This window comes from Actinomadura sp. 6K520 (genome assembly GCF_004349245.1).
Taxonomy (GTDB): Bacteria; Actinomycetota; Actinomycetes; order Streptosporangiales; family Streptosporangiaceae; genus Spirillospora.
Genome location: NZ_SMLC01000040.1, coordinates 1 through 50,640, shown reverse-complemented (window position 1 = coordinate 50,640; position 50,640 = coordinate 1). Strand labels below are relative to the sequence as shown.

Genomic DNA, 50,640 nt, shown 5'->3' with positions numbered 1-50,640 from the left:
GACAGGGACGGGCGGGACAGGCCGACATGGCCGGTCTGCCATGCTACGCACAGTCAACGAATCCCAGAGGGGAGCGGAATGGGCGGGTTCTTCACCGGCCGGACGCTGGCCGGCATCGCACGCGGTCTGCGCTCCGGGGACGAGTCGCCGGCCGGGCTGCTGGCGGGCGCGCTGGAGTCGGTCGACCCGGATCTGAACGCCTTCGTGACCCTCGATCCCGAGGGTGCCGAGGCCGCGGCCAGGCGGGCGGGCGAGGAACTCGCGGCCGGCTTCGACCGGGGGCCGCTGCACGGGGTCCCGGTCGCGGTGAAGGACATCATCGACGTGGCCGGCCTGCCCACCGGGATGGGATCGGCGCACTTCGACGGGCATGTCGCCGAGGCCGACGCGCTCTGCGTGACGATGCTCCGGGACGCCGGCGCGGTCATCGTCGGCAAGACCGGCACGCACGAGTTCGCCTACGGCGGCACCGGCGACGTGTCGGTGAACGGGCCCGTCCGCAACCCGCACGACCGGGAGCGGATGCCGGGCGGCTCCAGCAGCGGCAGCGGTGCCGCCGTCGCCGCCGGCATGGTCCCGCTCGCACTCGGCACGGACACGGGCGGCTCGGTGCGGATCCCCGCCGCGTTCTGCGGGATCGCCGGGTTCAAACCGTCGTACGGCGCCATCCCGGCCGGCGGGGTGTTCCCGCTGGCGGTGTCGTTCGACCACGTCGGCGTGCTCGCCGCGTCCGCGGCCGACTGCCGTGTCGCCTACCGGGCGCTGACCGGCCCGGCGCTGACCGGCCCGGCGCTGACCGGCCCGGCGGAGGCCGCCCCGGCGGAGGCCGTCCCGGCACCGGTGGACGAGGGCGCGCCGCACGGGCGCGTCGCCTGGATCGAACCGCTGGAGATCGACCCGGACGTGGAGCGGGCCGTCCGGGCGCTGTTCCCGGACGCGCCGTCCGAGCGTATCGACCTGCCCGGGATCAGGGCCGTCTTCCGCGCCGTCCAGGACGCCGAAGCCTACGACGTGCACGCCGAGCGGGTCGCGGAGGCGCCCGGCCTGTTCCAGCCGCCGACCCTGGAACGCCTGGAGCGCGCGGGCCGGACGCCCGCCTGGCGCTACCTGCGCGCGCTCCGCGAACGGGAGCGGTACGCGGCGGAGGTCGCCGGGCTCCTCGACCGCTACGACATCCTGGCGCTGCCGACCCTCCCGATCACCGCCCCGAGGATCGGTGAGACGGCGGGGCCGCTCGGACCGCACGTTCCGGCGGTGGTGAGTCTCACCTGCCCGTGGAACGTGCTCGGCCTGCCCGCGCTGAGCGTCCCGGCGGGCACCGTCCACGGCCTTCCGGTCGGCGCCCAGCTGGTCACCCGGCGGGGCGCCGAGTCCCTGCTGTTCGCCGCCGCCGAGCGCCTCGCCACCGCCTGACGGCCCCGGCGGCACCGGCGGTACCGGCTCAGAGGTACAGGCCGAAGAACTCCTCGGGGTGGTCCAGGAGGGGCGGCAGGTCGGCGGCCGTGAGCGTGACCAGGTCCTTCTTGCTGGGCGACTTGGCGGGCCGGCGGCCCTTGCCGCTCCCGCCGCTGCCCCCGCGACCCTCCTTCCCGGCCGCACCCTCCTTCCCGGCCGCACTCTCCTTGCCAGCGGCGCCCTCCCTACCGGCCGCGACCGCGGCGGACGCGACGCGGTCGGCCTGGTTCGCGACCGCCACGTCCAGCATGTTGCGCATCAGCCGCCCGTTGCCGAACGACGGGCCGCGGGGCGCGCGGCGCAGCATCGCCAGCAGGACGTCCTCGGTGCCGGGCGCGAGCCGGAAACCGTCCGCGGCGGCGAGCTGGCCGAACAGGGTGATCAGCTCGTCGTCGGTGTAGTCGGGGAAGTGGATCTGCTTGGGGAAGCGGGAGTCGAGGCCCGGGTTGGCGGCGAGGAACTCCGCCATCTCCTGCTCGTACCCGGCCACGATGACCACGAGGTCCTCGCGGTGGTCCTCCATCAGCTTCACCAGCTCGGCGATCGCCTCGTGCCCGTAGTCGCCCTTCAGCGGTGACTGGGTGAGGGTGTACGCCTCGTCGATGAACAGCACGCCGCCGAGCGCGCGTTCCACCAGCCGGCGGGTGCGGGGCGCGGTCTGCCCGATGTACTCGCCGACGAGGTGGGCGCGGGACGCCTCGACCAGGTGCCCGGACGACAGCACGCCGAGCCGCTTGTAGATGCGGCCGAGCAGCCGCGCCACCATCGTCTTGCCGGTCCCGGGGTTGCCGGTGAACACCATGTGCCGGGTCGGCGGGGTGATCGTCAGCCCGGACTCGCTGCGCAGCCGCGCCGCGTGCGTCCCGGCGACGAGCAGCGCGATCTCGTGCTTGACGGTCTCCAGGCCGGTGAGGTCGCGCAGCTCGGCGAGCGGGTTGCCGGTGGCCTGCGAGGTGTCCAGCGTGTCCGGGATGTCCTGCTTGCGGATGACCAGGGCGGTCTTCGGCGCGGTGCCGTCCGCCGTCCCCCCGTCCGCCGTCCCCCCGTTCGCCGCCCGCGCCGCCGCGTCGCCCGCCGCGGCGGCGCGGGCGCGGGCGCGGGCCGCCGCGACGACCAGGTCGGCGAGGTGGGGGGCGAGGCGGGCGTTGCGGAGCGTCTGCATCGGCGGGGTCGCGGCCAGCAGCACGCCCGCCGCCTCGATCGCCTGCCGGGTGCCGCGGGCGCCGCGGGCCTCCAGGGCGCGGCGGAACAGCTCGGCGTGGCCCTGCGCGGTGAACGGCCGGGTCCGCGCGATCCGGAACCGCTGCGGCAGGACGGGGTTGATGTCGCGGATCCGTTCGTCGCCGCCCGCGTCGGCCAGCGCCACCACGTGCAGCTCGGGATGCACGGCCAGCAGCCGGTGCAGCTCCGCGGCGATGGCCTCCCCGTTGCCGGGGTCGGCGACGATGGCGTCCAGGCCCTCGATGATCAGGAGCCGGTCGCCCGCGCAGTCGCGGGCGTCGGCGTGCAGCTTGGCGACGGCGTCCGACAGCCGCTGGCCGGTGAGCAGGTTGTCGGTGATCCAGTGCGGGTCGCGGCCGAGGGCCAGGGCCCGGCCGAGCTCCTGCGCGGCGTCCCGCTTGCCGGTGCCGTCCGGGCCGGCGATCAGCAGCCGGACGGGTTCCTCGCCGCGGGTCAGCTCGTCCAGCGCCGCGACCACCTCGGGCTGCCCGACCAGCGACGTCGCGATCTCCGCCGGTCCGGCCGGCCTGCCGCCGGTGCGCGCGGCGGCGTCCCCGTCCGGTTCCGGGACGCTCCTGAGCGTCTCGGTGAGCGGGTTGACGACGCGGCGGCGCGGCGCGTACAGGCGGCGCAGGTCGGTCTGGAACTGGCCGACCGGAATCCACTCGGCCTTCGGGAACCACGGGTCGCCGGGCAGGCCCTGGGCGATCGCGATGAACCGCATCGCCATGTCGAGCCAGCCCCGGCAGGCGTCGGCGGCGCCCGCGACCAGCGCCCGGACGAGCCACGCGCGCGTCCGCTCCTGCCAGGCCCCGGGCTTGAACCCGCGGCGCTCGGCGGGGAACCGCCGCCGCAGCTCGTGGTACCGCTCCTCGCCCAGCGCGACGGCCAGCTCCGCCGGGACGTGCTCCATGCTGCCCTGCAGCAGCAACTGGATCAGGTGGGTCTCGACGCTCTCGTCACGCGGCGCCGCCTCGGCCAGCACCTCGTAGGACGCCAGCAGCCCCGTGCACACCCACTCCAGGTAGCCGACCGGGCCGAGCAGCTCGGGCACCGCCGTGACGATGTCGTCGCCGGCATGCGCGTGCCAGTGCTCCCGCAGCTCCAGCTTCGGCAGGTTCACGTCGCACGCGGGCGCGTCGTCGTACAGCCGCAGCAGCGCCTTGCGGCGCTCCTCCAGCGGCTCGATGCCCTCCAGTACCGACAGGCAGTCGCGGGCCAGGTCGATCGCCAGCTCCCGGTCGGGCGCCTCGATCAGCCAGTCGACCGGCGGGCGCCACCGCCCGCCCGGCGCGTCCCACCGGGTCATCCGGGTGCTGAGCGGGCCCGGGTTCACCAGGTGCCGGTGCAGCAGCCGCTCGGGGAGCTGCGAGTACGACCCCGCCTTGATCGCGCCGCCGCCCGGCAGGAACGCGAGGATGCCGAAGATCTCCGCGGTGACCAGCGTCGCGGGCAGCGTGAGCAGCTTGTGCTCGTCGGTCGTCAGCTCCGCCGCCCGCGGGTCGGCCGCCAGCCCGTCGATCCGTGCCGCGATCTCCTCGAACAGCCCGTCCGGGACGCGCCACGGGCCGTACGAGTAGACGTCGAGCACCGGCTCGTCGGTGAGCAGTAGCTCCAGATGCTCCGGCAGCCGCAACGAAGTCTCCCCAAGAGTGATCAAAGCCGGGGTACAGCTTATGTTTCCCGAGGGAGTGCTGGCTTGGCGGTCACGCGGATCGGGTGTAGCGGACAGGCCGATCAGTGATATAGGGGCCGCACCGAAGTTCGGGGACGGTGCAGGGGCGGTTCAGGGACGGTGCAGGGACGGTTCAGGGACGGCGGAGCGCCTCGACGGCCAGCCGGGCGGCGGTGCCGATGACGGCGTCCGCCCGCGGCAGGACGGCGACCGGCAGCAGCGACCGGGTGAAGACCGCGACCGCGTACCGGCCCCCGTCCGGGTACTCGACCGCGCCGACCTCGTTGCGCAGGGTCGGCAGCGTTCCGGTCTTCCCGCTGACGACGACGTCGTCGAACGGGAACCCGGACGACAGCCGGTGCGGCCAGACCTGGAGCCCGAGGAGCCGCCGCATCGCCGCGCACCCGTCCGGCGGCGCGGCCTCGTCCCGCCAAATCATCGAGAGCAGCCGGGTCATGTCGCGGGGGGTGCTGCGGCTCGTGCGGAGCGGGTCGAGGGCGCGCAGCCGCGCGGCCACCCCGGGCTCGTCCAGCCGGGACCACACGTCCGCGAACCCGGTCACGCCCGCGTCCGCCAGCAGCGACTCGTGCAGTTCGCGCCCGCTGACCTCGACGACCGTGTCGCGGAGTCCCAGCGCGGCGGCGGCCGCGTTGACCGCGTCCCGGCCGACCCGGTCGAGGACGGCGTCGGCGGCCGCGTTGTCGCTCACGGTGATCATCAGGAAGGTCAGGTCGCGGAGCGACATGCGCACCTCGTCCAGCATCCCCGAGATCCCGGTCGGCCCGGCGGTGCGGTCGCCCGGGTCCAGCGTGACCGGCTCGGCCGGGTCGAGGACGCCCGCGGCGGCCTGCCGGTGGAACGCGACGAGCAGCGGCACCTTGAACACCGAGGCGAGGACGACCGGGGCGTCGGCGCGGACGGCGACCTCCCGCCCGCTGTCCATGTCCACGACGTGCAGCCAGCCGGTCACCCCGGCGGCCCGGAACTCCGCCTCGATCCGCCCGGTGACCTCCGCCCGCCCGGTGACCTCCGCCCGGACGTCCGGTACCTCCGGGCTCGCCCCGCTCAACCCGCTCATGCGCTGTGCCTGTGGGGGGTCGGCACCCCACGCCCCCCGGTTCGCGTCGCTCATGCCAGGAACCCCGAGGACGGCCGCGGGACGACACGCCGCGCGGGTGCGGTGTCCAGCGGCGTCATGCCCGCCTCGCGCCGCAGGACGGCGGTCGCGACGGCGACGAAGTCGGTGATCGCGCGGACGTGCTCGGGGTCGCCGGCCCGCCGCCAGATGCACGACGTCCGCCACGCCAGCGGTTCCCCCACCAGCGGACGCCACGTCACCCCGGCGGTGTCGTCGACGCGGGGAACGAGGGCCACGGCCGTCCCCGCGAGGACGAGCCCCAGCGCGAACTGCGGGTGCCGCGCCTCGTGGACGGCGCCGGGCGCGTAGCCGTGCCGGCGGCAGGCCGCCAGCAGGTCGTCGTAGGCGCCGGGCGCCTCCTCGCGCGGTGAGACCACGAGGTCGCGCCCGGCGAGGTCGGCGAGATGAACCTCGGGGGACGCGGCCAGGTCCGAGGCCGCGGGCAGGAGCACGCCGAGTGGCCGGCCCAGCATCGGGCCGAGCTCCAGGTCGCGGGAGTCGCACGGGTGCCGCACGATCCCGGCGTCCAGCGCGCCCTCCGCGAGCGCGCGGACCTGCTCGGCCGTCCCCGTCTCCCGCAGGTCGAGCCGCAGGTCCGGGCGCCGCGCCCGGAACGCCGCGATCAGCGCCGCGACGATCGGGCCGCCGAGATCGCTCGGCAGACCCGCGCGCACGGTGCCGACCTCGCCGAGCCTGGCCCGCTCGGCGACGGAGTAGATGCGGTCCACGCGGGTGAGGATGTCACGGGCCTCGTCCAGGAGTAGCCTTCCCGGCGCGGTCAGCCCCACCTTCCGGCTCGACCGGTCGAACAGCCGCACGCCGAGTTCGCGCTCCAGCCGCTGGATCCGCTGGCTCAGCGGCGGCTGCGCCATGCCGAGCCGCTCGGCCGCCCGGCCGAAGTGGAGTTCCTCGGCCACGGCGACGAAGCACCGCAGATGCCCGACGAGGTTCACGAGCAGCGACGATATCAATCTACATATCTCTCTGACATAGATCTAAATCTTGGACATTTCACCGTGCGGCTGGTGTTCTGGTGCCTTGATCAGGGGGGAAGGGAGACCGACATGCACCGATCACGAGTGATCATCGCCGCGGCCGTCGCGGTGGTGGTCGTGATCGTGGGGACGGGGGCGGTGTGGTTCCTGCGCCGGGGCGAGGACCCGCGGGACACCGCGGAGCGTTACCTCGCGGCCTGGACCGGGGGCGACCTCGCCGCGATGAAGGCGCTGACCGACCGGCCGCCCGCCGACTTCGAGCAGCGCTTCACCCGCATGCGGGACGACATGGCCGTCACCGGCCAGCGCTACACCCTCGCCTCCATGCGGGACGCGGACGGCGGCGAGGCGAAAGGGTCCTACACCGCCGAGCTGACGCTGGCCCGAACCCGTCCCTTCAGTTACGACGGCGCCATGGCGCTGGTCGAGCGGGACGGTGAATGGCGCGTCCGCTGGTCGCCGGGACTGCTGCATCCGGAGCTCAAGGAGGGGCAGCGGCTGCGCACGGCCCGCGACTGGCCCGGCCGCGCCTCCGTCCTCGCGGCGGACGGCAGCGTGCTGAGCGCCTCGCCGTCCGGGTCCGCCCGCCAACTCGCCGGGCCGCTCGGGACCGCGTCCGCCAAGGCCGCGAAGGAGCTCGGCCCGCCGTACCGGGAGGGCGACGCGGTCGGCACCGACGGCCTGCACCGGCAGTACGAGCGCCGCCTCGCCGGGACGCCCGCGCTCGCCGTGCAGATCGTCGACGCCGAGGACACCGAGGTGAAGACGCTGGAGCGGTTCGGCGGCTCCGACGGTGAGCCGCTGAAGACGACGATCGACCCGGACGTCCAGTCCGCGGCGGGCACGGCCCTCGCCGACGCGAGGAAGCCCGCCTCCATGGTCGCGCTGCGCGCCTCCACCGGCGAGATCCTCGCCGTGGCCAACAAGCCCGGCGGCTACAACCGCGCCCTGATGGGCCAGTACCCGCCCGGCTCGACGTTCAAGGTCGTCACCGCCGCCGCCCTCGTGGCGGGCGGGGTGGGGGTGAACACGAGCGTCGGCTGCCCCGCCACCACCACGGTCGGCGGCCGCTCGTTCCGCAACTACGAGGACGAGGAGTTCGGGAGGATCCCGTTCCGCGAGGCGTTCGCGCACTCGTGCAACACCACGTTCGCGCGCCTCGCCGTGGACAAGCTCGGCGAGAAGCGGCTCACCGAGGTCGCCGGCCAGTTCGGGTTCAACGTCCCGATCATCGCGGGGCTCCCCGCCGTCCGCGCCGCGTTCCCGCAGAACAAGGACGACACCGCCCTGGCGTCCGCGTCGTTCGGCCAGGGCAAGGTGCTTACGAGCCCGCTCAACATGGCGAGCGTCGCCGCCGCGGCGGCGGACGGCACCTGGCGCTCCCCCCGCATCGTCGACGCGGCCCTCGCCTCGAAGGCCCTCGACGCGAACGGCCGCAAGCCGGTGCCGCCGAAGAAGCTGGAGCCCGCGGTCGAGAAGGCCCTGCAGGTCCTGATGCCCGCCGTGGTCAGCGAGGGCACCGCGTCCGACGTCCGCTTCCCGTCCGGGACCGCGGGCAAGACCGGGACCGCCGAGTTCGGGTCGGGCGAGGAACCACCGACCCACGCCTGGTTCATCGGCTACCGCAAGGACATCGCCTTCGCCGTCATCGTCGAGGACGGCGGCACCGGCGCGGAAGCCGCCGCCCCCATCGCCGCGAAGTTCCTCAGGGGACTGTGACTCCCCACCGCACTAGCGGAGAGCCTGGATCAGGATGGTGGTGGTTCGGGCTATCGCCTGTTCGTCGGGGTCGGCGTCCGGGGTCCGCTTGGTCGTCAGGATCGCTATGACGACCGGGGCGCCGGACGGCGGCCAGGCGACGGCGATGTCGTTGGCGGAGCCGTAGGTGCCGCCGGTGCCGGTCTTGTCGCCGGCCGTCCAGCCGTCCGGCAGGCCCGCGCGGATGCGCTCGTCCCCGGTGACCGTGGCCTTCAGCCAGCCGACCAACCGCTTGCGATCCGCGGGGACGAGGGCGTCGCCCACGGTGAGGGACCCCAGGTCGGCCGCCCAGACGCGGGGCGCGGTCGTGTCGCGCTTCTCGCCCGGCCGCCAGTCGTTGAGGGCGGGTTCCCAGCGGTCGGAGCGGCTGACCCGGTCGCCGAGCGAGCGGAAGAAGGCGGTGAGCCCGGCGGGACCACCGATCTGCTTCAGGACGAGGTTCCCCGCCGTGTTGTCGCTTTTCGTGATCGTCGCGTGGCACAGGTCGGCGACGGTCATGCCGGTCTTCACATGCTTCTCGGTGACGGGGGAGTGGGGGCTGAGGTCGCTCTCCTTGTAGCGGATGACGCGGTCCATCAGCCCGGGGTCGGAGCGGCGGGCCTTCTGCAGGGCCGCGCCGCACGCCATCGCCTTGAACGTCGAGGCGAACGGGAACGTCTCGTCCGCCCGGTGGCCGAGGGCCCGGCCGGTGCCCATGTCGAGGATGTAGGCGCCGATGCGCATGTCACGGGCCTTTTCCAGGCGGCGGATCTGCTCCGTCACCTTGGGATCGGACGTCGCGGGCGGCGATGCGGAGACCGGGACGCGGGACGCGCCGCCGCCCGGCGGCTCCGCGCTCCGCGTGGCCGTGCCGGCGTCCCCGCAGGCGGTGAGGGCGGTGAGGGCGAGAGCGGCGGTGCCGAGTGAGGCCCGGAACCGGGGAGCGTTTCCCTTCATCCGGGAAGAAGATCAGAGCGGCGAACCCGATGTCCAATCGCGGATCACAGCCAATCGCGGATCACAGCCAATCGCGGAGCTTGAAGATCACGTAGAGGGTGCCGCTGGAGGCGACGATGATGATGCTGCTGGCGATGAAGCCGCTCTGCTCGGCGAAGCCCGGATACGGGATGTTCTGTCCGTAGAAGCCGGTGACGGCGGTCGGCACGGCGATGATCGCCGCCCAGCCGGTGATCTTCTTCATCACCTCGTTCAACCGGTTGCCCTGCAGTGCCAGCCGGGCGTCGAGCAGGTCGGCGACGAGGTCGCGCAGGCCCTCCGTCCACTCCGACACGCGCAGGGTGTGGTCGTAGACGTCCTGGAAGTAGGGCGTCAGCGGCGGTGCCACGAGTCTCAGGTCCCGCCGGAGCAGCGTGTTGACGACCTCCCGCATGGGCAGCGCGACCCGTCGCAATGCCGTCAGGTTCCTGCGCAGGCGGAAGCTGCGCCGCTGGATCTCCTTGACCGGGAACGCGTCGCCGAAGACCAGCTCCTCCACCTCGTCGGCCTCGTCGTCGAGCGCCTGGACGGCTTCCAGTTGCAGGTCGACGACCAGGTCGAGCAGTCCGTAGAGCAGGAACCCGGCGCCGGTGTCGCCGGTGTCGGGGCCTGCGCCCTCGTCCCATCGCCGGATGAGCGCGTCGACGTCGAACCCGCGGTCCTGCCGCACCGTGACCAGCGCACGCTCGGTGATGAACGCCGACAGCTCGTGCAGCGTCAGGTCGCCGCCGTCCACCACCGGGACGTACATGTTGACGAACGCGTACCCGTGGTAGCGGTCGAGCTTGGTCCGCTCGTGCCGGGACACGGCGTCCTCCACCGCGACGTGGTCGAGGCCCAGTTCGTCGGCGACGACGTGCAGGTCTTCGTGGCGCGCACCGCACAGGTCGAGCCATACGACGGCGTCCGGGCGGCGCAGGTGCTCCCGCATCTCGGTGACCGGGAAGCCCTCCGCCTCCAGTTCGCCGTGGCTCCAGGCCCGGGTCCGGGGCGGCGCGGTGCCGATGCGGTTCGCCGGGTGCGCCTCGACGTCGGTCTCGGACGGGATGCCGGTCTCGGACGGACGGGGTGCCATGCGCCACTTATACCCGGCTTCGCCGGACGCGCCGCCCGGTCCGGGAGGCGCGGACGGCCGCGTCAGGCACCCGGCGGGGCCGTGGACTCCCGGACGACGAGTTCGCCGGGAAGGACGCGGGGGCTCGGGTGTCCGCCGGAGAGGAGGTCGAGCAGGGTCGTCATGCCCTGCGCGCCCAGTTCCTCGGCGGGGAGCCGGACGGTGGTCAGTTCGGGCTCCAGCGCGGTCGCGAGCAGCACGTCGTCGAATCCGGTCACCGACAGGTCGGAGGGGATGTCCAGGCCCCGGGCCCGCGCCGCCTTGTAGGCGCCCGCGGCGATCAGGTCGTCGTCGCAGACGAGCGCGGTCGGCCGGTCCGGGGCGTCCAGCAGCCGCCCGGCGGCCTCCTTGGCCGAGGTGACGTCGATCGCGCAGGTGGCCCGGGTGAGGACACCGCCGGGCAGGGCGGCGACGGCGGACGCGAGGGCGCCGCCCCGGGCGCGGAACGTCCACTGGTCGACGACCGCGCCGACGTGCCCGATCCGGCGGTGGCCGAGGCCGGCGAGGTGGGCGGCGATCGCGCGCATGCCCTCGGCGACGCCGAAGTCGACCGTGGGGACGCGCTCGCCGTCCGGCCCGCCGGCGGGGCCGCTGTCGAGCATGACCGCGGGCGTGTCGCGGAAGCCGCCGAGCGCGTCCACGGCCATCGAGGACGCGAGGATCCCGTCGATCGCCTCGTCCGGCGCGGCGAACGGGCCGTCCGCGGGGCCGACCGCGTCGTCCGGCCAGGTCGAGACGACCACGCCGAAGCCGTGCCGGGCCGCGACCCGCGCGGCGCCCGTGTAGACGGGGCCGAAGAAGGGCGCGCTCAGCGTCGGGACCATCAGCAGGACGGTCCGGGTGGTGCCGAGCCGCAGGTTCCGGGCCGCCTGGTTGGGCCGGTAGCCGAGGCGTTCGGCGGCGCCGCGCACGCTGCGCGCGGTGGCGGGGGAGACCCGGCCCGCCCACTTCCCGCCCAGCACGAGCGAGACCGTGGACTGTGAGACTCCGGCCTCATGGGCCACGTCCTTGCTGGTGGGACGGCCGGCTAACGACACATGATCCTCCCATTCGGCTGGCCGGGACGAATTCAGGGTAGAGCCGGACCACCCCGACGTGGTACGTATGACCGGACGGGTAATACGTATGACTGAACGGCGGGTCCCCCCATGCGCGGCTATGTCGTCTTCCTGCGGAGGCCGTTCGCCGCGAGGCTGCTCGGCGGAACCCTCCTCGGCCGGCTCCCCAACGGGATGGGGATGCTCGCCGTCGTGCTGCACATCCGCGGGGACGGCGGCGGATACCCGCTCGCCGGGACGCTCGCCGCGATCCTCGGCCTGGCGACGGCCGCGGGCCAGCCCGTCCTCGGCCGCGCCATGGACCGGCTCGGCCAGCCCGTCGTCCTGCTCCCGGCCGCCTGCGCCTCCGCCGCGGGCTTCGGCCTGCTCGCCGCGACCGGGGCCCGCCCGCTGCCGCTGTCCGTCTGCGCGGTCGTCCTCGCCGGGTTCGCGACCCCGCCGCTGGAGGCCGGGCTGCGCGCCCTGTGGCCGGACGTCCTGGACGGGCAGGAGCAGGTCGACGCCGCCTACGCGCTGGACGCCGCCGCCCAGGAACTCCTCTTCACCGTCGGCCCATTGCTCGTCGTCGCCGCGGCCGTCGTGAACACCGAGGCCGCGCTGCTGCTCACCGGCGCACTCGGCATCGCCGGGACGCTGGTCGTCGCGCTGTCGGGGCCGTCCCGCCGGTGGCGGGGCCGGCCGCGCGCCGCCGACTGGGCCGGGCCGCTGCGCTCCCCGGGGCTGCGGGTCCTGCTGCTGTCGCTCGCCTGCGCCGGCATCGCGCTCGGCGTCTACGCCGTGGCCGTCGTCGCCTACGCCGAACGGTACGGCCGCGACCTGGCGTCCGGGCTGCTGCTGGCGTGCATGGCGGGCGGCGCGCTCGTCGGCGGGCTCGTCTACGGCGCCCGGCCGTGGGCGGGCGAGCCGAACCGGCGGCTGCCGTGGCTGCTCGCCGCGCTCGCCGCCGGCTACGTCCCGCTCGTCCTCGCGCCCGGCCTGCCCGCCATGTCGGTGCTCGCGTTCGTCAGCGGCGTCTCCCTCGCGCCCGTGCTGGCGTGCAGCTTCGCGCTCGTCGACCGGCTCGCCCCGGAGGGGACCGTCACCGAGGCGTTCGCCTGGATCGTCGCGGCGATCGGCGCGGGCGGCTCCCTCGGCTCCTTCGTGTCCGGCATCGGGCAGGACGTCGGAGGCGTCCCCGGCGCCTTCGCCGGAGCCGGCGCGGGCGGCGTCCTCGCCCTGGTGCTCTGCCTCCTCGGAGCCCGCACGCTGCGCCCGGCCCCGGCCCCCTCCGTCACCGCCGACACCGCCGAAGCCGCCGCCTGACGCCCCGGATCAGACCCAGGACTGGAACCAGATCCGGTCGTGCCAGTCCTCGTAGGGGATCGTCTGAGCCGACAGGATCGGGTGGAAGTACGCGAAGTTCGCCAGCACCACCAGCATGAACGCCCCCGCCGCGGCGGCACCGATCAGCCGCCGCGTCCCCGCCCCGCCGGCGGGCCCGGCCTTGCTCGCCCCGAACTCGGACAAACCGATCAGGTCGTCATGATCGCCGCGCCCAGCGGTGTCCGCCGCGTGCGCGCCCTTCACCCCGGCGGGCGCGGGCCCTATCAGGTACCCCAGGACGAGGACGACCGCCAGCACCATGAACGGGAGCAGCGGCGTCGCGTAGAACAGGAACATCGTGCGCTCGTTGAACGCCGACGGGAACCAGCTCAGCCACCCGGCGAGGAACCCGAGCAGGATCGCCCCGGCCCGCCAGTCCCGCAGCATGAGCCAGAGGAACGCGACGGCGACGAGCGCGGCGATGGCGCCCCACCACAGCGCGGGCGTCCCGATCCCGAGGATCTCGCGGGAGCAGCGCCCCGCCCCGCACGCGTTCTCCGGCTCGTTGTAGAAGAACGCCACCGGACGCCGCAGGATCGGCCAGTCCCACGGCCACGACTGGTACGGATGCCTGTCGTCCAGCCCGCTGTGGAAACCGAGCATCTGCCCGTGGTAGCGCCACAGGTCCGGCAGCGCCTCGAACGGCCGCCACAGCACGAAATCGGCCGCGTCGCCGCGTCCCCAGCCGCCCGGCCGGAAGATCCACCCCCACCAGGTCACCAGGTAGGTCACCAGCCCCACCACGACGAGCTGGACGAACGCGGGAACCGCCTCCAGCAGCATCGTCCCCGCGAACGGCGCCCGGACCCCGGCCGCGCGCCGCGCCCCGTAGTCCCACAGCACGACCATCAGCCCGAACGCGGCGACGTAGAAAAGGCCCGTCCACTTGGTCGCGCAGGCCAGGCCGAGGCAGACACCCGCCGCGTACCGCCACCCGTGCGCCAGGAACGGCCCGTGCGCCGAGCGGTACCCGCCCTCCATCTTCTCGGCGAGGACGCGGCGGGAGCGGTCCCGGTCGTTCACCAGGCACGCGAACCCCGCGAGGATCCAGAACATCACGAAGACGTCCAGCAGCGCCGCCCGGCTCGTCACGAAGTGCAGCCCGTCCAGCGCCAGCAGCAGCCCCGCCGCGCAGCCCAGCAGCGTCGACCCGGTCATCCGGCGGGCCAGCCGGCACAGGATCAGCACCGACAGCGTCCCGACGAGCGCGGGCACGAACCGCCACCCGAACGGCGTCGCCCCGAACAGCAGCTCGCCGATCGCGATCATCCACTTGCCGAACGGCGGATGCGCCACGAACGCCGCGCCCTCCGCCCAGATGTTCGCGTCCGGGTCCGCGATCAGCATCTTGTCCGCGTTCTCGACGGTGTTGCGCTCCCAGCCGAACTCCAGCAGCGCCAGCGCGTCCTTCGCGTAGTACGTCTCGTCGAAGACGACCGCCTTCGGCGTGCCCAGGCCGTCGAACCGCAGGAAACCCGCGAACAGCGTCACCAGCAGCGGCCCCAGCCAGGAGAGCAGCGGGCTCCCCGGGATCGCGGGCGCGAGCCACTCCCGGAGCGGGGGCGGCCGCCGAGACCCAACGGCCGGAGCGGAAACCAGATCCGTCGTCATCAGTGCAGTATTGCAGCGCCCTTGGCGTCAGGCGCTGGAGCGCCTTCCTTCAACGGGCACTGCGCGCGATCGCTGCATCGCTCCGGCTCGCCCAGGGGCTCGCTGCGCGATCAGGTTGCTTGCTTCGCTCGCCACCTGCCTTCGGACGCGATCGCAAGCGTTGGGGTCGGCGCGTGGTTGCGGCGGTGGCTGATGTTGTTGCGGGGGGCGTCATACCGGGAGGATGGGGTCGTGACGGGGAGCTTGGTGCTTGCGGCGGCGCCTATCGGGCGGGTGGAGGACGCCTCAGGGCGGTTGGTCAGGGCGTTGGGGGAGGCGGCCGTGATCGCGGCCGAGGACACCCGGCGGCTGCGGCGGCTGGCCGGGGAGCTCGGGGTGGAGCTTTCCGGGCGGGTCGTCTCCTACTACGAGCAGAACGAGAAGGTCCGGGCCGGCGAGCTGCTGGGGGAACTGCTGGACGGGCGGGACGTACTGGTGGTCACCGATGCGGGGATGCCGGGCGTGTCGGATCCCGGGTACCGGCTCGTGCGCGCGGCGATCGCCGAGGGGGTGCCGGTTTCGGTGCTGCCCGGGCCCTCCGCCGTCACCGCCGCGCTCGTGGTGTCGGGGTTGCCCACCGACCGGTTCTGCTTCGAGGGGTTCCCGCCGCGCAAGCCCGGTGAGCGGGCGCGGCGGCTGGCCTCGCTCGCGGACGAGGCGCGGACGCTGGTGTTCTTCGAGTCGCCGCGGCGGCTGGCCGGCACGCTCGCGGCGATGGCGGACGCGTTCGGCGCGGACCGTCCCGCCGCCGTGTGCCGGGAGCTGACCAAGACCTACGAGGAGGTCCGCCGGGGGACGCTCGGCGAACTCGCCGCGTGGGCGGACGACGGCGTCCGCGGCGAGATCACGCTGGTGGTCGGCGGAGCGCCCGAGCCGGCGGGGCTCACGGACCCGGCGGACCTCGCGGCCGCCGTCGCCGTCCGGGTGGACGCCGGGACGCCCCGCAAGCAGGCCATCGTGGACGTCGCCAAGGAGAACGGCGTCCCCAAGCGGATCGTCTACGACGCGGTCGTCCAGGCGAAGAAGTAACCGGTTCTCGCGGTGCGGGGTTCGCCGCGTGCACGCCTGGTGGGCGGGGCCTACTTGGCCGCGACCTCCGGGACCTTGGGCTCGGCCTGCTCGGCCGGGACCGGTGGCACGGGGGTCGCGGCGACGGCGCCGCGGCGCAGGCGGCGTCCCCAGCCCGCGACCGTGCCGCGGACCTCCGGGGTGAACGCGATGCCCGCGGCCAGCGCCGCCAGCGGGACGGCGGGCAGCACGTACCGGTAGTCGAACTCGGCGGTGGCCGCCGGCGCCAGCAGCAGCCCGGTCGCGAGCGTCCACGGCAGCGCCGCCTGCCCGCCGAAGCGGCGCCACAGCGGGACCAGCCCGGCCAGGCCGATGAGCAGGATGCCGCCGACCATCGTGCCGCGCAGGTAGAAGACGTCCTGGTAGCCGCGGGCGACGGCGCCGAACGGCTCGACCACGCGGGTCTCGGCGTCGCCGCGCTCGTACGCCTTCGCCTCGGCGGACGCGATCGAGTTGGCGTCCATCTGCCAGTCGGGCAGCGGCCTGGTGGGCGTCCTGCGGAACTCGTACTGGGAGTACGTCGCGGGGTCGGGGAACACCGTCCGCTCCCACCGGAAGACGCGGAGGAAGTCGTACGCGACCACCCGCAGGTAGTCGCCGGGCTGGGAGATGATCGCGCGCTTGGCGTAGTCGTTGCTGAGCGCGTTGTTCTCGGGGCCGAAGCGCGTGCCGGGGGAGCGGTTCAGCGGGGACTGGGCGTTCCAGATGCCGTCCTGCGAGTTGGGCAGCCGGTTCGCGGGCTCCGTGCACAGCGGGTACTCGCGGACCGGCAGGTCCTTCATCTTGTGGCAGTCGGCGAACTTGTAGACCCGGGCGTACAGGAAGATCCCGTTGCTCTCGGTGATGGCGAATTTGCCGCTCTCCGCCTTGTACCAGCCCATGTAGGTCAGGACGGGCAGCATGCAGGCCGCCAGCGTGACGCCCATCAGCTTCCAGCCGCTGCGCCGGACCAGCATGTACAGCAGCACGCCGAGGAGCACCGGCATCCCGACCGAGCGGGTCAGCCACGACAGCCCGACGATCAGCCCGACCGCGGCCGCGATCTTCCAGGACGGGCGGTCGTGCCACAGCAGCAGCGTGACCGCGCTCATCACCAGGAAGGTGAACATCGTGTCGGACAGCACCAGGTGCTCGAGCTGGAGCTGGTAGGCGTCCAGCAGGACCGGCGCGGCGGCCAGCGCGGCGCCCCAGCCGGGCAGCCCGAACCTGCGCCGCAGCAGCGCGTAGATCATCACGCCCATGGCCAGGCCCATGAGGTGCTGGAGGGCGGCGACCAGCGCGAAACTGTGGAACGGCTTGAGCAGCAGGAGCAGGAAGGCGTAGCCGTTGGGGCGCAGGGGGTGCGGGTACGGCTCGGTCGCGACGTGCAGGTAGTCGAAGCTGTCGTTGAAGAACATCACCGGCTGGTAGCCGAGCATCGCCACGACGCGGAGCAGCGTCGCTGTGGCAATGATCACACTGAACACCGGGTGCCGGCGCGCCAGCGTCCACAATCCGCGAGCGCGGCCCGAACCGGACTTCGGACCGGTACGTGCCGCGCTTCGCGGGTCACCCGAAAGGGCGCCGTCCAATTTGTCGGCGACTTTCGTCCCGCCGGGCGTGTCGCGGTGCGGGTCGGCGACCTCCGCGGACGCGTTCCCCGTCGCGTCGCCGCCCCGCGCGGCGCCGTCCGGCGTGGTGACCGGCGCCGTGCCGAGCGCCGTGCGCCGTGCTGGTTCGCCCGCCACTGCCGCACCTCCCCTGTGGTGTCCGGCCCCCGGTCCGGTGGCACTGCGTTCTCCGCCGCGCGTCACAGCCGACCCAACCTTTCCGGGCCGCTGTGCCCGTATGCTTGACGTCCTAGCCTGCCGCCCGCGACCGTGGCGGTGAGGGTTTTTCGGTTGCAAGTGGGCAACACGATACGGGTGCTCTTGACGAGAGCGGCCATCATTACCCGTCCCCGGCAGGCATCATGAACCGACGACGGGCCGCACCGCGGAACAAAAGAGATTACTGGAAGACACCGCAGACGGTCACCAGGGGTAACGAAGGAGATCGCGTGGAACTCTCCGTAGTGATGCCATGTCTGAACGAGGCCGAGACGGTCGAGACCTGCGTCCGCAAGACGATCGGTTTCTTCGAGGACAAGGGCATCGACGGCGAGGTCGTCATCGCCGACAACGGCAGCACCGACGGCAGCCAGCAGCTCGCCCGCGAGGCCGGGGCGCGCGTCGTGCCGGTGATCGACAAGGGGTACGGCAACGCGCTGATGGGCGGGATCGCCGCCGCCCGCGGCCGGTACGTCGCCATGGGGGACGCCGACGACTCCTACGACTTCACCACCCTCGGGCCGTTCCTGGACGAGCTGCGCGACGGCGCCGACCTCGTCATGGGCAACCGCTTCAAGGGCGGCATCGCCGAGGGCGCCATGCCGCCCCTGCACCGCTACCTCGGCAACCCGGTGCTCAGCTTCGTCGGCCGGCTGTTCTTCCGCAGCAAGATCGGCGACTTCCACTGCGGGCTGCGCGCCTTCAACAAGGACTCGATCATGCGGCTGGGGCTGCAGACCGGCGGCATGGAGTTCGCCAGCGAGATGGTCGTCAAGGCCACGCTGCAGGGCTACGACATCCGCGAGGTCCCGACGACGCTGTCGCCCGACGGCCGCACCCGGGCCCCGCACCTGAACACCTGGCGCGACGGCTGGCGTCATCTCCGCTTCCTCCTGCTCTACAGCCCGCGCTGGCTGTTCCTCATCCCCGGTCTCGTCTTCATGACTCTCGGACTGGTCGCCGGGATCGCACTGTCGACCGGCCCGGTCACGGTCGGGGAGGTCGCGTTCGACGTCGACACCCTCGTCGGCGCCGGCGCCGCGCTGGTGATCGGCTTCCAGGCGGTGCTGTTCGCGCTGCTCACGAAGGTGTACGCGATGCAGGAGGGATTCCTGCCGCACGACCGCCGCGTCCAGAAGATCATCGACTGGTGGAGCCTGGAGCGCGGCCTGCTGCTCGGCGGCCTGCTCGCCGTCGCCGGCCTGGCCGGTCTCGTCGCGTCGCTGCTGCACTGGCGGGTCAACAGCTTCGGCGAGCTGGACCCGCGGCACTCGCTGCGCATCGTCGTCCCCGCCGCGACCGCGCTCGTGATGAGCTTCCAGGCCATCTTCGCGTCGCTGTTCGTCAGCATCCTCGGCATCCGCCGCCGCCAGCACCCGCCGCTCACCGACCCGGCCGAGGAGGCCGCCGGGGTCGTGGACGCCGCCGTGCGGAAGGTCGCCGAGGGCGAGGACGAGAGGGAGACCGCCGGGCAGGCCGCCGAGGCGGACGGCGCCAAGATCGCCATCCGCAAGGCGGTTCCCGAGGACGACGCCTAGCCTCCCGCCGGCCGGACGGCGGCCGGGCCGGCCGCCGCGAAAGCCGAGAGCGCGAAAGCCGAGAGCGCGAAGGCGGAGAAGCAGCTGAGCGTTGTAGCGGGGGTCCGTACGTCGATGAGCACGCGAATACCGGCGGGCGCCGATTCCCCGGCCGTCGCGCGCCCACCGGTCGCGCCCGCCGAACCGCGCACCGCCCCCGCCCGGCCGGGCCGCCGCCGCTGGGCCCTGCTGTTCGGCCTCGGCTGGCTGGCGCAGGTCGCGGTGCGGCTCTGGCTCGGCTCCGAGCAGACGGTGCCGGTCGCGACACCCGACGAGTCGGGCTACCTGTTCGCCGCCCGGGTCCTGACCGGCGGCCCCGACGCCGACATGTCGGCCGGGACCGTCTACCGCGGCGGATACCCGCTGCTGCTCCTGCCCGCGCTCCTGTCCGGCGACGGCCCGGTCGCCGTCTACCGCGGCGCACTGGTGATCAACGCGCTGGTCAGCGCGCTGATGCTGCCGCTGGGCTACCTGCTGCTGCGCCGCCTCGGGGTCCGCGCGCGCTGGTCGTACGTGTTCGCGCACGTGACCGCGGTGCTGCCGTGCGTGCTGTTCTACTCCGAGTTCGTGCTGACCGACGCGATCCTGCCGGTGGTCCTCGCCGGGTGGCTGCTGCTCGTCCACACGTGGCTGAACGCCCCGCCGCCCGAGGACTGGGGCTCGTCCGTCCGCCTGCACCTGGCCGGGGCGGGTGCCTCACTGCTCGTCGCGTACGCCTTCGCCTGCCATTCGCGGGGCGCGATCCTGCTGGTCGCGCACGCGGGTCTGCTCGCGGCCGCGCTGGTGTGCCGGTGGCGGCGGTGGCACGGCGTCTCCCTCGCGGTGCTCGCCGCCGCCGCGGGGACGGCCGCCGCGACGCTGCTGAACCGGTCGCTGCTGCCGCACATGTACCCGCACGGTGACAACGACCTCGGCGCCAACATGGTCCGGCGGCTCACCACCGAGGACGGGTGGGCCTGGACGACGTCGCTCGGCACCGGCCAGGTCTGGTACCAGGCCGTCGCCACCGGCGGCGTCGCGGCGGTCGGGCTCGTCGCCGTCGCGTTCGCCGCCGTCCGTCCCTCCGCCGCGTCCGCGGTGCCCGGCACCCCCGGGCGGACGCGGGCGCTCGCCCTCGCCGTCATCGCGGTCGTGGCGGGCATCGCGTTCGCCACCTCGGCGGCGCTGCCGGTCGAGTACCGCATCGGCAACTACGTCTACGGCCGCTACCTCGCCTGCATCACCCCCGTGCTGTTCGCCGTGGGGGTCGCGGTCCTGCTGCGCGCGCCGCAGCGGGCGCTGCTGGGGGCGGCGGCAGCGGCGGCCGCCCTGACCCTCGCCGCCGCGTCCGTCGTCCAGTGGTACGCGGGCGACCTGCTCAGCCTGTACACCTACACGGCCTACGACTTCCCCGAGACGGCGTTCCTCACCTGGGACTGGGCCGAGTTCCACCTGTGGCGCGCCACCCTCGCCGGGCTCGTCATCCTGTTCGCGGCGGTGGTGGCCGCGCGGCCGCGGCGCCACGGCCCGCCGGTCCTCGCCGCCGTCCTCGCCGCCGTCGGCATCGGCATGAGCGTCACCGCCACCGACCGCATCGCCCGCCCGCTGGTGCGCGACGCGATCGCGCAGACCGACCTCAGGCGAAGCGTCGACCTGCGCGACCAGCGCTCCATAGCCGTCGACTGGAACGTCCCATGGACGACCCGGCTCTCGCACTACTACTGGGCGTGGTGGAGCGAGGGAAGCGTCTTCGACTCCCGCTGGACGCCGCCGCCGCAGCACGCGGACCTCGTCGTCCTCGCGTGGCCGAAGAACGTCCCCGCCAGCGCGTCCTGGCCGCACGGCGCCCCGCCCGGCTGGCACGTCGTCGACAGCCGCCGCACCGCCACCGGCGACTGGGCGGCCTGGAGCCGCTAGCCGTCAGCCGTTAGCCCGGTCCGCGGAGACGGGTGGCGGGTGGCGGGTTCCAGATTTCGAGGGTTCCGTCGGAGGAGCGCCAGCGGAGCGTCCAGCCGTGGTCGGCGGGGCGCCAGCCGGACGCGATCTGCGACTCCATGCCGCGCCAGCGCGTGTAGAGCATCGGCCCCTCCCGCGCGTTCGCCGGCACCTTCGGCAGGTAGTGCGGGAAGTCGCGGATCTCGCCGCGCCACACCGGTTCGCCCCACGTGTCCCGCGTGTAGAACGTGAGGGTCTGCGCGAGCCGCCGGTCGGCGCAGATCAGCGTGATCTCACGGTGCTCGGTGAGGTAGCCGCGCAGCTCGTGCCACGCCTTGTCGCGCGGCAGGTCGGGGACGGCGCTGACCGCGGCGACCGCGTACGCACCGCCCAGCGCGACCGCCACCACCGGGACGACGACCCGGCGGACGGCACGCGACCGGAGCCGGAGCCGGGAGAGCAGCCCGGACGGCAGCATCCGCGACATCAGGATCAGGGACCCGAACCCGCCCGCGAGGAGCGCCGGCAGCACCGCGAACCAGTACCGCTGCAGCCAGGCCCGCAGCTTGATGTCGGTCGGGTCGAGGACGCCGGAGAACAGCGTCAGCGGCACGGCGAGGGTGCAGAACCACACCAGCACCAGCGCGAGCCGCCGGTCCCGGGTGACGGCCCAGCCGACGATCGTCAGCACCAGCGCGACGGTGAAGACGGCGCCGAGCGCGTGCCAGTCGTGCATGGCGCGCGGGAACGAGCGGAGCGCCAGCTCGCGCGTCACGTGGTCGCGCGACTCCCCGCCGTGCGTGGCGGCCGAGACGAGCCCGGCGAGGGGCGTGCCCCACACGATCTGGTTGTGGATCAGGTTGGCCGCCAGGATCGCCAGCATCGGCGCGCCGACCGTGAAATTGCGGCGCCACGGGATCCGCAGCAGCGCCAGGTACACCGGGATGGCGAGGAACAGGAACGCCAGGAACTCCCGGACGAGGAACGACGCGCCGAGGCACACCCCGGCGGCCAGCAGCAGCCGGGTCTGGGCCCGCCCGGTCCGGCGGCCCGCGACGACCAGGCCCGCCATCCCGAGCGCGAACAGCCCGGCGCCCGGCATGTCCGGCAGCACCACCCCGGTCGACCAGGTGATCTCGTGCCCGAACGGGTTGGTCATCGTGAAGAACGGGTGGACGAGCAGGACCGCCGCGGACGCGATCCCCGCCACGTCCCCGAACAGCGACCGGACGACCAGGTACGTGCCGGTGAAGAACGCGCAGCCGCCGAGCGCCGCGACGACGAAGTAGCCGGCCTGGCCGGGCCCGAGGACCTCCTGGACGAGCCGCGCGGGCAGCACGAGGCCGAGCCGGGTCACCTGGTGGGGGACCTCGTTGAACGGCCACCTCGTGAGGGGGATGTCGGGCCAGGAGCCCGCGGCGAGCCACACGTAGTACGGGTCGAAGTACAGCGGCGGCGTCAGCAGCACCCACTGCGCGGCGATCGCGGACACCGACACCAGCAGGGACAGCCACACCACCCGCCGTGTCCGCCGCAGCCGGGCGGCCACCCGCGCGGCCGGGGACCGGCGCCGCCGGTCCCGCCCGGCGTCCCTCGTCGCTCTCGCCGCCCGCTCGCCGGGCTGCTCGCCGGCCTGCCGGTCGGCCTGCTGGTCGGCCTGGGTGTGGGCCATGCCTCGGTTCTGCCTTCTGGGGAGCCTGCGGTTACTGGAAGGGCGTACCGCCCGCCGGGCGCCGGACCAGGCTACTCGCGCACATCGCCCCCCGCGACGCGACTACCCTTGATCCCATGTCCTCGTCAAGCCGTCACATCTTGACCGCGCCCGCATGGCCGTACGCCAACGGGCCCCGTCACATCGGGCACGTCTCCGGTTTCGCGCTGCCCGCCGACATGTTCGCGCGCTACCAGCGAATGGCGGGCAACAAGGTCCTGATGGTCAGCGGCACCGACGAGCACGGCACGCCGATCCAGGTGCAGGCCGACAAGGAGGGCGTGTCCGCCCGCGAGCTCGCCGACCGCTACAACGGCGTCATCGCCGAGGACCTGCACGGCCTCGGCATGTCCTACGACCTGTTCACCAGGACCACCACGCTGAACCACTACGCCGTCGTCCAGGAGATCTTCAAGGGCCTGTACGACAACGGCTACATCTTCCCGCAGAAGACGATGGGCGCGATCTCGCCGTCCACCGGCCGCACGCTCCCGGACCGCTACATCGAGGGCACCTGCCCGATCTGCGGGTACGACGGCGCGCGCGGCGACCAGTGCGACAACTGCGGCAACCAGCTCGACCCCGTCGACCTGATCAACCCGGTGTCCCGGATCAACGGGGAGAAGCCGAAGTTCGTGGAGACCGAGCACTTCATGCTCGACCTGCCCGCGTTCACCGAGGTCCTCGGCCGGTACCTGCGCGGCAAGCAGGGCGGGGCGCTGGCGTGGCGGCCGAACGTGCTGAAGTTCGCGCTGAACCTGCTGGACGACCTGCAGCCCCGCGCGATCAGCCGCGACCTCGACTGGGGCGTCCCGATCCCGCTGGTCGGCTGGCGGGACAATCCGGCCAAGAAGCTGTACGTGTGGTTCGACGCGGTCGTCGGCTACTTCTCCGCCTCCGTCGAATGGGCCCGCCGCTCCGGCGACCCGGAGGCGTGGCGCGCCTGGTGGCAGGACCCGGACGCCCTGTCCTACTACTTCATGGGCAAGGACAACATCGTCTTCCACGCCGAGATCTGGCCGGCGATGCTGCTCGGCTACGGCGGCAAGGGCGACCGGGGCGGCAAGCCGGGCTCGCTCGGCGAGCTGAACGTCCCGACGGAGGTCGTGTCGTCGGAGTTCCTGACGATGGAGGGCAAGAAGTTCTCCTCGTCCCGCCAGGTCGTCATCTACGTGCAGGACTTCCTGGCCCGCTACGACGTGGACGCGCTGCGCTACTACGTCGCCGTCGCCGGGCCGGAGAACCAGGACACCGACTTCACGTGGTCGGAGTTCGTCCGCCGCAACAACGACGAGCTCGTCGCCGCGTGGGGCAACCTCGTCAACCGGTCGGTGAACATGGCGGCGAAGAACTTCGGCGCGGTCCCGGAGCCGGGTGACCTCACCGACGCCGACCGCGCGCTGATGGAGCGCAGCCGGAACGCGTTCCGGGCCGTGGGCGCCGAACTCGAACGGTCCCGGTTCAAGAACGCGATCACCGAGGCGCTGGACGTCGTCCGGGACGCCAACCGCTACCTGTCCGACCAGGCGCCGTGGAAGCTGAAGGACGACCCGGCCCGCGTCCGGTCGATCCTGCACACCGCGCTGCAAGTGGTGGACGACGCCAAGTCGCTGCTGACGCCGTTCCTGCCGTACTCCTCCCAGCAGGTGTACGAGATGCTCGGCGGCCAGGGCGTGTGGAGCGGCATGCCGGAGCTGAAGACGGTCTCCGAGGAGGGCGGGCCGGACTACCGCGTCCTGACCGGCGACTACGCGACCGAGGCGCGCTGGGAGTCCACGCCCATCAAGCCGGGCGTCCCGCTGACCAAGCCGACCCCGCTGTTCAAGAAGCTGGACCCGTCGGTCGTCGACGAGGAGCTCGCGCGGCTGGAGAGTCCGTGAGCCGCAACGGCGACGGGCAGTCCGCGCGCTCGTTCCCGCCGCTTCCCGAGCGCCTCCCGGTGGACGTGTTCGACAGCCACTGCCATCTCGACATCGTCGACACGCCGGTGCAGGAGCAGGTCCGGTCGGCGCGGGCGGCGGGCGTCACCCGCATCGTCACGATCGGCTGCGACCTGCCGTCCTCGCGCTTCGCGGTGGACGCCGCCGGCGATTTCGACGACGTGTACGCGGCGGTGGCGATCCACCCGAACGAGACGACCGGGGTCCTGGACGCCGTCCTCGCCGACGTCGAGCGGCTCGCCGCGCACCCGAAGGTCCGCGCGATCGGGGAGACGGGCCTGGACTACTACCGCGACTGGGCGCCCAAGGAGGACCAGCACCGCTCGTTCCGCGCCCACGTCGAGATCGCCAAGCGCACCGGCAAGGCGCTCGTCATCCACGACCGCGATGCCCACGACGACGTCCTCGCCGTCCTGGACGAGGTGGGCCCGCCGGAGAACGTCGTCTTCCACTGCTTCTCCGGCGACGCCCGCATGGCGGAGATCTGCGCCGAGCGCGGCTACGTGATGAGCTTCGCCGGGAACGTCACGTTCAAGAACGCCGAACCGCTCCGCGAGGCCCTGCGTGCGGCACCGCTCGACCTGGTGCTCGTGGAGACCGACGCGCCGTTCCTGACCCCGCTCCCGCACCGGGGGAAGCCGAACGCGTCGTACCTGATCCCGCACACGGTCCGCGCGATGGCGGAGATCAAGGGCGTGCCCCTCGCCGAGCTGTGCACCGCGATCGCCGCGAACGGAGAACGCGTCTTCGGCCCCTGGTGAGCCGCGGCGGGCGCGGCCGGTCAGTCCGTGGTGCGGAAGGTCGCGAAGGCGATGACGATCGCGACGTCCCGGAACGGCGGCGGCGCCGTGCTCTCCACCCGCACGACGCACCGCCGCCCGGTGTGCGCGATGGTCGCGACCGTGGCGCCCCGCGAGTCCGTGACGCGCAGGCTGCTGGAGTGCCTGCCGTCGAGGTTCGCCGCGGAGCCGATGAGCGTTCCGCCGGGGTCGAGGATCTCGTAGGCGCGCGGGACGGGGGCGATCCTGCGGATGAGCGCCAGCGGAGTCCCGGACGGGTCCAGCAGGACGTCCTCCGGTTCGAGGTCCACGCCCGAGCGGTACTCGACGACCGCGAGCGTGTGCCCGCGGGGACCGGTCAGGGCGCGGAACTCGGTCGCGTCCCGGTTGAGGCCGGCCGCCCTGTCGAAACCGGTGCGCTCGAACAGCCGGCGGCGGCGGCCCGGCACCTCGACCGGCCGGTGACCGGGCGACGGTGCCCCGGGCGGGCTCAGCGTGGCGTGGGGGAGGCCGTCCGCGTGGAACACCTTGTCACCGGAGACGACGAGCAGCGTCCCGCCGGCGGGGTCGGCGAGCAGGGACTCGGCGAGCTTGCGACCGGACGCCAGGGTGGCCCGCAGCGCCCACAACCCGATGAGCGGCGCGAGCAGGAGGGGCACGGCCGTGAGGAAGAGGTACCAGCTCCTGCCGAATCCGCCGGCGTAGGGGCCCATGGGGCCGAGCCGGACCGGGACGGTGTCGCCCTCCTGGTCCTTGTCCAGCCCGTAGATCTCGCCGGAACCGGTGTCGCCGCCCTCGGCGCGCCACGTGCCCGTACAGGTCGTGTTGGTGGACTTGTTGTTCCGGATGGTCTCGCAGTTCGTGACGGACGCGGTCGCCTTCTCGCCGTACACGAACGTGTACGTCATCACGACCGGCCAAAAGAGCATGGCGGCGACGGCCGCGATGAGCAGCGTGAGCGCGACGAGCCGAACCCGGAGAGCAGCATGCGATCGCATGGACACTTCGACTCACCGCCCCGCTCCGCCCGTTCCCCGTCATCGTGACCGATCGGCCGCGCGAGAGGTGCCGGGGTCAGTCCGAGCGGAGCTGGATGAGGGCGAGGGCGAGGGCGGCGTCGCGGAGCAGCGAAGACGCCCGGCTCTCCACCCGCACCACCCATCGGCGGCCGGACGTCGCCGCGGTGGCCACGGGCAGGCCCCCGGCGTCCCGGATGAGCAGGTTCCCGCCCAGCTTGCCGACGGCCGGCCTGGCGGACCCGATCGCCTCGCCGGCCGGGCTCAGCAGGCTGTAGTGGAGGGGATAGGCCGAGAGGCGGCGGACGACGACCAGCGCGGCGCCGGCCGCGTCGAGAAGCACGCACTCCGTTTCGAGCTCCTTGCTCGTGCGGGCTTCGACGAACATGAGCGGCCGCCCGGCGGTGCCGACCACGGCGGTGAACTCGGTGGCGTCCCGGTTGATGCCGGCCACCGCCTCGAAGACCGAACGCTGGTGTCCCCGGAAGGGGCGGCCCGGCACCTCGGCGCGCCGGTACCCGGCGGGCGGCGACTCCGCCTTCCGAACCGTGGCGAAGGGGCTGCCGTCCGCGTGCGTCACGGCATCGCGGGTGACGATCACGAGGCGCCCGCCGCCCGGTTCGGCGAGCAGGGATCTGGCCAGCCTCCGGTTGCGGCTGAAGAAGGGGCCGAGCGAGAACGCCACGACCACGGGCGCGAGGAGGGCGGGCACGGCGGTCAGGAAGAGCACCCACGAATGCCCGAATCCGCCGGCGTAGGGGCCCATGGGGCCGATCCGGACCGGGACGGTGTCGCCCTCCTGGTCCTCGTCCAGTCCGTAGATCTCGCCGGAACCGGTGTCGCCGCCCTCGGTGCGCCACGTGCCCGTACAGGTCGTGTCGGTGGACTTGTTGTTCCGGATGGTCTCGCAGTTCGTGACGGACGCGGTGGCCTTCTCCCCGGCCACGAAGGTGTACGTCATCACGACCGGCCAGAAGAGCAGCGCGGCGAAGATCACCAGGAGAAGGCCCAGGGCGGCCGCCAGTCGCCGAGCCATCGTATGGTCCCCCCGCATTGACTCCCCGCCAGTACGGCGCCGAGTCTCGCACACCGGGGGATCATGGAAGGGACGTACAGCGTCATGTAGTGGATCGGGCGCGTTCTGTATCGGCTGGGTGGTGCGACAAGGGGTGTTTGTGCGCGTTTGAGGGCGATGAGGTGGCGGAGCACGGCTGGGGGGCTCTAGTCTCTGGCCGTTGAATGGGCACCCCCTGGCCCGCTCCACTGGAGGAACCCCCCGTGCTCTGGAAACCCGTGCGCCGAACTCCGCCCGTCGTGTCCGTCCTTGTGGCGGCCGCACTGCTGGCGACGGCCTGCGGCGGCGACGGGTCGGCGGCCAAGAACGACCTCGCCGCGGCCGACCCGCCCGCGAGCTCGCCGCCCGCGCCGCACAAGGTCGTCATCGTGGTCGACGGCAAGCGGACCGAGGCGATGACGACCGGCACGACCGTCCAGCAGGTCCTGGCCGAGGCGGGCATCCCGCTGGGCCGGTACGACCTGGTCAAACCGGCGGCGGACCAGCCCGCCGGGGAACTGGTGAAGATCGTGCGGCTGCTGTCGAAGCCGAAGCTGACGGTCGTGAAGACGCCCGCCAAGACCGTCCGCAAGAAGAGCGACTCGGTGCCGCCGTGGAGCGAGAAGGTGCTGCGGGAGGGGCGCTCCGGCATCAAGATCGTGAAGTGGGCGTACGTGCCGCGCAAGGACCGGAAGGGCAAGACCCGGAAGGTCAAGAAGGTCCTCGCGCAGAAGGTGAAGCGCAGGCCCGTCACGCGGATCCTCGCGGTCGGCCCGCAGTCGGCGGGGACCGGCTCGGCGGCCGGGCTGAACTGGGCCGGGCTGGCGAAGTGCGAGTCCGGCGGCAACCCGAAGGCCGTGAACCCGGCCGGGTACTACGGCCTCTACCAGTTCTCCATGGCGACGTGGCAGTCGGTGGGCGGGACGGGCAGGCCGTCCGACGCCAGTCCGGACGAGCAGACCTACCGCGCGCAGATGCTCTACAACAAGGTGAACGGCCGCTGGCAGGGGCAGTGGCCGAACTGCGGGAAGTTTCTGTTCTCCTGAGCTGGGACACTTGTCCCGTGGGGGAGACATCGCGCCTGCTCGGGCCGGCGGAAGTGCGGGCGCTGGCGGAACGGCTCGGCATCCGGCCGACCAAGACGCTCGGGCAGAACTTCGTCATCGACGCCAACACCGTCCGGCGGATCGTCCGGTCCGCCGGCCCGGCGCCTGACGACGTCGTCCTGGAGGTCGGCCCCGGGCTCGGGTCGCTGACGCTGGCGCTGGTGGCCGAGGTCCGGCGCGTCGTCGCGGTGGAGATCGACCCGGTGCTGGCCGCCGAGCTGCCCGCCACGGTCGCGGCACGGGCGCCCGACGTCGCGGACCGGCTGGAGGTCGTGCACGCCGACGCGATGAAGATCACGGACCTGCCGGGGCCGGCGCCCACGGCGCTCGTCGCGAACCTGCCCTACAACGTCGCGGTGCCGGTCGTCCTGCACCTGCTGACGGCGCTGCCGTCGCTGCGGTCCGCGCTCGTCATGGTGCAGGCGGAGGTCGCCGACCGGATGGTCGCGCCGCCCGGCGGCAAGGTCTACGGCGTGCCGTCGGTGAAGCTCGCCTGGTTCGGCGAGGCCCGCCGGGCCGGGGCCGTCGGCCGCGCGGTGTTCTGGCCCGCGCCGAACGTCGACTCGGGGCTCGTCGCGTTCACCCGCCGGGAGCCGCCGCCGACTACGGCGACCCGCCGGCAGGTGTTCGCGGTTGTCGACGCGGCGTTCGCGCAGCGCCGCAAGACGCTGCGCGCGGCGCTCGCGGGCTGGGCCGGGTCCGCGCCCGCCGCGGAGGAGGCGCTGCGCGCCGCCGGCGTCGACCCCCGGGCGAGGGGCGAAGCTCTGGACGTGGCCGCCTTCGCCCGCATTGCCGAGTATGGTCCTTCAGTCTGGGGAGTTGATCCCCGAGCCCGCTAGGCGCGGTTCGGCGCGGCGGGTTGAGCATCCTTTCCGTCCCGGGGGCACGGGGTCGGTACGAGCGGAGGTCGATGGTGAGGGCGCGGTCGCGCACGGCGCGGGCGAAGTTGCCGATCGTGGGGACGGCGCTGCTGGCCACCGCGGCGATGATCGCCACGGTGGCGGCGGGCTGCGGTGGCGGCGCGGGCGCGGCACCGAAGATCACGACGACGGCGCGGCCGGGTGTGGCGCCCACCCCGCCGGAGCAGGGCGCCTACTTCGGGGCCTGGGTGCCGCCGGACGACGGCGGCCGGAAGAAGGGCCGCGACGGCGAGAACGGCGGCTCCGCGTCCCCCTCGGGGGCCACCTCGGCCTCGCCGTCGCCCGGCAGGCCGGACATGGCGCCCGTCACCGGCTTCGAACGCGAACTCGGGCGGCGCCTCGACATCGTGCAGAGCTACCGGGGCTGGACGGACGACTTCCCCGGCGCGCTGGAGAAGTCCGTCGCCGACGGCAACCGCTACCTGCTGCTGACCTGGGGCGGCGCCGACACGAGGAAGATCGTGCAGGGCGAGTACGACGAGCTGATCCAGCGGCGCGCCCGCGCCGTCAAGCAACTGGGCCAGCCGATCTTCCTGCGCTGGTCGCGGGACATGGAGGCGGCGTCGGCCAAGAAGCGGGTCCACTCACCGCAGGACTTCGTCGCCGCGTGGAAGCACCTGCGGCAGGTCTTCGAGCGCGAGCAGGTCCACAACGTCGCCTGGGTGTGGTGCCCGACGGCCCGCGGGTTCGGCGGCGCCGACGCCGGCGCGTTCTACCCCGGCGACGACCACGTGGACTGGATCTGCGCCGACGCGCAGCCCGGCTCCGACTTCGACTACCGCGACCTGTCGGAGTCCCTGAAGCTGTTCATGCAGTGGGCCCGGGACCGTCCCAAGCCCATCATGATCGCCGAGTTCGGCGTCCCGGTGTCCTACGGCGAGCGCCGTGCCGAATGGCTTCGCGAGGCGTCCAAGACGCTGCAGGACCCGCAGGTCAAGGCCGTCGTCTACTTCAACTCGGACGAGCGGGCCAAGAACGCCCGCGACCGGCGGCGCGCCTTCGCGGTCAACGGGGACAAGCACGCCCTCTCGGCGCTCCGCGAACTCGCCACGACCCCGTACTTCAACCCGCGCAACCTCCCGGTCACCAGCGGCGACTGATCAACGCCACCCCCCAGGCCCCCCGGAAAAGCCAGTGTCTCTCTGGGGGGACGCCCCCCAGGCCCCCCGGAAGAGCCCGTGTCTCTCTGGGGGGACGACCCCCCAGGCCCCCCGGAAAAGCTCTTTAGGCCGTAGGGTTTCCGGCGTGAACGCAGTGACGGTACGCGTCCCGGCCAAGGTCAACCTCCAGCTCGGCGTGGGGCCGCTCCGCGATGACGGCTACCACGACCTCGTCAACGTGTTCCACGCGGTGTCCCTGTTCGACGAGGTCACCGCGGCGAGCGCCGGACGTCTGGAGGTGAGCGTCCAGGCCGCGCCGTACTCGCGGGTGGCCGTCGGGGGCGTTCCCGCCGACGAGGACAACCTCGCCGCGCGGGCCGCGCGGCTCGTCGCCGCCCGGCTGGGCGTCGAGCCGCGGGTGTCGCTCCGGATCCGCAAGGCCATCCCCGTCGCGGGCGGCATGGCGGGCGGCAGCGCCGACGCCGCCGCCGCGCTCGTCGCGTGCGCCCGCCTCTGGGACGACCGCGACGACCCCGTCCTCACCCGCGACGACCTCATGGAGCTGGGCGCGGAGATCGGAAGCGACGTGCCGTTCGCCGTCCTCGGCGGCACCGCCGTCGGTGTCGGACGCGGCGAGCAGCTCACCTCCGCGCTCACCCGCGGCACCTTCCACTGGGTGTTCGCGACCGCCGACGGCGGGCTGTCCACCCCCGCCGTCTACGCCGAATGCGACCGGCTCCGCGAGATGCGGGGCGACCCCGCGCCCCGGCCGAGCGTCTCGGCGGAGCTGATGACCGCGCTCGCCACCGGCGACGCCAAGGGGCTCGGTGCCGCGCTGACCAACGACCTGCAGGAGGCGGCCGTGTCCCTGCGGCCCTCCCTGGAGCGGGTGCTGGACACGGGCCGCGACTTCGGCGCGGTCGGCGCGCTCGTCTCCGGCTCCGGTCCCACCTGCGCGTTCCTCGCCGAGACCGAGGAGGACGCGGCCGGCCTCGCGGACGGGCTGGACGGCGCGGGCGTCGCCGCGCAGGTGCTGCGGGCGTCCGGACCCGTCCCCGGCGCGACGGTGGTGTGACCCGCGGTAGCTGCGATCGTCATACAAGCGAACTTCGGACCGGCGGCGAGCGTCTTGTACCCGTGACACCGATTCCCTCAGACGAGGTGGACCGATGACGTACCTGTCCGGGCTGCTCGGCCTCGTGGCGATCGCGATGATGGCGACGCTGCTCCTCCTGGCCGTACGCCGCGACCGCGCCCTCCGCCGCAATGCCCCCGGTTCGACCGCTCCCCGCCCCCCGCAGGCCCCGCTCGGGGTGCGCGGCGAGAGTGAGGCGTCTTGATCTCGTTCGCACTGCTGCTGGCCGTCCTCCTGCTCGTCCTCCTTGTCGTCGCCGCCGCGGTGGTCGTCATCGTGGTCGCGTCCTCGCGGAACAAGCAGCACAACCCACCACCCGGATACGGGCCACCCGGATACGGACCGCCCGGCCACGGCCCGCAGGGGCCGCACGGGCCCTGAAACCCGCACGATCGGCTCGCCGGAGCCAAATAGACTGATGGCGCCGTGAATCTGATCAATCTTGAGAACGTCGCCAAGTCCTACGGGCCCAAGCCGCTGCTCGACGCCGTGTCGCTCGGCCTCGACGAGGGAGACCGCGTCGGGGTCGTCGGCCGCAACGGCGGCGGCAAGAGCACCCTGGTGTCCGTCGTCGCGCGGGAGACCGAACCCGACGCCGGACGCGTCACCCACACGCGGGGGCTGAGGCTCGGCCTCCTGTCCCAGCGGGACGAGTTCCCGGAGGGCGCGACGGTCCGCTCCGTCGTGCTGGGCGACCGCGCCGAGCACGAGTGGGCGGGCGACGTCCGCGCCCGCGACGTCCTCGGCGGCCTGGTCCCCGACCTCGACCTGGACGCGCCGCTCGCGGACATGTCCGGCGGCGAGCGCCGCCGCGTCGCGCTGGCCCGGCTGCTCGTCCCCGACTCCGACCTGCTCCTGCTGGACGAGCCCACCAACCACCTCGACATCGAGGCGATCGCCTGGCTGGCCCGGCACCTGAAGGGCCGCGGGGTCGCGCTGCTCGTCGTCACGCACGACCGCTGGTTCCTGGACGAGGTCACCGAGCGGACGTGGGAGGTCGTCGACGGCCGCGTCGAACGCTACGAGGGCGGCTACTCCGCCTACGTCCTGGCCAAGGCCGAGCGCGCCCGGATCGCCGCCGCCACCGAGGCCAAGCGGCAGAACCTGCTGCGCAAGGAGCTGGCGTGGCTGCGGCGCGGCCCGCAGGCCCGCACGTCCAAGCCGAAGTTCCGGGTGGACGCCGCGCAGGCGCTGATCGCCGACGAGCCGCCGCCGCGCGACGCGGTGGAGCTGACCCGGTTCGCGACCGCGCGGCTCGGCAAGACCGTCTACGACGTGGAGGACGTGACCGTCGAGGTGGGGGAGGGCGACACTCGCCGCACCATCTTCGACCGCATGACGTGGCGCGTCGGCCCGGGAGACCGCGTCGGTCTCGTCGGCGTCAACGGCAGCGGGAAGAGCACCCTCCTGCGGCTGCTCGACGGGTCCGTGCCGCCGCTCGCGGGGAAGGTGGTGCGGGGCAAGACCGTCCAGCTCGCGCACCTGTCGCAGAACCTTGAGGACCTCGACCCCGCCCGGCGCGTCCTGGAGTCCGTGGAGGAGATCCGGCGCCGCATCACCGTCGGCAAGCGCGAGTGGACCGCGAGCCAGCTCCTCGAACGCCTCGGCTTCCAGGGCGACCGGCAGTGGACGCCCATCGGGGAGCTGTCCGGCGGTGAGCGGCGCCGCCTGCAACTCCTCCGCCTCCTCATGGCCGAGCCCAACGTCCTGCTCCTGGACGAGCCCACCAACGACCTCGACATCGAGACGCTCACCGAGGTCGAGGACCTCCTGGACGGCTGGCCCGGGACGCTGGTCGTCGTCAGCCACGACCGGTACTTCCTGGAGCGCATCACCGACCACGTCGTGGCGCTGCTCGGCGACGGCCGCGTGTCGCTGCTGCCCGGCGGCGTCGACGAGTACCTCGAACGCCGCGCCGCCGGCGCGGCCCCGAAGCCCGCGCGTCCCGGCGGGGCGGCCACCCCGGCGGCGAAGGTCGCGCCCGCGCCGGCGAAGCCCAAGGCCGGCGGGCAGGACTGGAAGGCCCGCAAGGAGCTCGACCGGCTGGAACGCCGGCTGGAGAAGCTCGCCCGGCAGGAGACCGAGCTGCACGAGCAGCTCGCCGCGCACGCCACGGACTACACCAGGCTCCAGGAGCTCGACGCCCGGCTGAAGGAGATCCAGGCGGAGGCCGCCGGGATCGAGGAGGAGTGGCTGATGCTCGCCGAGGACGTCGGCTGATGTCCGGGGTGCGGGCGCGATGACGACCTGGATCGTCAGGACGGATGAGCCGGGGGACGGCCCCCGCCTCGCCGTCAAGGACGCCATCGACGTCGCGGGGCTGCCCACCACCGCGGGCTGCCAGGCCGTCGCGGAACGCGCCGAACCCGCCGCCGCGGACGCCCCCGTCGTCGCCTCGGCCCGCGCCCAGGGCGCCCGCGTCGCCGGGAAGACCAACCTCAACGAGCTGTGCGTGGCCGCCGACGGCGTCAACCCGTGGACGGGGACGCCGGTGAACCCGCTGGACCCGTCCCGCGTCCCGGGCGGCTCGTCCAGCGGCTCCGCGGTCGCCGTCGCGACCGGGGAGGCCGACGTCGCGTTCGGCACCGACACGTCGGGCTCCGTTCGGATTCCCGCGGCGTGCTGCGGCATCGCGGCCCTCAAGACCACCAACGGCCGCGTCCCCCTCGACGGCGTCTACCCGCTGTCGCCGACGCTGGACACGGTCGGGCCGATGGGACGCGACGTCGCCGCCGTCGTCCTCGGGATGCGCCTCATCGAGCCGGGGTTCACGCCCGTGCCGTACGAGGAGTCCATGACGATCGCGCGGCTGCGCCTCGGCGGCCCCGGATTCGACATCGATCCCGCGATCGACGCCGCCGTCGACGACGCGCTGCGCCGCCTCGGCCCCGTCACCGACGTGACGTCCGAGCACTACTACGACGCCGCCACGGCCAACGGCCTCTACGTCGCCGAGGAGGGGTGGCGGCAGAACGCCCACCTGGTGGCGGAGCCGCCGAAGATGAGCGGGCGCATTCACCGGCGCCTGCAGCAGCTGCACGACGTGGTCGACGCCGGGCGCATCGGCTGGGCCGCCCGCGTCCGCGCGGCGATCAGGGCGGAGCTCGGCGCGATCCTCGCACGCCATGCCGCGATCGCCCTGCCCGTGCTGCCCGTCGGCACCCCCGAACCCGGCGAGGACGACCACTCCGACCTGCTGCTCACGTCGTTGAACGGCCAGGTCAACGTCGCGGGACTGCCCGCGTTCGCGCTGCCGGTCCCGCTGCCGGGGTCGCATCTGCCCGCGTCCGTCCAGCTCATCGGCCCGGCGGGCGGGGAGGAACGCCTCTGCGGCATCGCCGCCGCGCTGGAGGCCGCCCTCGCGTAGCGGTGGCTACTCGCGCAGCGGTGGCTAGTGGCCTTCGGTGGACTTGTCGAACGGGATGAGGAGCGTGCGGAGCAGGTCGGCGAGGACCTCGCGCTGACCCGGGCCGAGGCTGTCCAGGATCGCCTGCTCCCGCTCCAGCAGGTCCGCGAACGCGGCGTCCACGCGCGTCCGGCCCGCGTCGGTGAGCCGGACCAGGACGCCGCGCTTGTCCTGCGGGTCGGGATGCCGCTCGACCAGCCCCGCCGCCGCGAGCCGGTCGATGCGGTTGGTCATGGTGCCGGACGTCACCAGCGTCGCCCGCAGCAGCCGCCCGGGGCTCAGCTGGTACGGGCTCCCGGCCCGGCGCAGCGCGGTGAGCACGTCGAACTCCCACGACTCCAGGTCGTGGTCCACGAACACGGCGCGCCGGGCACGGTCCAGGTGCCGGGCCAGCCGGGAGACGCGGCTGAGGACCTGCAGCGGCCGGACGTCCAGATCCGGACGTTCGGCGTTCCACGCCTCGACCAGCCGGTCGACCTCATCCTGCATGCCGACACCCTACCTGTCTTGATATCGAGAAACATGGCCGCGCCCCCGGCACGTCACCCGCCCGGAACCCCGGCGACGGGTCTGATCCGCTCCGCCGCCGCCGCGGCCTGCCGGAATCCCGCCCGGTAGGCCGGCGTCCAGCGCGCCAGATCGCCGACGTTCTCCCCGAACGCCTCCCGCGCCCCGTCGTCGGGGACGATCCGGACATCCGCCGCCGCGCCGCCCGACGCCTGCGGGAGCGGCTCGACCAGCACCACCGCACCGGCGCCCCGCGCCAGGTCCGCGTTGGACCCGCCGCCGAACGCGCCGTCCATGTAGCGCCGGCCGTTGATCGTCACGGGTTCGGCGAAGCCCGGGGCGGCGCTGCTCGCCGCCACCGCCGCGGTCAGCGGGACGCCGCTCGCCGCGTCCCACACGACCCGCTCGCCCGACGCCACGTCCACGGCGGTGACGCGGAGCCGCCGCTCGGGCCACTCGTCGGTCCCCACGAGGAACTCCATGCTCGCCCTGTGCCGCTCCTCCGGCAGTGCCGCCGCCTCCAGCGCCAGCCGCCCGATCCGCCGCCGGGCCTCGTCCGGGGCCAGATCGGCGGCGCTCCCGATCTCGACCACCCCGGCCATCACCGACCCGTCCACCGCCGAGCGCCGCTCACCCGAGGGCGGCAGCTCCGCCACCGCGGCCAGCTCCCGTCCCGTGGCGATCATCGCGCCCGCGATCGCGCCCGCCGACGTCCCGACGATCAGGTCCGCCGCCGCCGGCTCCACGCCCGCCCGCCGCAGCCCCGCCGCGAGGCCCGTCAGCCACGCCGTCCCGACCGGTCCGCCGGGCCCGAGGACCAGCGCCCACCCGCCTCCACTGAGTTCCATGCCCCGACCATAGGGACGCCCCCGGCGGCGCGGCATCCGGCAATGGGCCTAGACGTTGAATTCTTGACATCAAGATATGGGTGGGGCATGCTCTCTCTTGATGTCGAGAAAAACAGCGGCGGTGCGGGACCCTCGGCAAGACGGGTCCCCGGCGAGGCCCTCGGCACCCGCGAGAGCGACGCGTCCCTCGGCGCCGGCCGGGAGGCGATCCGCCGCTCTCACAACCCCATAGACGGGATGCCGCCCGTCCGCCGAGGGAAGCTACTCGTTCCCCTGCGGTGTGCCAGCTCGGACGGGCGGGCGGCGTCCGGCGAACCCCGGTCTCGCGACCCGAGCCGGCGACCCCTGGCCGGTGGCCGCCCGGACGAACTCCGGACGGCCACCGGTTGTCGTGTTCGCCCGGCCGCCGTCCCGGCGGCCCGTCATGTCAGCGGGTCGGCGAGCCCGTCCAGGTCGTGGCGGCCCCGGCGGTGCGCCTTCTCGGCCTTCGCCGCGGCCCTTCCCTCGGCCTTCTCCGCCTTCGCGGCGGCCTTCTCCGCGCGCCGCTCCCGGCGCTCCTGCTCCTTGCGGCGGCGGCGCGGATCCAGCGACGGCCTCGGCTCCAGCCCGGACAGGCCGTTCCAGGCCAGGTTCACCACGTGCGCCGCCACGTCCTCCCGGCGCGGCTTGCGGACGTCCAGCCACCACTGGCCCGTCATCGCCACCATGCCGACCAGCATCTGGGCGTACATGGGCGCGAACTTCTCGTCGTACTCGCGGCGGTCGAACTCCTGGGCGAGGACGTACTCGACCTCCCCGGCGATCTCGCTCAGCAGGCTCGCGTAACTGCCGGTGCCCGTCCCGCCGTGGGAGTCCCGGACGAGGATGCGGAAACCGTCCGGATGCTCCTCGATGTACTGCAGCAGCGCCAGCGCGGCCTTCTCCAGCTTGCCCCGGTAGTGGATCGCGGAGTTCAGGGACTCGGTGACGAGCCGCAGCAGGCTCTCGAACTCGCGGTCGACGACGACCGCGTACAGCCCTTCCTTGCCGCCGAAGTGCTCGTAGACCACGGGCTTCGACACACCGGCCGCCGAGGCGATCTCCTCCACCGATGTGCCGTCCAGCCCGCGTTCGGCGAACAGCGAGCGGCCGATGTCGAGAAGCTGCTCACGGCGTTCCTTGCCGGTCATCCGCCTTCTGCGAGGTCTGGGCGCGGGTTCTGTCACGGAACCAATTGTGACGGTCAAACCGCCTGCTTGGTGCGCTTGGTCGCCAGCCGGTCCTCGTTGGGCCACCGCACGTCGTACGCGAGGCCCAGCTTCTCGAACGCCCAGATGATGCGCGCGCTGATGTCGACCTGCCCCTTGAGGACGCCGTGACGCGCGCACGTCGGGTCCGAGTGGTGCAGGTTGTGCCACGACTCGCCCAGCGACGGGATCGCCAGCCACCACACGTTGCGGGACTTGTCGCGGACCTCGAAGTCCTCCTTGCCGAACGTGTGGCAGATCGAGTTGATCGACCACGTGACGTGCTGGACGAGGGTGATCCGCACGAAGCCCGCCCAGAACAGCGCCGTCAGGAAGCCCGTCCACGACATGGTCACCAGGCCTCCGATGACCGCCGGCAGCAGGAACGACGCCGCCACCAGCCCGGGGAACGCCAGATGGATGCGCTTGAGGTCACGGTCGTTCAGCAGGTCCTTGGCGAACCGCTCCTTGGACGTCCGGGCGCCGTCGAACAGCCAGCCGTAGTGCGCCCACGCCAGCCCCTTGGCCAGCGCCTTCCAGTCGTTGCCGAACCGCCACGGCGAGTGCGGGTCCATCTCCTTGTCGGAGTGCTTGTGATGGCGCCGGTGATCGGCGACCCACGTGATGACGGGCCCCTCCATGGCCAGGCTTCCGGCCACGGCCATGAAGATCTTCAGGCCGCGCTTGGCCTTGAAGGACCCGTGGGTGAAGTACCGGTGGTACCCGACCGTGATCCCCCCGGCCGACAGGACGTAGAACACCGCCATGAGCACGACGTCCGTCCAGCCGAGGAAGCTCCCCCATGCCAGCGGAACGGCCGCGAACAGGGCCAGGAACGGCACACCGGTGAACACGGCGATGAGCACGCGTTCCGCATTGCCCCGGGGCTCGGACTGGATCTCTGGACGCCGCTGCGGGCGAGGGGGGTCCATGGGTGGAGCCGTTGTCATGCGTCACCACTTCCTGTGGCTCGAGACAGCATTACCTACGTCAACGTAACCTACGGAACCGTAGGTTCACAGTGGTCAACTCGTAAATTGAGTACGAAACTGCCTCTCGGGCCACAAAACTCTCTTGCGCTACAGCTGACCGCCAGACCACCGCGACAGGGCGGCGAGAGAGACCCTCACCAGGCCGAACGCTCGGCGGCCACCGGAAGTTCGGCACCGGCACCGGCCTCGACTCCGTCGCCGGGGCCACCCGCGCCGGGCGGCATGATGAGGCGTTGCCCACACCGGGCGTTCTAAACCGATGCCGACATATCGGCCGACCGGCGCAGCTCAAGATCCATTCCGTGGAATGGAGTGGGCTCCGCGGCGCCCGGCTGGGTATGGTTGTGGGCCGGTCGGATCGGGACTCCTTCCGGCCCGCTCGTGACTTTCCGGCGTGGTGTAATCGGCAGCACAAGGGTTTTTGGTGCCCTTAGACAAGGTTCGAATCCTTGCGCCGGAGCTGCTGGGAGTCTCCCGCGCCGAGACCTCCGAGGTGGGCGGCGGGGTGACAGGCGGGAGATGGGCGGTATCCTGCCCGTGTCGGGTGCGCCGTGACCTGTCATGCCCTGATGGCGCAGGTGGGCGTGCTCGCGACCGATCCCGTCCGCGATGCCGAGGAGCCTCCTTGTGAGCGCTGCGAGCCGCCCGGCCGCCGTCATCGTTCTCGCCGCGGGCGAGGGCACCCGGATGAAGTCCCGCACCTCGAAGGTGCTGCACGAGCTGTGCGGGCGCACCATGCTCGGCCATGTGCTGGCCGCCGCACGCGAACTGGAGCCCGCGCGGCTCGTGGTCGTCGTCGGCCACCGGCGCGAGCAGGTCGTCGAGCATCTCGCCCAGGCCGCGCCGGACGCCGAGCCGGTCGTCCAGGAGCACCAGGGCGGGACGGGGCACGCCGTCCGCATGGCCCTGGAGCAGACCGGCGCCCTCGACGGAACCGTCGTCGTCACGAACGGCGACCACCCCCTGCTGCGCGGGGAGACGCTGGCGGCGCTCGTCCGGACGCACGAGGCCGAGGGGAACGCGGCGACCGTCCTGACGACCGAGATCCCCGACGCGACCGGGTACGGGCGGATGGTCCGCGCCGCCGACGGGAGCGTCGAGGCGATCGTCGAGCACAAGGACGCGACCGCCGAGCAGCGCGCCCTCAACGAGATCAACGTCGGCATGTACGCCTTCGACGGCGCCCTGCTGGCCGACGCGCTCAAGCGCGTGACCACCGACAACGCCAACGGCGAGGAGTACCTCACCGACGTCGTGGCGATCGTGCGCGGGGACGGCCACCGGGCCGGCGCGCACCTGGTGGCCGACTGGGTGGAGACCCAGGGCGTGAACGACAAGGTCCAGCTCGCGCAGGCCAGAAGGCAGCTCAACGACCGGATCCTCGAAGCGCACATGCGGGCCGGCGTCACGATCGTCGACCCGGCGACCACGTGGATCGACGTGGACGTGACCGCGGAACAGGACGCCGAGATCCTCCCGGGAACCCAGCTGCACGGACGCACGCACCTGGCCGAGGGCGCCCGGGTGGGCCCCGGCTGCACCCTGACGGACACGCGCGTCGGCGCGGGCGCGACCGTGCTCAACGCGGTGTGCCTGGGGGCGGAGATCGGCCCTGAGGCGTCCGTCGGTCCCTACGCCTACCTGCGGCCGGGCACGCGACTGGCCCGCAAGGCCAAGGTCGGCGCCTACGTCGAGACCAAGAACGCCGACCTCGGCGAGGGCACCAAGGTGCCGCACCTGACGTACGTGGGCGACGCGGAGATCGGCGACGGCTCCAACATCGGCGCGGGCTCGGTGTTCGTGAACTACGACGGTGTCGAGAAGCACCGCAGCGTGATCGGCTCGCAGGTCCGGGTCGGCAGCGACAACATGATCGTCGCACCGGTGACGGTGGGCGACGGCGCCTACACCGCGGCCGGCTCGGTGATCATCCAGGACGTCCCGCCGGGCGCCATGGCGGTCGCGCGGGCCCGGCAGCGCAACGTCGAGGGGTGGGTCGAGCGGCGCCGGGCGGGCACGCCCGCGGCGGACGCGGCCCGCCGTGCACGTGAGGAGGACGCGCCCTAGGGCGCGGCCACAGGGGACCACCCCGCCACGCGGCGGGAGGCGGACGACCAGGCTTCCGCGCGCCGAACTCTTGTAGCGCGCGGTGAGTGGGGACAACACCCACGTGAAGCGAATTTCCATTGAGGGGGAGTTGTCAGAGGTGAGTGGGATCAAAGCGAGTGGCCAGAAGAAGCTGATGCTCTTCACCGGCCGAGCCCACCCGGACCTGGCCAAGGAAGTAGCCGACAACCTCCATGTCGAGTTGACGCCGACGTCCGCGTACGACTTCGCGAACGGTGAGACGTTCGTGCGGTTCCTGGAATCGGTGCGCGGCTCGGACGCCTTCGTGATCCAGAGCCACACCGCTCCCATCAATCAGTGGATCATGGAGCAGCTCATCATGGTGGACGCGCTGAAGCGCGCGTCGGCCAAGCGGATCACGGTCGTGGCGCCGTTCTTCGGCTACGCGCGCCAGGACAAGAAGCACCGGGGCCGCGAGCCGATCTCGGCCCGGCTCATGGCGGACCTGTTCAAGACCGCCGGCGCCGACCGCCTGATCGCCGTCGACCTGCACACGGCGCAGATCCAGGGCTTCTTCGACGGCCCGGTCGACCATCTGTTCGCGCTGGACCTGCTGGCGCACCACTTCGAGAGCCGCCTGGACACCTCGCAGGTCACGGTGGTGGCCCCCGACGCGGGCCGGGTCCGGGTGACCGAACGCTGGTCCGACCGCCTGGGCGGCGTGCCGATGGCCATCATCCACAAGAAGCGCGACCCGGACGTGGCCAACGAGGTCAAGGTCTTCGACGTGGTCGGCGCGGTGGAGGGCCGCACCTGCGTCATCGTCGACGACATGATCGACACCGGCGGCACCATCATCAAGGCCGCCGACGCCCTGTTCGACCAGGGCGCCAGCCGCGTGGTGGTGGCGGCCACCCACGGCGTCCTCTCCGGCCCCGCCGTGGACCGCCTGAAGAACTCCCGCATCTCCGAGGTCGTCCTGACGAACACCCTCCCCATCCCAGAGGAGAAGCAGTTCGACAAGCTGACGGTCCTCTCGATCGCCCCCCTGGTAGCCCGCGCGATCAACGAGGTCTTCAGCGACGGCTCGGTAACGAGCCTCTTCGGCGGAATCAGCTAAAACGGCCCAGCCGCGAGAGCGCGCCCTCCTCCAACACCCCCGCAAGCAAGCCCACCCCGCACAGCCGTGCACCCTCCTGGTTTCGAGCCTGCGAGAAACAAGCGAGCGCAGCGAGCAACCCGGCACAGCCGTGCACCCTCCTGGTTTCGAGCCTGCGAGAAACAAGCGAGCGCAGCGAGCGACACACCCCCAGCCGCCCCGACGCGCCGACCCCGGCCCGTTGCCCAACCACGCACCGACCTCAACGCTTGCGATCGCGTCCGAAGGCAGGTTCCGAGCCTGCGAGGAACCTGATCGCGCAGCGAGCCGCAAGGCGAGCCGGAGCGATGCAGCGATCGCGCCGCAGTGCTCGCCGAAGGAAGGCGCGCTAGCGCCTGACGCCAAGAGCACTGCAATGAGTACTGCTAGACTTTGTTAACCCGCGTGTGCCCGGGTCGTCAGTGCGGTGTCGTAGTGGAGCCGCATTCCCCGGGAGAACGCAAAGAATCTTTGGGAGCGCACGCCCTGGTCGGCGTGCGTGTATCGCAACGCTCTGTCCGTAGCGGACGTCCGGTGCCGGACGGCCGTGGATCGCAACAACAAGGAGTTTCAGCCGTGTCCGAGGTACGCATCGCCGCCGAGCCGCGCACCGAGTTCGGTAAGGGTGCCGCGCGGCGCACCCGCCGGGCCGGCAAGGTGCCCGCCGTCCTCTACGGTCATGGCACCGACCCGCAGCACATCTCGCTGCCGGGGCACGACCTGATGCTGGCGCTGAAGACGCCGAACGTGCTGCTGACGATCGAGGGGCTGGGTGACGGCCCGAGCCTGGCGCTGCCGAAGGACGTCCAGCGGGACCCGATCAAGGGGTTCCTGGAGCATGTCGACCTGCTGATGGTGAAGCGCGGCGAGAAGGTCGTGGTGGACCTGCCGGTGCAGCTCGTCGGTGATGTGGTGGCGGGTGCCCAGGTCGCGCAGACCGAGGTCGAGATCTCGGTGGAGGCGGAGGCCACGCACATTCCGGAGTCGGTCGAGGTCGACATCAGCGGCCTGGAGATCGACAGCCAGGTGCTGGCGCGGGACCTGAGGCTTCCGCCGGGCACGACGCTGGCGGCGGACGAGGAGATTCTGATCCTGCAGATCGTGGACGCGACCGTGTCGACGGAGCCGGAGGCCGAGGCGGAGGCCGCCGAGCCCGCGGCCGAGGGTGCCGAGGGCGAGGGCGAGGGCGCCGCCGAGTGACGGTGGCGCCGAGGTGCGGCCGGTAGCCGGGCCGCCGTCGTCTTTCATGGCCCCCGCGGTGCGCGAGTGCGCACCGCGGGGGCCGTGTTCGTTCCCTGGAGGGGTTGAGGGTGGATCTCTGGCTGGTGGCCGGGTTGGGCAATCCGGGGCCGTCGTACGCGAAGAACCGGCATAACGCGGGGTTCATGGTGCTGGACGTGCTGGCGGCGCGGGCCGGTGGGAGGTTCAAGTCGCATCGGGCGCGGGCGGACGTCCTGGAGGGGCGGCTGGCGGGTGCGCGTGCGGTGCTGGCGAAGCCGCGTTCGTTCATGAACGTGTCGGGCGGGCCGGTGAAGGCGCTGTGCGACTTCTACAAGGTTCCGGTGGAGCGGCTCGTCGTCGTCCACGACGAGCTGGACATCCCGTTCGGTGCGGTGCGGTTGAAGCAGGGCGGCGGTGACAATGGTCACAACGGGCTGCGGTCGGTGACGAAGTCGCTGGGGTCGCGTGATTACCTGCGCGTGCGGTTCGGGGTGGGCCGGCCGCCGGGGCGGATGGACCCCGCGGCGTTCGTGCTGAAGGACTTCTCCGCGGCGGAGCGGAAGGACCTCGATCTAGAGGTGGCACGTGCGGCGGACGCGGTGGAGGCGTTGCTCGCGGACGGTCTCGGCGCGGCGCAGAACGCCTTCCACGCCGGTTGACCGGATCCGGCCAGGGGGGCCGGCGTTCCCATCGATGATCAAGCGTCCTTGACTGGGCTTTTCAAGGGCGCCTGTCCGAGTTTGCCGGAGTTGCCGGGCCGGTACCGCGGTTCGGGCCCTGACCACGGTAAAGCGAACGTAGGATGCTGGTCGGACGAGGTTCGTGATGTATGTGAACCTCAGGCGACGTTCAACCGTCTTCGGTGTGAATCGCGCTGATGGGGCGCGCGTTACAGGGGATTGGTGAGTGGTGTATGGCCGTCGTTGACAAGGTGCAGGCCGAGTCATCGATTCGCCATGATCCCAAGCGCTCGTCGTCGCAGAGCTGGAGCGGATCTTACCGTCGCAAGGCGGGCTATCTGGACTTCCTCAGCATGCTGGCGGCCGGGGTGATCGCGTTCGTGCTCCGGTTCCCCGGCGTGCCGACCGAGCTGAACGCCCCCTACGTGGCGTTGACGGTCGTGCTCCCGATGGTGTGGCTGCCGACGCTGATGCTGTGCCGGGCCTACCAGCCGCGGTACGTCGGCGTGGGTTACGAGGAGTTCCACCGTGTGCTGCGGGCCGGGTTCATCCTCACCGCCACCGTCGCGATCGTGGCGTACGCGACGAAGACCGAGGTGGCGCGCGGGTACGTGGTGATGGCCCTCCCGCTCGGGACGTTCCTCAACCTCGTGGCGCGGTACCGCCTCCGCAAGTGGCTGCACAAGAAGCGCTGGAACGGCGAGTGCATGCGGCGCGTGGTCGCGGTGGGGCACCGGACGTCCGTCGCCGACCTCATCAAGGTGCTGCGGCAGAAGCGCTACCACGGGATGGACATCGCCGCGGTGTGCCTGCCCCCGGCGCTGGCGTCGGGTGACGACGCGGTCGCCGAGGTGGAGGGCGTGCCGGTGCTGGGCGACTTCGCCCAGGCCGCGGCGGTCGCGGACCGGATCGCCGCCGATTCCGTCGCGGTGCTGGCGTGCCCGGAGATGGACGGGGTCGCGCTGCGCCGGCTGGCGTGGCAGATCGAGCGGGACGACGTGGAGCTCGTCGTCGCGCCCGCGCTGATGGACGTCACGGGCCCGCGGATCTCGATCCGCCCCGTGTCGGGCCTGCCGCTGCTGCACGTGGAGCACCCCGAGCTGGACGGCGGCCGGAAGGTGTTCAAGGGCCTGTTCGACCGCACCGCCGCGCTCGGCGGCCTCGTGCTGCTGAGCCCGCTGCTGCTGGTCGTCGCCGTCCTGATCAAGGTGACGAGCTCCGGGCCGGTGCTGTTCCGGCAGGCGCGGGTGGGCCGCGGCGGCCGCGAGTTCACCGTGCTGAAGTTCCGCACGATGGTGCAGGACGCGGAGGCGCGCAAGGACGAGCTGCTGGAGCGCAACGAGAACGACGGGGTGCTCTTCAAGATCCGGGAGGATCCGCGGATCACCTGGGTGGGGCGGTGGCTGCGCCGCTACTCGCTGGACGAGCTGCCCCAGCTGATCAACGTGCTGCGCGGGGAGATGTCGCTGGTGGGGCCGCGTCCGCCGCTGCCGGAGGAGGTCGCCCAGTACGGCGGCGACGTGTACCGGCGGCTGGTGGTGAAGCCGGGGCTGACCGGCCTGTGGCAGGTGAGCGGCCGGTCGGACCTGTCGTGGGAGGAGTCGGTCCGGCTCGACCTGCGGTACGTGGACAACTGGACGCTCGCGCTGGACCTGCAGATCATGTGGAAGACCTGGTCGGCGGTCTTCCGCGGCTCGGGCGCGTATTGAGCGGGCGCACCGGCGGGCGGACTTGCCGACCGGGGCGGGGCCCTGAGCCGCGGGGGCGGTGCGCCCGCATGAGAAAGTGGACCGAACAGACCAGTCGAGTCGGGAACGTGATCAAGGGATGACGGACAATGTCGCCCGCGAGGGGGCGGCGGACGACCACGCCCTGGCGGCGGAGCTCGCCGGCGCGGCGGGTCGGCTGCTGCTCGGCGTGCGGGACGAACTGGGGTTCGCCGACGGGCGGGCCCTGAAGGACACGGGAGACCTCCGGGCGCACGAGTACCTCATGGCGGCGCTCGCCGAACGCTGTCCCGGCGACGCCGTCCTGTCCGAGGAGGGCCGCTCGTCGGCCGCGGGGAAGCGGTCCCGCGGCGACGGCCGCGCCCCGACCCGCAACACCGCCGACGCCGAGCGGCGCACCGCCGACCGGGTGTGGATCATCGACCCGCTCGACGGCACCCGCGAGTTCTCCGAGGAGGGCCGCCGCGACTGGGCCGTCCACGTGGCGCTGTGGCGGCGCGACCCGTCCGGCGGGGGCCGGCTGGCCGCGGGGGCGGTGGCGCTCCCGGCGCAGGGCCTGACGCTCCGGACGGACGCGACCGGCGGCGCCTCGCTCGTCCGCACCGACCCGGGGGAGCCCGACCCGGTGACGGCCGGTTCGGGGACGGCCCGCAGGACGCTGCCGCGCGAGGTGCCGCTGCACGCCCCGGCACCGGACACCGGCAAGCTCCGCATCGCCGTCAGCCGCACCCGGCCGCCGGAGTTCGTCCGCCGGCTCGCGGCGGAACTGGAGCTCGACGTGGAGCTGGTGCCGATCGGATCGGCGGGGGCGAAGATCTCCGCGGTGCTGCTCGGCGAGGTCGACGCGTACGTGCACGCGGGCGGCCAGTACGAGTGGGACTCGGCGGCCCCGGCGGCGGTCGCGCTGGCCGCCGGAGCGCACGCGTCCCGGGTCGACGGGGCCGCGCTGGAGTACAACCGGGAGGACCCGCGCCTGCCGGATATCCTGGTGTGCCATCCCGTGTCGGCGTCGACGCTCCTGACCGGCATCCGGGAAGTGAGCGGCGCCCTGCCGTGACCCGCCCGGTGCCGGTGGGGCCTCGTGCGGGGCGGGCCGGCGTTCGATCCGGTGGGAAGGCGCCCGCCCTTCCGCGCCACCGGTTGCATCTGCCAGAGAAGCGTGGAGAGAAGCCACAGACCATGCAGCGTTCCGATTATCTGCTGTCCCAGCTAGACGTTCTCGAAGCGGAGTCGATCCAGATCTTCCGGGAGGTGGCGGCCGAGTTCGAACGGCCGGTGCTGCTGTTCTCGGGCGGCAAGGACAGCCTGGTGATGCTGCGCCTCGCCGAGAAGGCGTTCTGGCCGGCCCCGATCCCGTTCCCGGTGATGCACGTCGACACCGGCCACAACTTCCCCGAGGTGATCGAGTTCCGGGACGGCCGGGTCGCCGAGCTGGGCGTCCGGCTGGTGGTGGCGTCGGTGCAGGAGTCGATCGACAGCGGCCGCGTCGTGGAGCAGAAGGGGCGCCGGGCGTCCCGCAACCGGCTGCAGACGACGACGCTGCTGGACGCGATCGAGGAGCACCAGTTCGACGCCGCGTTCGGCGGGGCGCGCCGCGACGAGGAGAAGGCCCGCGCCAAGGAGCGGGTCGTCTCGTTCCGCGACGAGTTCGGGCAGTGGGATCCGAAGAACCAGCGCCCGGAGCTGTGGAACCTGTTCAACACCCGGATCACGCTGGGCGAGCACGTCCGGGTCTTCCCGCTCTCGAACTGGACCGAGCTGGACATCTGGGACTACGTCCGCCGCGAGGAGCTGGCGCTTCCGCCGATCTACTTCGCGCACACCCGCCGGGTGTTCGAGCGCGACGGGCTCCTGCTCGACGCGCAGACCGGGTTCGCGAACCGCGGCGACGACGAGCCGGAGTTCGAGGCGACCGTCCGGTACCGGACGGTGGGGGACGCGTCTTGCACCGGCGCCGTGAAGTCGAGCGCCACGTCCCTCGACGAGGTGATCGAGGAGATCGCGGCGACGCGGATCACCGAGCGCGGGCAGACCCGCGCCGACGACCGCACCAGTGAGGCCGCGATGGAGGACCGCAAGAAGGAGGGCTACTTCTGATGGCCGGCAACGAGCCCGCGCAGACGAACCCGCCCGCGAGGGCCCACGAGCCGGCCAAGTCGATGGACCTGCTGCGGTTCGCGACCGCCGGCAGTGTCGACGACGGCAAGTCCACGCTGATCGGGCGGCTGCTGTTCGACTCCAAGTCGATCTTCGAGGACCAGCTGGAGTCGGTGGAGAAGACCAGCGTCGACCGCGGCGAGGAGTACACGAACCTGGCGCTGCTGACCGACGGGCTGCGCGCCGAGCGGGAGCAGGGCATCACGATCGATGTCGCCTACCGCTACTTCGCGACGCCGCGCCGGAAGTTCATCATCGCCGACACGCCGGGGCACATCCAGTACACCCGCAACATGGTGACGGGCGCGTCCACCGCCGACCTGGCGATCATCCTGGTGGACGCCCGCAAGGGCATCCTGGAACAGTCGCGGCGGCACGCGTTCCTGGCCACGCTGCTGCAGGTGCCCCACCTGGTCGTGGCGGTCAACAAGATGGACCTCGTCGACTACGACCAGGACGTGTACGAGCGCATCGTGGACGAGTTCACGGCGTTCGCGTCCAAGCTCGACGTGACCGACCTGACGTTCGTGCCGATCTCCGCGCTGCACGGCGACAACGTCGTGGAACGCAGCGTGAACATGCCGTGGTACGAGGGCTCGTCGCTGCTGCACCACCTGGAGCACGTGCACATCGCGTCGGACCGGAACCTGATCGACGTGCGGTTCCCGGTGCAGTACGTGATCCGCCCGCACGCGTCCACGGACCCGGAGCTGCACGACTACCGCGGCTACGCGGGCCAGGTCGCGGGCGGCGTCCTCAAGCCGGGCGACGAGGTGGTGCACCTGCCGTCGGGGCTGACCACGACGATCACCCACATCGACGGGCCGCGCGGCCCGGTGAGCGAGGCGTTCGCGCCGATGTCGGTGACGCTGCGGCTGGCCGACGACATCGACATCTCCCGGGGCGACATGATCGCGCGGCCCAACAACCGGCCCGAGGTCGCGCAGGATCTCGACGCGATGGTGTGCTGGATGACCCCCGACCGCACCCTCTCCGCGCGGTCCAAGCTGATCGTCAAGCACACCACCCGCACCGCGAAGGCGCTGGTGAAGGAGCTGCACTACCGCCTGGACGTCAACACGCTGCACCGTGACGAGCAGGCCACCGAGCTCGGCCTCAACGAGATCGGCCGCATCTCCCTGCGCGTGACGCAGCCGCTCTTCGTCGACGACTACGGCCGCAACCGGTTCACCGGCGGCTTCATCCTCATCGACGAGGCCACCAACAACACCGTCGCCGCCGGAATGATCACCGGCGCGAGCTGACCGGCAGCCGCGGGGCCCGCACGGCCCCGCGGCACCGTTCCACCGGGCTCCCGCACCGTCCCTCCCGACCAGCCCTCCCGACCAGAGCAAGGCAGGCCCCCGATGCCACCCTCCGTGGGAGTCGTCCTCCCGACCCGCGACCGGCCGGAGCTGCTGCGCCGCGCGCTGGAGTCGGTCCTCGCGCAGGACTACGAAGGCGGGCTGCGCGCCGTGGTCGTGTTCGACCGGGCGGAGCCGGACATGTCGCTCGCCGGGGACCGCGTCGAGGTGATCGGCAACACCCGGGAGCCGGGCCTCGCGGGGGCCCGCAACTCCGGCATCCTGGCGCTGGACACCGATCTCGTCGCGTTCTGCGACGACGACGACCAGTGGCTGCCCGGCAAGCTCGCCGCCCAGGTGAAGGCGCTGGAGGCGGAGCCCGGCGCGGTGCTGTGCAGCGCGGGGATCGTCGTCGACTTCGACGGGCGCGAGCTGCCCCGGCTCGCCGGGACCGACCGCGTCACCTACGACGCCCTCATCCGGGACCGGATGATGAGCGTCCACTCGTCCACCTACGTGGCGCGCCGCGAGCCGCTCATCGAGATCGGCATGGTGGACGAGACGATCCCGGGCAGCCAGGGCGAGGACTGGGACCTCGCGCTGCGCGCCGCCCGCCGCCATCCCGTCGTCAACGTGGACGAGCCGTACGTCCGCGTCCTGTGGGGGCTCACGTCCTACTACGCGCAGGCGTGGGAGACGAAGGTGGCGGCGCTGGAGTGGTTCCTGGAGCACTACCCGGAGATCGGCGAGGTGCCGGGCGCCGCCGGGCGGGTGTACGGGCAGCTCGCGTTCGGTTGCGCCACCGTCGGCCGGCGGCGGGACGCGCTGCGCTGGTCGGCGCGGGCACTGCGGGCGAACCCCGCCGAGCGGCGGGTGCCGTTCGCGCTCGCCGTTGCGTCGGGGGCCGTCTCCGGCAAGCGCGTCCTGCTCGCGCTGCACACCCGGGGCCGCGGCATCTGACCCATCGGTGCCGTTTCCCGGCTTCGGTCACCTTTCCCCACGTCACGCCGGTACTGTCAATGGTCGTCGCAGAGTGTTAGAAGGAGCCGCTCTCGTGAACATCTCTTCCCGCCGCATCGTCGCGTCCGGGGTGCTGACGCTGGCGCTGGCGCCCGCGATCGGGCTGACCGCCGCCCCGGCGTCCGCGGAGGTCGACCTCGACGCGATCGCCGAGGGCATCACCGAAAGCGGCTACTACGTCGACTCGAAGGCCAAGTACTACGAGTCGGACGGGGCGCAGGAACTGCTCCGCCAGGCGCAGGGACGCTCCGTCCCGGTCTTCGTCGCGGTCGTCCCGGCCGGGAACGACGCCGGGCAGATCCTGCAGCGGCTGCCGGGCATGCTGAACCGCAAGGGCACCTACGCGGTGCTCGCCGGCGACCAGTTCCGGGTCACCTCGAACTCGCTGCCCGAGCGGCAGGTGAAGACCGCCTACAGCAAGGCCGTGAAGGCCGGCAACGGCAAGCCGGACGTGGCGCTGCTCAGGTTCGTCCAGACGCTGCCGGAGTCGAAGTACGCGCCGCCGAAGGCCGGCAGGCCCGGCAACAACGGCAAGCCCGCCCCGGAGACCCCGCCGGCGGAGGTGCAGCAGCGGGAGGAGCGGACCCTCGCCGAGTCGCAGCCGACCGCGCCCGCCGAGGGTGCGCCCGAGGCCGCGCCGAAGGACGACGGGTCCGCGATGCCGTTCCTGCTCGGCGGTGGCGGCCTGGTGGTCGTGGCCGCGGCCGGCGCCGGCGGCTTCCTGCTGTGGCGGCGCCGCTCCCTGACGCCCGCGACGCCCGGTGCACCTGCCACCGGGGCCCCCGCTCCCGGTGCCCCCGCTCCCGGTGCCCCCGCTC

Annotated in this window: 40 protein-coding genes, 1 tRNA gene and 1 pseudogene; 27 read left to right on the top strand and 15 right to left on the bottom strand. The window is 72.7% G+C overall.

Annotated elements, in window-relative coordinates; translation table 11 throughout:
* Positions 1–78 precede the first annotated feature (78 nt).
* Positions 79–1,413, top strand: coding sequence for an amidase (locus E1289_RS13775; protein ID WP_131979966.1), 1,335 nt, complete (start codon positions 79–81; stop codon positions 1,411–1,413).
* Between the two features lie 28 nt (positions 1,414–1,441).
* Here the strand turns inward: E1289_RS13775 and E1289_RS13770 are convergent, their stop codons facing one another.
* The 3 genes from E1289_RS13770 to E1289_RS13760 all read right to left on the bottom strand — a co-directional run bounded on the left by E1289_RS13770 (position 1,442) and on the right by E1289_RS13760 (position 6,442).
* A complete protein-coding gene (locus E1289_RS13770) occupies positions 1,442–4,312 on the bottom strand; it encodes an AAA family ATPase (RefSeq protein ID WP_131979964.1) in 2,871 nt (956 codons plus the stop codon).
* A 172-nt stretch (positions 4,313–4,484) separates the two neighbouring features.
* The gene (locus tag E1289_RS13765; RefSeq protein WP_131979962.1) at positions 4,485–5,429 is read right to left on the bottom strand and encodes a serine hydrolase; all 945 of its coding nucleotides are present in this window, start codon (positions 5,427–5,429) and stop codon (positions 4,485–4,487) included.
* A 50-nt stretch (positions 5,430–5,479) separates the two neighbouring features.
* Positions 5,480–6,442 carry a LysR family transcriptional regulator gene (locus E1289_RS13760; RefSeq protein ID WP_131979960.1) on the bottom strand — a complete coding sequence of 321 codons (963 nt, stop codon included), beginning with the start codon at positions 6,440–6,442 and terminating at the stop codon, positions 5,480–5,482.
* Between the two features lie 111 nt (positions 6,443–6,553).
* On the opposite strand from E1289_RS13760, the gene E1289_RS13755 reads away from it, so the two are divergent.
* Positions 6,554–8,203 (top strand): penicillin-binding transpeptidase domain-containing protein, encoded by a 1,650-nt coding sequence (locus E1289_RS13755; RefSeq protein WP_131979958.1) that lies wholly within the window; start codon positions 6,554–6,556, stop codon positions 8,201–8,203.
* Between the two features lie 12 nt (positions 8,204–8,215).
* Here the strand turns inward: E1289_RS13755 and bla are convergent, their stop codons facing one another.
* From bla to E1289_RS13740, 3 genes are all read right to left on the bottom strand, one after another.
* Positions 8,216–9,178, bottom strand: a complete 963-nt coding sequence (gene bla, locus E1289_RS13750; RefSeq protein ID WP_131979956.1) for a class A beta-lactamase — start codon at positions 9,176–9,178, stop codon at positions 8,216–8,218.
* A gap of 61 nt (positions 9,179–9,239) precedes the next feature.
* The gene (locus E1289_RS13745; RefSeq protein ID WP_131979954.1) at positions 9,240–10,292 is read right to left on the bottom strand and encodes a magnesium transporter CorA family protein; all 1,053 of its coding nucleotides are present in this window, start codon (positions 10,290–10,292) and stop codon (positions 9,240–9,242) included.
* A gap of 62 nt (positions 10,293–10,354) precedes the next feature.
* The gene (locus E1289_RS13740) at positions 10,355–11,368 is read right to left on the bottom strand and encodes a LacI family DNA-binding transcriptional regulator (RefSeq protein WP_131979952.1); all 1,014 of its coding nucleotides are present in this window, start codon (positions 11,366–11,368) and stop codon (positions 10,355–10,357) included.
* Between the two features lie 111 nt (positions 11,369–11,479).
* On the opposite strand from E1289_RS13740, the gene E1289_RS13735 reads away from it, so the two are divergent.
* Complete coding sequence (locus E1289_RS13735) at positions 11,480–12,691, top strand: MFS transporter (RefSeq protein ID WP_131979950.1); 1,212 nt, start codon at positions 11,480–11,482, stop codon at positions 12,689–12,691.
* Positions 12,692–12,700: 9 nt separating this feature from the next.
* Here E1289_RS13735 and E1289_RS13730 read toward each other — a convergent pair whose 3' ends face one another.
* The gene (locus tag E1289_RS13730; protein ID WP_131979948.1) at positions 12,701–14,362 is read right to left on the bottom strand and encodes a phospholipid carrier-dependent glycosyltransferase; all 1,662 of its coding nucleotides are present in this window, start codon (positions 14,360–14,362) and stop codon (positions 12,701–12,703) included.
* 192 nt (positions 14,363–14,554) lie between these two features.
* On the opposite strand from E1289_RS13730, the gene rsmI reads away from it, so the two are divergent.
* On the top strand, positions 14,555–15,430 hold the full coding sequence (gene rsmI, locus E1289_RS13725; protein ID WP_131979946.1) for a 16S rRNA (cytidine(1402)-2'-O)-methyltransferase: 876 nt from the start codon (positions 14,555–14,557) through the stop codon (positions 15,428–15,430).
* Positions 15,431–15,480: 50 nt separating this feature from the next.
* Here rsmI and E1289_RS13720 read toward each other — a convergent pair whose 3' ends face one another.
* Entirely contained in the window at positions 15,481–17,196 is a 1,716-nt protein-coding gene (locus tag E1289_RS13720; RefSeq protein WP_243712809.1) for a glycosyltransferase family 39 protein, read from the bottom strand.
* 311 nt (positions 17,197–17,507) lie between these two features.
* Here E1289_RS13720 and E1289_RS13715 point away from each other — a divergent pair, with 311 nt between their 5' ends.
* Both E1289_RS13715 and E1289_RS13710 read left to right on the top strand, forming a co-directional pair.
* The gene (locus E1289_RS13715; RefSeq protein ID WP_243712808.1) at positions 17,508–18,815 is read left to right on the top strand and encodes a glycosyltransferase family 2 protein; all 1,308 of its coding nucleotides are present in this window, start codon (positions 17,508–17,510) and stop codon (positions 18,813–18,815) included.
* A gap of 114 nt (positions 18,816–18,929) precedes the next feature.
* Positions 18,930–20,750 carry a hypothetical protein gene (locus E1289_RS13710; protein WP_131979942.1) on the top strand — a complete coding sequence of 607 codons (1,821 nt, stop codon included), beginning with the start codon at positions 18,930–18,932 and terminating at the stop codon, positions 20,748–20,750.
* 10 nt (positions 20,751–20,760) lie between these two features.
* Here E1289_RS13710 and E1289_RS13705 read toward each other — a convergent pair whose 3' ends face one another.
* Positions 20,761–22,440, bottom strand: coding sequence for a glycosyltransferase family 39 protein (locus E1289_RS13705; protein WP_131979940.1), 1,680 nt, complete (start codon positions 22,438–22,440; stop codon positions 20,761–20,763).
* Between the two features lie 116 nt (positions 22,441–22,556).
* Here E1289_RS13705 and metG point away from each other — a divergent pair, with 116 nt between their 5' ends.
* Positions 22,557–24,359 (top strand): methionine--tRNA ligase, encoded by a 1,803-nt coding sequence (gene metG, locus E1289_RS13700; protein ID WP_131979938.1) that lies wholly within the window; start codon positions 22,557–22,559, stop codon positions 24,357–24,359.
* On the top strand, positions 24,356–25,180 hold the full coding sequence (locus E1289_RS13695; protein WP_131979935.1) for a TatD family hydrolase: 825 nt from the start codon (positions 24,356–24,358) through the stop codon (positions 25,178–25,180). The genes metG and E1289_RS13695 overlap by 4 nt, the downstream gene beginning before the upstream one ends.
* Before the next feature lie 20 nt (positions 25,181–25,200).
* On the opposite strand, the gene E1289_RS13690 is transcribed toward E1289_RS13695, so the two are convergent.
* Both E1289_RS13690 and E1289_RS13685 read right to left on the bottom strand, forming a co-directional pair.
* Positions 25,201–26,196 carry a hypothetical protein gene (locus E1289_RS13690; RefSeq protein ID WP_131979933.1) on the bottom strand — a complete coding sequence of 332 codons (996 nt, stop codon included), beginning with the start codon at positions 26,194–26,196 and terminating at the stop codon, positions 25,201–25,203.
* Between the two features lie 76 nt (positions 26,197–26,272).
* Positions 26,273–27,250 (bottom strand): hypothetical protein, encoded by a 978-nt coding sequence (locus E1289_RS13685; RefSeq protein ID WP_131979931.1) that lies wholly within the window; start codon positions 27,248–27,250, stop codon positions 26,273–26,275.
* Positions 27,251–27,492: 242 nt separating this feature from the next.
* Here E1289_RS13685 and E1289_RS40120 point away from each other — a divergent pair, with 242 nt between their 5' ends.
* From E1289_RS40120 to E1289_RS13650, 8 genes are all read left to right on the top strand, one after another.
* Positions 27,493–28,314 (top strand): resuscitation-promoting factor, encoded by an 822-nt coding sequence (locus E1289_RS40120; RefSeq protein WP_279487338.1) that lies wholly within the window; start codon positions 27,493–27,495, stop codon positions 28,312–28,314.
* Between the two features lie 17 nt (positions 28,315–28,331).
* Positions 28,332–29,213 carry a 16S rRNA (adenine(1518)-N(6)/adenine(1519)-N(6))-dimethyltransferase RsmA gene (rsmA, locus tag E1289_RS13675; RefSeq protein WP_131979927.1) on the top strand — a complete coding sequence of 294 codons (882 nt, stop codon included), beginning with the start codon at positions 28,332–28,334 and terminating at the stop codon, positions 29,211–29,213.
* A 71-nt stretch (positions 29,214–29,284) separates the two neighbouring features.
* Positions 29,285–30,394 carry a hypothetical protein gene (locus E1289_RS13670; RefSeq protein WP_243712807.1) on the top strand — a complete coding sequence of 370 codons (1,110 nt, stop codon included), beginning with the start codon at positions 29,285–29,287 and terminating at the stop codon, positions 30,392–30,394.
* Positions 30,395–30,548: 154 nt separating this feature from the next.
* Positions 30,549–31,469, top strand: coding sequence for a 4-(cytidine 5'-diphospho)-2-C-methyl-D-erythritol kinase (locus E1289_RS13665; protein WP_131979972.1), 921 nt, complete (start codon positions 30,549–30,551; stop codon positions 31,467–31,469).
* Positions 31,470–31,563: 94 nt separating this feature from the next.
* Complete coding sequence (locus E1289_RS38185) at positions 31,564–31,734, top strand: hypothetical protein (protein ID WP_165970457.1); 171 nt, start codon at positions 31,564–31,566, stop codon at positions 31,732–31,734.
* Positions 31,731–31,910 (top strand): hypothetical protein, encoded by a 180-nt coding sequence (locus tag E1289_RS13660; protein WP_131979925.1) that lies wholly within the window; start codon positions 31,731–31,733, stop codon positions 31,908–31,910. Before E1289_RS38185 ends, E1289_RS13660 begins: the two co-directional genes overlap by 4 nt.
* 45 nt (positions 31,911–31,955) lie before the next feature.
* Positions 31,956–33,749 carry an ABC-F family ATP-binding cassette domain-containing protein gene (locus tag E1289_RS13655; RefSeq protein ID WP_131979923.1) on the top strand — a complete coding sequence of 598 codons (1,794 nt, stop codon included), beginning with the start codon at positions 31,956–31,958 and terminating at the stop codon, positions 33,747–33,749.
* Between the two features lie 19 nt (positions 33,750–33,768).
* Positions 33,769–34,896, top strand: coding sequence for an amidase (locus E1289_RS13650; RefSeq protein ID WP_131979921.1), 1,128 nt, complete (start codon positions 33,769–33,771; stop codon positions 34,894–34,896).
* Positions 34,897–34,920: 24 nt separating this feature from the next.
* Here E1289_RS13650 and E1289_RS13645 read toward each other — a convergent pair whose 3' ends face one another.
* The 4 genes from E1289_RS13645 to E1289_RS13630 form a co-directional block, all read right to left on the bottom strand.
* Entirely contained in the window at positions 34,921–35,424 is a 504-nt protein-coding gene (locus E1289_RS13645; protein WP_131979919.1) for a MarR family transcriptional regulator, read from the bottom strand.
* 53 nt (positions 35,425–35,477) lie between these two features.
* Entirely contained in the window at positions 35,478–36,290 is an 813-nt protein-coding gene (locus E1289_RS13640; protein ID WP_131979917.1) for a patatin-like phospholipase family protein, read from the bottom strand.
* Positions 36,291–36,712: 422 nt separating this feature from the next.
* On the bottom strand, positions 36,713–37,459 hold the full coding sequence (locus E1289_RS13635) for a TetR/AcrR family transcriptional regulator (RefSeq protein ID WP_207928951.1): 747 nt from the start codon (positions 37,457–37,459) through the stop codon (positions 36,713–36,715).
* A 53-nt stretch (positions 37,460–37,512) separates the two neighbouring features.
* Positions 37,513–38,466, bottom strand: coding sequence for an acyl-CoA desaturase (locus tag E1289_RS13630; RefSeq protein WP_131979915.1), 954 nt, complete (start codon positions 38,464–38,466; stop codon positions 37,513–37,515).
* A gap of 430 nt (positions 38,467–38,896) precedes the next feature.
* Here E1289_RS13630 and E1289_RS13625 point away from each other — a divergent pair.
* The 11 genes and pseudogenes from E1289_RS13625 to E1289_RS13575 form a co-directional block, all read left to right on the top strand.
* Positions 38,897–38,968: transfer RNA gene (locus E1289_RS13625), tRNA-Gln, on the top strand.
* Between the two features lie 167 nt (positions 38,969–39,135).
* Positions 39,136–40,575 (top strand): bifunctional UDP-N-acetylglucosamine diphosphorylase/glucosamine-1-phosphate N-acetyltransferase GlmU, encoded by a 1,440-nt coding sequence (gene glmU / locus E1289_RS13620; RefSeq protein WP_279487337.1) that lies wholly within the window; start codon positions 39,136–39,138, stop codon positions 40,573–40,575.
* 139 nt (positions 40,576–40,714) lie between these two features.
* On the top strand, positions 40,715–41,695 hold the full coding sequence (locus E1289_RS13615) for a ribose-phosphate diphosphokinase (protein ID WP_131979911.1): 981 nt from the start codon (positions 40,715–40,717) through the stop codon (positions 41,693–41,695).
* A gap of 594 nt (positions 41,696–42,289) precedes the next feature.
* The gene (locus tag E1289_RS13610; protein ID WP_131979909.1) at positions 42,290–42,913 is read left to right on the top strand and encodes a 50S ribosomal protein L25/general stress protein Ctc; all 624 of its coding nucleotides are present in this window, start codon (positions 42,290–42,292) and stop codon (positions 42,911–42,913) included.
* 104 nt (positions 42,914–43,017) lie between these two features.
* Positions 43,018–43,593: an aminoacyl-tRNA hydrolase gene (gene pth, locus E1289_RS13605; RefSeq protein WP_131979907.1), complete on the top strand. Its 576-nt coding sequence runs from the start codon at positions 43,018–43,020 to the stop codon at positions 43,591–43,593.
* Positions 43,594–43,847: 254 nt separating this feature from the next.
* Positions 43,848–45,323, top strand: a complete 1,476-nt coding sequence (locus tag E1289_RS13600; protein ID WP_131979905.1) for a sugar transferase — start codon at positions 43,848–43,850, stop codon at positions 45,321–45,323.
* 118 nt (positions 45,324–45,441) lie between these two features.
* Positions 45,442–46,398: an inositol monophosphatase family protein gene (locus tag E1289_RS13595; RefSeq protein WP_131979903.1), complete on the top strand. Its 957-nt coding sequence runs from the start codon at positions 45,442–45,444 to the stop codon at positions 46,396–46,398.
* A 122-nt stretch (positions 46,399–46,520) separates the two neighbouring features.
* Positions 46,521–47,438: a sulfate adenylyltransferase subunit CysD gene (gene cysD / locus E1289_RS13590; protein ID WP_131979902.1), complete on the top strand. Its 918-nt coding sequence runs from the start codon at positions 46,521–46,523 to the stop codon at positions 47,436–47,438.
* A gap of 62 nt (positions 47,439–47,500) precedes the next feature.
* Positions 47,501–48,763 (top strand): GTP-binding protein, encoded by a 1,263-nt coding sequence (locus E1289_RS13585; protein ID WP_131979968.1) that lies wholly within the window; start codon positions 47,501–47,503, stop codon positions 48,761–48,763.
* A gap of 102 nt (positions 48,764–48,865) precedes the next feature.
* Complete coding sequence (locus tag E1289_RS13580; protein WP_131979900.1) at positions 48,866–49,762, top strand: glycosyltransferase family A protein; 897 nt, start codon at positions 48,866–48,868, stop codon at positions 49,760–49,762.
* A 94-nt stretch (positions 49,763–49,856) separates the two neighbouring features.
* A pseudogene (locus tag E1289_RS13575) lies at positions 49,857–50,640 on the top strand (hypothetical protein); the annotation flags it as partial.

Excerpts from the sequence above, each read along its gene's own strand:
- E1289_RS13775 (WP_131979966.1), top strand. The coding sequence starts at position 79 with ATGGGCGGGTTCTTCACCGGCCGGACGCTGGCCGGCATCGCACGCGGT.
- E1289_RS13765 (WP_131979962.1), bottom strand. The coding sequence starts at position 5,429 with ATGAGCGGGTTGAGCGGGGCGAGCCCGGAGGTACCGGACGTCCGGGCG.
- E1289_RS13755 (WP_131979958.1), top strand. The coding sequence starts at position 6,554 with ATGCACCGATCACGAGTGATCATCGCCGCGGCCGTCGCGGTGGTGGTC.
- bla (WP_131979956.1), bottom strand. The coding sequence starts at position 9,178 with ATGAAGGGAAACGCTCCCCGGTTCCGGGCCTCACTCGGCACCGCCGCT.
- E1289_RS13745 (WP_131979954.1), bottom strand. The coding sequence starts at position 10,292 with ATGGCACCCCGTCCGTCCGAGACCGGCATCCCGTCCGAGACCGACGTC.
- E1289_RS13735 (WP_131979950.1), top strand. The coding sequence starts at position 11,480 with ATGCGCGGCTATGTCGTCTTCCTGCGGAGGCCGTTCGCCGCGAGGCTG.
- E1289_RS13730 (WP_131979948.1), bottom strand. The coding sequence starts at position 14,362 with ATGACGACGGATCTGGTTTCCGCTCCGGCCGTTGGGTCTCGGCGGCCG.
- rsmI (WP_131979946.1), top strand. The coding sequence starts at position 14,555 with ATGTTGTTGCGGGGGGCGTCATACCGGGAGGATGGGGTCGTGACGGGG.
- E1289_RS13710 (WP_131979942.1), top strand. The coding sequence starts at position 18,930 with ATGAGCACGCGAATACCGGCGGGCGCCGATTCCCCGGCCGTCGCGCGC.
- E1289_RS13705 (WP_131979940.1), bottom strand. The coding sequence starts at position 22,440 with ATGGCCCACACCCAGGCCGACCAGCAGGCCGACCGGCAGGCCGGCGAG.
- metG (WP_131979938.1), top strand. The coding sequence starts at position 22,557 with ATGTCCTCGTCAAGCCGTCACATCTTGACCGCGCCCGCATGGCCGTAC.
- E1289_RS13690 (WP_131979933.1), bottom strand. The coding sequence starts at position 26,196 with ATGCGATCGCATGCTGCTCTCCGGGTTCGGCTCGTCGCGCTCACGCTG.
- E1289_RS13685 (WP_131979931.1), bottom strand. The coding sequence starts at position 27,250 with ATGGCTCGGCGACTGGCGGCCGCCCTGGGCCTTCTCCTGGTGATCTTC.
- E1289_RS13670 (WP_243712807.1), top strand. The coding sequence starts at position 29,285 with ATGGTGAGGGCGCGGTCGCGCACGGCGCGGGCGAAGTTGCCGATCGTG.
- E1289_RS38185 (WP_165970457.1), top strand. The coding sequence starts at position 31,564 with ATGACGTACCTGTCCGGGCTGCTCGGCCTCGTGGCGATCGCGATGATG.
- E1289_RS13650 (WP_131979921.1), top strand. The coding sequence starts at position 33,769 with ATGACGACCTGGATCGTCAGGACGGATGAGCCGGGGGACGGCCCCCGC.
- E1289_RS13645 (WP_131979919.1), bottom strand. The coding sequence starts at position 35,424 with ATGCAGGATGAGGTCGACCGGCTGGTCGAGGCGTGGAACGCCGAACGT.
- E1289_RS13640 (WP_131979917.1), bottom strand. The coding sequence starts at position 36,290 with ATGGAACTCAGTGGAGGCGGGTGGGCGCTGGTCCTCGGGCCCGGCGGA.
- E1289_RS13635 (WP_207928951.1), bottom strand. The coding sequence starts at position 37,459 with ATGACCGGCAAGGAACGCCGTGAGCAGCTTCTCGACATCGGCCGCTCG.
- E1289_RS13630 (WP_131979915.1), bottom strand. The coding sequence starts at position 38,466 with ATGACAACGGCTCCACCCATGGACCCCCCTCGCCCGCAGCGGCGTCCA.
- E1289_RS13600 (WP_131979905.1), top strand. The coding sequence starts at position 43,848 with ATGGCCGTCGTTGACAAGGTGCAGGCCGAGTCATCGATTCGCCATGAT.
- E1289_RS13595 (WP_131979903.1), top strand. The coding sequence starts at position 45,442 with ATGACGGACAATGTCGCCCGCGAGGGGGCGGCGGACGACCACGCCCTG.
- cysD (WP_131979902.1), top strand. The coding sequence starts at position 46,521 with ATGCAGCGTTCCGATTATCTGCTGTCCCAGCTAGACGTTCTCGAAGCG.
- E1289_RS13585 (WP_131979968.1), top strand. The coding sequence starts at position 47,501 with ATGGACCTGCTGCGGTTCGCGACCGCCGGCAGTGTCGACGACGGCAAG.
- E1289_RS13580 (WP_131979900.1), top strand. The coding sequence starts at position 48,866 with ATGCCACCCTCCGTGGGAGTCGTCCTCCCGACCCGCGACCGGCCGGAG.